Raw genomic sequence first — 57,671 nt, forward strand, 5'->3', positions numbered from 1 at the left:
TTCATCAGCCGCAATTTGTTTACAGACGGCTTTTAAAACGGGCTCATCTGTCGCATCAGCTAATGATGTATAAAAAGATGACGTACCCGTCTCGACCATACAACGCGCAATCATCTCCCCTGTGCGGGAACCACGAATAGACGCATCCACATCAACATCGATTCGATATGTGTCACGATACCGCTTAAAGGCCTCTTCATAATTCCAAGAAGGATCCGCCAGCATCGCCCACTTTCCTAGCGCATCCCCATGCTGCACTTCTTCCTCAGCCCAATTTTGGGCAGCATCAATAAAGCCTTGGTCTCCGGCAAACACATGAACGAGATATTCGGTGTAATCACGCGCATTTCGCTCCACAACAGAAGCCGATTTGATCAAAGACACAATGCTCGGATCAACCTTCGATGCATCAAAGGCATCCCAATCCATTTGCTCAATACGCCAATGTTTCATACATCCTCCATCACCCAATGCGTTCAAAATCACCTAAAGCTGATACAGCTCCACATTCTTTCTGATGACATGTTACGGTCATTTTGGGTAGGTGTGGGCATCAATAGGAGAACCTACCACCAATGACAGTGAAACATATGACATCATCTTCCCCCACCCAAGCGCTTCGCCATGACTGGACACGTGATGAAGTTGAGGCTTTGCTGGCTCTCCCCTTTCCTGAACTCATCTTCCGTGCCCAATTGGCACATCGTCAATATTTCGACCCAACAAAAGTACAAATCTCAACGCTTCTCTCAATCAAAACAGGCGGCTGCCCGGAAGATTGTGCCTATTGCCCTCAAAGTGCGCATCACGATCGCGATAAGGAGATTGAAAAACTTCTCCCACTCGAAAAAGTGATTGCTGACGCTAAAAGAGCCAAAGAAGCCGGTGCGGGTCGATTCTGCATGGGGGCTGCCTGGCGTGCGCCAAAAGATCGTGATCTCGACCCAGTATGTCGCATGGTTGAGGAAGTCAAAGCCCTCGGGCTTGAAACATGCTTAACGGTCGGCATGTTGACGCCTGATCAATCCAAACGTCTCAAAGACGCTGGATTAGACTATTACAACCACAATCTTGATACGTCAGAAGATTTTTACGGGAAAATCATCTCAACACGTACCTATCAAGACCGGCTCGATACATTAGCCAATGTGCGTGACGCAGGGATTAATGTCTGCTGTGGTGGGATTATCGGTATGGGAGAAGATGTTTCAGACCGTGCCAGCCTGCTCATGACGCTCGCCAACCTGCCAACACATCCTGAAAGCGTGCCCATCAACCTTCTTGTAAGAGTGGAAGGCACCCCGCTAGCTGATGAAGAAGCGGTAGACCCCGTTACCTTTGCCCGCGTGATCGCAACAGCTCGTATTATCATGCCCGCCAGCCATGTTCGGCTTGCAGCGGGACGTGAAAATATGTCTGAATCAGACCACGCTCTTTGTTTCTTAGCTGGCGCTAATTCCATTTTCTGGGGTGAACGCCTTCTTACAACCCCGAACCCCAAAGAAAACAGCGACCGCCAACTTCTTAACCTTCTCGGCATGACCCCGATGATGGAAAAAAGCGAAGCTCTCGCCGCTTCTTGAGCATCCCTTTCTCTATAATGGGAAAGTAACGCGTCAGGAGGGAAGCAAAGCCCTCCTACTCGTTAACGCGGCTATCATCAATTTGTCGCTGGATATGCTGAGCAGACATCATATCCCCCTGCTCAGTATAAGCCGTTTTTTGTAAGGCGAGCGCACGCCGCATGGCGTCATAATCATTAAATTCTTGACGCGCCTTCGAAAGGGATTGTGCCATCGTCACGGCCTGCCCCCATTGATGGTTCATCAAAAATTGATGCGTTTGTAATTCCATAAGGTTAGCCTGCACCGCAGCATGGTGATCACCTTCTAAATGAGAGATCGCCTCTTGCAGCACCGTCGCTTGATCCAAAGCAACAGCATCAAGCCCAATAAAAAAGTACGCTTGCTGGTGGCTTTCTTTATCTTTATCCGTCAGGACCTGTCGTGCCGCATAGAGCGAGCCAGACCATTGTCGTTGACGATATAACGCTGAGGCACGAATTAAATTTAAGTCCGCCTGCTCTGGCCAATGTCGATCATTCAATGCAGACGACACACGATCTAACGTCTTCAAACAATCTGCCAGATGGTTCTGCCGTAGCTGAGATGTTGCGAGATTATACCCTGAATCATGGATCGCCCGAGCATCATCAGCCGCTAAAGCGCGCTTGAAAGCCTCATTATATTTTCTCTCCGCCTGAGCCATATGCCCTAGATCAAAAACACTCCGCCCAACATCCATGGGGACTGAATAGCGATCATCCTGCCATCCTCGTGGCGAAGACGAACAACTCGCCAATAAAGGAAGACCCGCCAGAAGGATGAAAAAATAGGACTTCATGGGCGCACCTCTTTTGCTGGCAAGCGGCTCTGCGGCTTAGAATTGCCACTGCCACCCAAAATCCAGAGAGAACGCAACTGATCCGTCAATTTCCGGAGACTATCCGCCGTCGCTTCTGCTTCAATGAGCAAGTCAGGAATTTGCGCCGTTGATTGCGCGGCATCACGCATCATCTGATTCACTTGAGGCATAGATTTTTTGAACTGACTGGTCATGACATGCGCATCACCCACAGCGCCATGAGCCTCCTTCAATGTCGCCTCCAACTTCTTCTCCAGAGGCTGGATATTTTTGACCGCATCATTCAGGCTTACCAAGACCGCATTAATATGCTCGACCGTCTCAGGCTTACTCAACAACGCCCCGGCTGTTCCTTTCCCTGCCCTCAGATCAACAATAAGATCTTTCGCTTGCTGCGTAATCGCCTGAACATTGTCCATGGCGGGGATAAGGCGTGCCCGCAAATCGTTCAATGTCCGGACAATCATATCGGCAGGGTTAGCTTCGACATTTGTTTCAAGAACAGCATAGTTCCAATCTAATGGATGGCCTTGCCCGCGCGTTAATTCGATATAACTTGCCCCAGCCACAACGAAACGGCGCTTAATAGTTGCTGTACTGTCCATGCGGATATAACGCTCAAATTGAGGTTCAATCGTTCCCTCAGCATACATCTTGCCGGCTTCATTCATTTCGAGCTTGCGGATCTCCCCCGCATGAACGCCCATCACTTCAATATCATTATTAATGGCTAATCCAGCAACACCACTTTCTGGCAAGACAAAATGAATCCGTCCTGCAGGGGTCAACCATTGCCGCAAAAAGCCGGCCTCAATAATCGCCGCGACCAAAAGCACTAAAGCCGCTAAAACGAGTAAACCAACCCACTCATCAGCATAGCGATTACGAAAGAGCGGCTTCACCGTATCTGACTGGCGACGCAGGCTGAACATTACACACCCCTCATATCAATAAGGCCATCATCACCTAAACGAAATATTTGCATGCCATCCTGCCAATAGTCACGCCAAACACTGCGATCAGACGCCAACCACAATACAGCACAGCCTTTTTCTCTGGCTGCCGTCAACTCAGAAAGAAAAGCCTCATAAAGCTCCTTCGGGTCAAGTGCCACGGGATCTTCCAGTAATAATAAGTCCGGCCCCCCCAAAAAAGCTCTCACATATTCTGCACGTCGCCGATCTAATACAGAAAGTCGGCTTGGCACCTGTGTCGGTAATCCAGGCAGGCCGAAGCGTATGCCAAGTCTCACGGCTTCTGCAACAAGCTGTTTGGTTGGGGTCCGTGTATGATGCATACGTGGCCATAAAATGTTAATATGCGTGCCGTATAAATCGATAAGACTGTTCGTTGAAAAAAAGCGCCCAATCCTCCCCCGTAACGCCCACGCACGGCGTTCTTCCAGCTGCTGCCAATCCAGGCCGAGACACTTTACCTTTCCATCCCCAATGGGAAGAAGACCGACACACAAATCGGTAAATTGCGACCGCTGTGTCTCATCTCGACATTCAATAAAGACACATTCTCCTGGCCCTAAGGAGAGATTATATCGCGCCGCGGTCAAACCGCTTTCATCAAAAACAGGACGTGCTTCAATCAGCTCCAAAACAGGGCCAAATTGTTGGGAAATCGTTTTCTCAGCCATTAAATGCTCCCCAAAACAATATCCACAACGACATTAATAATCAGGATGGACAAAATACCTCTTGAAAAACCTCTCGGTATTAGCGTGGCCATATTATCGTCTGTTGTAATATCCATGCCGGATAAGCAACAGCACAACCCCACGACAAAACCACTACTGAGAAATTTAAGCGGAATACCAAAGTAATCTAGCGGATGAACACTGTTGACAACTTGAAACATGAAAGACCAGATCGAGACGGTTACAATACCTTTTACCCAACAGACAACGTACCCCATAGCTAGAGCAATCAGGCTAAAGAATGTCCCCAATGTAAATCCACCCAACATCATGGCAAGCGTTCGGGGCACGACAAACCCTAAAAACGGGTCAATACCTAAGCCGCTCAATGTCCGCATTTGCCCACGCATTGTAAGATCGCTCATCTCGGCCAACATCAGCATCCCTGCACGCCCCAGGAGAATAACACCAACAAGGACAGGGGCAATTTCACTGACGAGGACCGTTGAGAGAACGCTCCCGATCATTTGGTTCATACCCGCAAAACCAAGCCAAAAAACAGCCTGAGCAACGATACCAAACCCCGTAATAATCGCCACGACGATCACACTTAAAAGGCCCCCCCCCGCTACTTGGCGCAGGCTACGCCAAAATTCGTACCGAACAGGTCGACGCCATGTACTGGGGAGCATTCCCTCGTTAAAAACTCCCCAAGACGCCCCTATCATCAGCAGTAAAAAACGTAGATACGAGCGAACAATATGTCCCAAAAAAGCGACAAATCGGTGGATAATCGTAAAGCGGCTTGGAGTCTTCATCTGCGACCTGCCAATACGTAACTCCGTGTTACGCCACTCCCAGGGAGGTAAAAATCACCCCTTGGTCTAAAGAGGAAGTAACCACGCAAACCTTGATAAGCTTGTTCAGAAACCTGAATTTGCCCACCATCTGGGGTGCTTTGTGCAAGCAGCTCTGCAACACTCAACCCCTCACCCCACACATTAAACACATCAGGGTCCATCCCAAGATGGGCCGCTATAACAGGCCCAACATCCAGCCCAATACGGAATGTCAGTCGCGTCTTCACCCCTGTAAGAGCCGCAAGGCAAGCCTCTCGGATCGTGATGGCGGCATCCGCCAAACGTAGGGCATCACCTGTATTAAAGGTTTGACTGCAACTTCCAAGAATAACGACGCGATTTCCTGATGCTTGCACAGAGAATAACCCAGATTCTTGCGCAATTTTTTTTATTTTCCCGGAGAGATCAGCAACAAGCTTCAACATCTGCTTGGCTACTTCAGTATTTGATGTGTAAGCCTCTTCAAACTCCAAGACCATTAACGGTACGCGTGGGTATAATCCTGCCTCTGGAACAGCTTTTTTCCCGTCTTCTGGGTTCACCAAGAACCCTTTCAAGACACGTAATTTTTCTCCTCTTTGAGAGTTTGCCCCTGTATTTTCTTTGAGAAGGGACAGATCTTCAACACTCCCTTCCTCCTTTTGCTGCTGTGTAAAACGCACAGACAAGACCGCAGAGGCTAGAGCGACAAATCGGTCAATTCCTTCAAGATTCACCGGATCTTCAATCATCAAGGCCCCAACAGGGTGATGCTGCTCCATAATGGACCAAAAAAGCAGACGACGGCTTCCTAACGATTGCATAACCAGCCGATAGAAACCCTGGAAACGTTCATCAGCTTCAGCATCAGGAATGTCGAGAATATGGGTCTCTGACAGGCACTCAAACAAAGCAGGATAGGATGATTTATGCAGCTCAACACCCGCTGCATGAGCATCCCGTCCGGCATCGAACATATCTTCGCATAAAAGCCGCTCATTATCGGGCAAGAGTCGCCACAAACTCACGCGCCGACTTCCAGAACGCTCAACAAGCACTTCACTCAAAACAGGAATTTCTTGTTGTGGGTTCAAAAGCCCCGGCGTGTTCGCAACCTTCAACAAAAGAGTATTCTCATGATGCTGTTCATCACCAACAAATCGCAATGAACTCTGCAAACGACTGACGCGCCGCCCTTGATAGATCAGTCCAAAAGCCAAAAGAGACGCAAGCCCGACAATCAAAAGCGAGAAATAAATCGTTTGTTCTTGTATTTTTCTTGTAAAACTGACGAAGTCACTTTCCGGGGCATTGAGAAGCAAAACCCATGACTGCTTCGCCAAAGGCATCGCCGAGGCAATCGTGACGTAATCCTTACCACGAGCATGCACAACACCAGCGCCATCCCCGCGAATACGGAATATATTCAGTGCTCGTAAAAACACAGGCTGCGTGTCTGGGTTCAAATGCACATTGGCAGCATCGAAACCAGGCGTCTCCAATGCTGCCATATTATGGCCGGCAATAACACGGCCATCCAAATCTACAATAACCGCCTGACCGCTATGCCCAACCTGAAGGCTATTCACGAAATGTGTCAGCTGGTTCAATGAAATATTAATGGCGAAAACAAATTTTCGCCCACCCAAAGACGGGAAAGCAATAGATGCTGTAATAATAAATTGATGCGTTGACGAATGCGGATAAGGATCTGACCAATAAATACGTTCCTTACCAACAAGGTCTTCCCGATGAAGTGCGCCTGTATACCAAGGACGATCCCGCGGATCATATTTATCATCATTGGGGAACAACGCGCTATTAAGCGGTCGGCCATCGGGATCTGTTAGCGTGTAATGATAAATACTTTTCCCGCTTGCATCATTTTGCAACGATGTTTCTTCAAAATGCCCCTTCCGGCGGGACATCATCCAAAAACGTCCCGTATCATCAGCCAAATAAAAACTATCGACTTGCGAAAGATTTTTGAGAATAGCACGCCCAATGGACATAAAAGACGCCGCATCTTGCGCCGTATCGGCTTGATTGAGCACATTCCGCGCTATGGCCGATGTTGATGCCGCAGGCGACAGGTAATTACTAACTTCCTGTGTAATATAACGCTGCTGACTGCGCAGAAGGCTACGCGAGAGGACAATCGTCCCATCACGCATCGTGTGGTAGGTATATAATGTGACAAGCGCTATCGTCCCAATAACGAGGATAACCCCCAAAATAGGGCCAAAAAGCTGAAATAACTGCCACCGCTTACTCGACAAATCTGCTGCGGGGTTGACGATTTCGTCTGTCGGCAAGACCTTGAATCCCTTCCTAATCATCGCCTTCTAAGCAAGGCTATGATAACGCCTTCCTAAATCAAAGCGGACCATCCGCCCATTCCCACTTCACTCACTATTATGCGGGCTCTGATGAATCGCAACCATCTTTCACACCGTTCTGTGCTTTCCCTTACTGGAAATGACCGACAGGCCTTCCTGCAAGGGCTTCTAACCAACGATATTCTCTCTCTAACACCCGGAGAGTTACGCTGGACAGCCCTCTTGACTGTGCAAGGACGTATTCAATGTCTTTTTTTTGTATTCTGCACATCTGAGGCATTACTGCTCGACCTTCCATCTTCTCAAGCGGATACTCTTCACACACTCTTTAAACGGTTCCGCTTACGTGCAGATGTACAATTTTCCATGACGGACCTTCATGTTTTAACGGGGCCTCATCATCAAACTCCCCCAGAAAACTCCATTTGTTACGCATCAGACCCTCGCCACCCTCATATGGGCTGGCGCGCTATTATGCCTCCTCTCCCATCGGAAGATGACGGGAAAGGAGACCTTGCTTATCTGCAAAGACGTTTAACACTTGGCATTCCAGATATGATCGATTTCACGCCAGGTCAAAATCTCGCGCTCGAAGCTAATCTTGATTTTTGCCATGGTGTCTCATGGAATAAGGGATGCTATTTGGGACAAGAAGTTACGGCCCGTATGCATTATCGTAGCCAAGCGAAACGCCGCCTTCTCCCCGTTCTCCTCCCTGAAGAAGTCTCTTTTTCATCTGGAGAGAACGTTCAACTCAATGGTCACGATGTCGGGGAGTTGCGCACATATCACAAAGGTCACGGCCTCGCCATGCTGCACCATACCGCCTGGGCAGCTGAGAGCCTGTCTATTGCCCATCAGCCTGTGACCCTGTTATGGCCCGACTGGCTTCCAACCACGCTACGCCCCCCAACAGAAAGCTCGCCTTCATGACATGGAAAGCACCTGCTCCCCACATTATTGATCTCATTCTCAAGAAAACGCGCTTTGACGCACATGGCCTCATTGCAGCCATTGCTCAAGATGAAAATGGCCAGGTGCTCATGCTGGCCTGGATGAACCAAGAAGCCCTCACTGAGACCCTCAAAACAGGGCGCGTCTGTTACTATTCACGCAGTCGGCAAAAACTGTGGCGTAAAGGCGAGACCTCGGGGCAAGAACAACATCTTCTGCACGCTGATCTCGATTGTGATGCTGACGCTCTTTTATTGACCGTGCAACAAAAAGGCGTCGCCTGTCACACAGGACGACGCAGCTGTTTCTACCAACGTATTACGCCTGAAGGACCGACAGAGCGCATGGCACCAGAAGTGTCGCCAGAAACACTCTATCAATCCTAAAACCCTCAGCGCGGGAGCAAACCCTCAGCATGATGGCGGATATGGTCTGCAACAAAGGTTTGCACAAACCAATAGCCGTGATCATAACCTTTATGATGACGTAAGGTGAGCGTTTGCCCTGCCTGTTTTGCCGCTTCTTCGAGCAAATCAGGACGCAATTCCTTGATCAAATCATCATTCAGCCCCTGATCCACGAGAATAGGCCCTACATGCCGGTGACCCGACTTGAGCAATAATGTTGGGTCATAAGAGTTCCACTGGCTCTTATCCCCACCAAAATAAGCCGCCGTTACCTTTTTCCCCCATTCCACCTGAGACGGAGCGGAAATGGGTGCAAAAGCCGACACTGTCTTCCACTTCTCAGGATGACGCAGCGCTAAACTCAGCGCGCCGATCCCGCCCATGGAATGACCTGCAATGCCACAGCGATCTGCATCAAATGGAAAAAGTGATTCCATCAATTCAGGCAGTTCACGCTCAACATAGGACGCCATGCGATAATGCTTACGCCAAGGGTCTGACGTGGCATCAACATAATATCCAGCCCCCGTGCCGAGATCGACGGCGTCATCCTCACCTGCAACATTCGCTCCACGGGGTGAGGTATCTGGCGTGACCAGAGCAATACCATGCTCAGCGGCGTAACGAACCGCATTGGCCTTAATCAGAAAATTTTCATAGGTCGAGGTCATTCCAGCTAAAACATAGAGCACTGGAACAAGCTCGCCTTCCAACGCCTGACGCGGGAGAAAAACCCCAAGCTTGGCCTCCAGGCCAAGCTCCCGCGATGGATGGGAGAGGAAACGCACCTCTCCCCCGCAACAAGCATGACGCTCCATCACGGTGATTGATTTTGAATCCATCATCAATACTCCACGACAGTGCGAATTCCCACGCCCTGCCCCATCATATCAAAGCCTTTATTGATATCATCAAGTTTGATCTTGTTAGTAATCAAATCATTGATATTAATCCGGCCTTCCATATACCAATCAACAATCTTTGGAACATCAGTACGCCCACGTGCCCCACCAAAGGCGGAACCAATCCAGCGGCGTCCTGTTACAAGTTGGAAAGGCCGTGTGCTAATTTCTTCACCGGCACCTGCAACACCAATGACACAAGAAACACCCCAACCACGATGCGCACTTTCCAGGGCCTGACGCATCAATTTGACGTTTCCAACACACTCAAAGGTATAATCAGCACCACCGCCCGTCATTTCAATAATATGACCGACGACATCGCCATCACCACCTAATGCGGCTGGATTCACAAAATCTGTCATCCCAAATTTACGCGCAATCGCTTCGCGCTCGGGATTAATATCAATACCAATAATGCGATGTGCCCCGGCCATCTTAGCGCCTTGGATCACATTCAAGCCGATTCCACCCAGGCCAAACACAGCAACCGTGGAGCCAACTTCAACCTTCGCCGTAAAGAGAACCGCGCCAACACCTGTCGTCACACCGCAACCAATGTAGCAGACCTTATCGAAAGGAGCGTCTGGGCGAATTTTCGCAAGAGCAATTTCCGGCATCACCGTAAAATTCGCGAAGGTGGAACAGCCCATATAATGGTGGACAGGCTGTCCTTTATAAGAGAAACGTGACGTCCCATCCGGCATGAGACCTCGCCCTTGGGTAGAACGAATAGACGTACACAGATTGGTCTTGCGTGAGAGGCAAGATGGGCATTCGCGGCATTCTGGCGTGTAAAGCGGGATAACATGATCGCCTGGCTTCAAATGTTTTACGCCAGAGCCCACTTCCCTCACAATTCCAGCGCCTTCATGGCCTAAAATAGACGGAAACAATCCTTCGGGATCTTTCCCCGAAAGAGTATATTTATCTGTATGGCAAAGCCCTGTTGCTTTGATTTCAACCAGAACTTCCCCTTCACGTGGGCCTTCTAATTGAACCGTATCAACAACAAGCGGTTTTCCTGCTTCTAACGCAATGGCAGCACGTACATCCATCGTAAAATTCCTTCTCCATATTTCTGCCTCCAAGATGGGCCATCTCTGCCTAGGTCTTCAAGACCTCATATCGTGTTTTCCGATTTTCTTCAGGAGCATGTCCCGTGATCGTCAAACGGCACTACGGCTTAATAACGCTTATTAGGGAAACACTCCCGCCATTAACGATTCTTGCTTTGTGGGATCTCGTTGTGGTGGTTCTGTTCCAAGTCTTCCATCAAGAATGGATGGAACAGCCAGCGCTTCCCATCTCTCTCATGGGGTCAGCACTGGCCATTTTCCAAGGAATTCGCAACAACGCAGCCTATGCACGTTGGTGGGAAGGACGTACCCTTTGGGGAGCTATCACCAATAATTGCCGCTCCTTTGGGCGACAAGCCGCTTCCCTGCTCAATCAACGCCCTGAGCTTGCGCGTGCTATGGCCGCCTATCCCTATTTCTTGCGGGCATCACTCAGTAATACGCCACCAGATCCAGGTGTAAAAAATCTCCTGAGCGAAGACATCTATCAACGTGTCACGCAATGCACAAATATGCCGAATGCCCTTCTTTACGAGATTGGCCTTAGCGTAAAGAACAGCGTTCAAGCGGACCATATTGATGGTGCTGTTCACGGCACTATTGACCGAATCTTATCTGACCTTGCCAACGCGCAAGGGGGGTTAGAGCGCATCAAAAATACGCCGCTTCCCATTCAATATTCTATTCTCCCCAATATTGTGACGCATCTTTTCTGTATTGTCCTGCCTCTTTCTGCTGTTCAAACACTTGGATGGATCACACCCTTAGGTTCCAGCATTATCGGGCTTCTCTTCCAAATGCTTGACCGCAGTGGCCGTGACTTGCAGGAACCTTTTTCCAACACAGCGCACGCCCTCCCCATGCTCACCATGGCGCGCACGATTGAAAGAGACCTGCTTCAACCACTTGGAATGCCCTTCCAGCCACTCCCGACCCCAGAGAGAGGGCGTCTGCCTTGACAGCTTAACGAAATCTCAAGACAAACTGACAATTTTCTGATACTATGCCCCTTATGAACAATAGCTTCAGAATGCCACACAAGGGCGGTGTAACGGACGAGATGGCCCGTGTCGCCGCTAAAAACACTGCTCGTCAGAAAGACCCTGAGCAAGAGAAAAATCCTTTCCGTGAAGGGGACGCGATCGTCTATGCGGCTCACGGCGTTGGACGCGTTGACCGTATTGGCGAAGAGGAAGTCGCGGATACCAAGATTGAGATGATCCAAATCTCTTTCCCTGGGAATCAGATGACATTGCGTATCCCGATGGCAAAGGCACGCAAATCTGGCTTGCGTAAGATTGCTACACGCGAGATCGTGGATAAAGCCATGGCTGTCATTAAAGGCAAACCTCATGTGAGCCGTGGCATGTGGGCCCGACGCGCTGTCGCCTATCAAGAGAAAATCAACTCTGGTGATCTTATCCAGATCGCTGAAGTTTTGCGTGATCTACGCCGTAATGTTGATAGTTTGGACGGCAGTTTCTCTGAGCGTAAATTATTCGAAGCCGCTCAAGAACGTTTCGTTGCAGAGCTCGCTGTTCTTGAAAATAAAGACCCTGCGACCGTTCTCGAAAATCTGACAGAGACAATGAAGAACGCTTAACCTGCCCTTCTTTTGCCTTTATCGTCTGCACAATCGTAGCCCTCTCTCTCCTCTGCATCGCACTTCACAGGGAGAGGGCCGATTTTATTTCTCTTCCTTTTCCTTTACGCAACAGGAATAATGACGATGACGGCACCCTCACGATCCCGTTTTAAAGGGCAAAAGGTTCTCATTACTGGTGCATCACAAGGTATTGGTGAAGCAACAGCTCTCTATTTCGCTCAAGAAGGCGCACGCGTTGCCCTTAATGGCCGTAAAGAAGACAAACTCATTGCGGTAAGGGATAAACTTCCCAAAGTTCCTGAAGGTGAACACGTTATCGCAACTGGCGATATTTCCAAAGAAAGTGATATTGAAGCCCTTTTTGCAAAAGCCATTGGTGAATTGGGTGGCCTAGATGTACTTGTGTGCAATGCAGGTTATCAGATCCCTTCTCCTTCTGAAGATATCAAACTCGCTGACTTTGAGGGCGTTCTGGCCGTTAATGTTAACGGTGTTATGCTTTCATGCCGTGCCGCCTTGCGCCATTGGCTGAAGGACAATCACCATGGCCGCATCGTGGTCAACTCATCCGTCCATCAGCTTATCCCCAAGCCCAGCTATCTTGGCTATTCAGCGTCTAAGGGCGCAGTGGGCAATATCGTCCGGACATTGGCTCTCGAATATGCAAGCCGTGGTATTCGTGTTAATGCCGTTGCACCAGGTGCAATCGTAACGCCTATTAATGATTCCTGGGTGAAAGACCCTGAACAATATAAAGCTGTCGCCAGCCATATTCCCATGAAGCGCCCTGGCAATAGTGAAGAAATTGCCGCCAGCATTGCCTTCCTTGCTGCGGATGAAAGCAATTATATCACGGGGCAGACACTTTATGTTGATGGTGGGCTCACCCTTTATGGTGATTTTGAGAAAAATTGGTCATCATAACAACCAGCATCACGCCATCCCTAATACCTTAGGGTAAAGCAGAAAGGACCTTAAAAGGTCGGTATGATAACGCCATTTATCTCTGGACAAAATGAACAAGAAAATCTTGTTCTGCATTATCTAAGACAGCGTTCTCCTACCGAGGCCCAGCTCCTTGTAGAGCGTCTTCCACAAGGCACGGGCCGCGCCTTTCTAGAAGGATGGCTCCTTTTCTTGAAAGGAGAAAGCTGGCGAGCTGCTGACTTCCTCATGCCTCTCGCTTCCCTTTCTCCTATTCACCCATTCTCTCTTCTGCAAAAAGAATTAGAAGATGATGAGGATGAACATCGTTTTCTCTCCCTTGTGCAGGCCGGTGAAGCCTATACACCCAATTCACCTTACCTCGCTGAATTAAGCGCCTCATCTCACCTCCAATTAGGTCAGCTTACGAAGGCCGAACGCGCCGTGCGTGATTCCCTCCGTTATCACCCACATCATCATGGTTTAGAAAACACGCTTGCCACTATTTTCTACCATTATGGTGCTTTTGGAGAGTGCCTCACCCTCCTTCGGAAGCTTTGTGATGCCAATCCAGGACGCTGGGAACCAATCAGTAATCTCGCCTGTGTGCTCAACCATCTCGGCGCCATGGAAGAGGCGATTGACCTCTACCGCCGTGGCATTGCAAAAGCCCCTAACGCTGCGCAAATGCGCCTTAATCATTCGATTGCTCTTTTAAAGGCTGGACGTTTTGCTCAAGGATGGAACGAGCATGAATGGCGCCTCAAACTTCCTGGGCACACCTCCCTTCCGCAAGAAAGGATCTTACCGAGTTTAACGCCAACCACTCGCCTTCAAGGGCTACGCATTCTTGTAACCCAAGAAGAAGGGCTTGGTGATACGCTGATGTATCTGCGCTATGTGCCTTGGTTGGCCCGATATGGTGCCCATGTCCATGTATGGGGGACGCGGGCACTCGCAAATTTAACGCAAAATGTTGAAGGTGTCCGTGTTGTGCAAGTCGGCGGCGCACGGCCTGACTATGACTATCACTGCCCCTTTATCAGCCTACCGCGCGTTTTTAATGGCCTTGCAGAATCGTTTATGGGGGTCCCTACCCCTTATCTCCGTGTTTCTCCAGAAAAAACAGCGTATTGGAAAGAACGCCTCAACACATCTGGCTCACAACGTCTTCGCGTTGGTGTGGCATGGGCCGGAGGCCGCCATCGGAATGATCGCCTTTCCCGTTTGGTCGATAGGCAGCGTTCTATGGCCCTCACGGCATTAAAACCGTTACGTGATCTCACACAAGTTGATTTTTATAATCTCCAAAAAGGAGAAGCTGCTGCACAGCTGGCACACTCCCCGTTCCCCATGATTGACCTCATGCCGGAATGTCAGGACATGGAGGACACAGCAGCCCTCATACAATCATTAGACCTTGTCATTTCAGTTGATACATCCATTGTCCACCTTTCAGGCGGCCTCGGAAAAGACACCATTCTGATGGATCGTTTCTGCAATTGCTGGCGCTGGGGGTACAACACAAACTCAAGCCCTTGGTACCCCTCCTTACAGATTATCCGCCAAGAGCAATTTAACGATTGGACCACCGTCACACGACAAGTTCGCAATGAAATTGAAAAACGCTCCCTCATTAAAACTCAAAATTAACAGCGTTATTTTTGTAAAGAAATATGATTATATCAGATAAATAATCACTCTATTGTGGATCGCGATACTTCCTATCATCCTCGAAATAATCAAGAGGTATCGACAGAATCATATGCTCTGAGTCGGCAGAATTTTTCTTACGTTCCTCATGACCGATCGCAAATGACACATAGAACAAAGCCGATCGAACGATCTTCATTAATCGGATCGTCTTCGATTCTAGTTCATCACTTCCAATGTTCATCCCAAAATACCTGCTGCTATCCGGTTCATCCATGAACGGTTTAGCCCAACCCTCATATACACGCAGATAAGTATGCTCCAGTGCGTTGCGAATTGCATGAAGTTCACGCGCATCAAAAGCGGTTGTCTGTTTAAGCTGATCGTCAAATAATTCCTTCGACAGCCAGTAAAGTCCCCGTAAAGGCCAATTATCTGATTCCTCGAATTGCGGAAGTAATCTCTGCTTCCTCTCAACCATCCAGACATTCTTAAAACTAATACGCTCAGGCACTTTTCCTAACTTCCAATAACGATCAATCAAAAAAGCGATCTTATCGAGCAAAGAATAAGCAATCCGAAAAGCTGTCCGCATTCTCTCACTCGCGAGTGAATAAAGTGGGTAATCGAGCGTATTTGTGAGCGTAACATCACGATCTGAAAAATGAACCTGAGTGCTGCTCATTCCTTCAAACAACATATACCGTGCAGAAACATATTCCTGCTTCATCTGGCTGAAAAAACCTATAATCGAGGGCGGAGTAGAACCTCTCGATTGCTCGCCTAAATGACCGCACCATCAATTGGTGAACGGTCATCTCCCTGCTCTCAACATCCATGCATATTCAATGTGAAGATAGCGCTCTCACTCTTTACGTTACTTTTCAAATGCACCAGCAATGCGAAGCTGCACCTCGTCTCCTATGTAAGGGACAAACATTTTTACACCAAAGTCACTCCGCTGGATCGTGCCGCTCGCTTCGAAGCCGACCGTGTATTTTTTGTCAAACATATTAATGCCTGAACTAATGAAATGCACTTTCAGCATTTCTGGGCGCGTCACACCATGTAATGTCAAATTCCCATACAGCACGGCATGGCTTGGATCTGTTTGTATAATGGAGGTCGATTGAAATGTGGCATTGGGATATTTCGCAACATTAAACCATGGAGCTTCCTTCAATTCATCATTCAAAGAAGAATTGGTCGTCTGAATATCCCCCATAGGAATAGTTACCGATACACTCGATTGTTTAGGATCTTGCGCATTAAGCGTCAGGTGGCCCGTAATATTGGGTAAGATCCCCGTATAGGTCGTAAAGCCAAAATGACTGAGTGAGAACACAATCTGTGTGTGACCTGACTCAACAGAATATTCACCCGACTGCACTTGAGAAGTACGTGTATCCACTTGAGCTTGTGCAGGATGCGATAACGCACACGCTACAATCCCTAAAGCAATAGCGTAAGATACTCTTTTCATACAGCGCTCCCCAAAATCATCGTCATAGGCAGGTAATTGTACCATGCAAAATAGCACACATCACCCCTTAATAATCTGTCCCATAAGACAAACCGATACTTGACCCAGGATCATTTTCAGGCGTTGTAAAGCCAGTAACCTGCCCGCCTGTGCCCACAGTCGTGTTCAATTTAAGATGTTTCGTCAGATCAACACGCACCTCGGCCTGAGAGCTGCTTTTTCCAGACAGCCCCTGACGTGCCCCGACATACACCCCTTTCATCACATATTTCCCAGCTTCAACGTTCGTTCCCCCATTTCCAACACTACTTCCACCACCAATCGTTAATTGATCAAGGCCAAGAGCATTTCGGGTCATTCCAAGAGGATCGAAAGAGGAACCCCCACCAATTTGGGCCACAGCCGCTGCCAACTCAGCCAGCTGCGTCGTTGACAGAGACGCACGATTAATACCGAAGAGAAGGATTGCAAGCACTTCATCCTGTGGCAGACGCGGCGTGGATGTAAAACTAATCTTTGGGTTACTGGCATGGCCCGAAACCAGCAAACTCGCGAGCGTCCCATTCGAGTTCCGATCCGCACGGAAATCAATTGATGGGTCAAGCTTATGCGTAACCCCTACCCCGTCGAAACCGACATGCCCCTGGGTAAAGTTCAGGTTAATCCCCCCGAGGTTAAAACTCCCACGACGCAAATCAATACCACCTGAAATAACAGGAACCTTACTTGTCCCTCCCACATGCAATCGGCCTTGCATTTCAGCGAATAGCCCGTGACCACGCACAAAAAGCTCACTAGGTATCTTCACGTCAATATTAAGGCCAATCAGTAGAGACGACGCAGACGCTTTTTCGGCTTCTGTTTGTGGCGTGACAACATCCAATTGCGGAACAGAGGCCGGCATGGAATCAGGAATGGTGATAGACGCCTGGGGGATCTTAACCCAACCAGCAACATCCATACGCGCAATCGCTTGACCATAGATATGAAGCTGACTGTCAATCGTCTCTTCAATCATATCATTACGCAATGGCTGCGCTTGATCCATGGCAAACTTCAAATCAACCGGAAGGCCAGGATGTAATACCCCAACATTCCCCACAAGGCTCATCGTTCCTTTACCCGCATGGATTAAGAGTTGATCAATAGAGATACTATCACCATTCGCCGTGATATCACCCTTGATATCAGTCAAATGGACACCTTGCGCATAATGGTCAAATGACCCGCCGCGGAGTTGTATCTTCCCCGATAAACGCGGCTGTTTCAGAGTACCTTTTACCCCCATATCGAGAGAAAGCTGCCCACCAACCCCCATACCGTAAGCCCCAAGAATAGCATTCGCAAAAGCTAAGTCAGCTTTCCCATTTGTCGTCAGATTCAAAGGCCCTGTGGGCTGCAAAGGAGCACTTCCTTGCAAAGTAAAGAGCAACTCTCTCCCCGCCGCCATATGCGCCTGAAGTTGAGCCGTTTTTCCTTGAAGGGTCGTTTTCACCTGAAAAGAGGCCGGCTCTAAGGAATCAGCAGGCCCATTCCGCATATGCAAACCAGCACCATTAAGCGTAATTGTCCCGGTTGGGGCTGCTAATGTCCCACGAACATTGGCGACAGCTGAAATTGTGCCATCTGCCTTGATAGATGGCGCAAAAGGCTCCGCCAAAGCCGGTGTTAATTGATCAAGCTTTAATGTTAACGCCAAATCTGGCTTTATTTTCCCCGCAACATCAAGCAAAGCCGGCACCCCATGTGGTGCGCGTACACTCAAGCGCAACCGATCCACAGCCATCGGCGAGCCATATTGGATTTTGGCAGGCGCCAGAAGCTGCACATGTTCACTCTTTGCTTCAGCCAGTAACTTACTGATTTGCACACGCTGACCAGGAACATCCTCCAAGGCCGCAAGATCAAAAGAGGCTGGTGCCCCTAAAACATGCTCGAACCGCCCCTTCAATGCGAGAGCCAATGCATTTTGCGGGCCTTTTATTTGCCCTTGCACGGCCCCCGTTATGCCCTTTGCCTTAATTCCCTTAATGACCATTGTGAGATTAGCCGTCGGGTCATTCGGCAAATGCGTTACGCTGCCTTTAAGGTTCATATCTTGCACAGCATAATCTGCCATCGTGACATGACCATTCAGCCCTAAATTTAACGTATCTTGTTCAGGCTGGGCATTCTGCCCTTTTTGCCCTGCCATCTGCACAGTATGAACACTTAAAGCCACATGCCCCGCAATCGGCTGCCCAATCAAACTGCGGAAAACCTCCAAATGACTAATAGCAAGATCAAGATCCCCTTTTGGGATTTTCTGCCCTGCAGGCAAACGGAGATTCCCCTTCCCTTGCAAGGTTTTCCACGACAGATTGGCAAGGTCGAGCCCCATATTTCCCGCCTGATCCCGCACAAATTGTGCTTGTAACGCAAGAGGCGCCCGATCCAACATTCCGGTTAGATCGACCTTCCCCTCGGGGTGGCTGGGAAGATGCTTCACAGAAGCAACAAGCGTTAAGGGAGCTGTGGGCACCACAACATTCCCGCGCTTTAGCCCAAACACACTCTCTAACCGTGCTTGAGCCTGCAAATCCGTCAAAGCTCCTTGCGCCTCAAGGGAAAGAGCCGCATGACCACGCAAACTAGCTTCAGCTTGCTGTAAATCTGGCAACGTCACCGACAGCGCCGTTTGAAGATGTTGCTTAGGGTCCAACACGCCTTGACCTTTGACATGCAAGGCACGTCCATCAAGGGTCAACGTATCAAGCTGTATTTGCCCGTTGGGAAGACGCGTCACATGCGTCACAAGATGACCCTGCGGCCCAATAAGATGAACCGCCTGAATCTGTCCCCCTGTAAACGCAATCTTACCATCCAACGCCGCCGTGATGGGATCTTGTGATGCTTTAGGAAGCGCAAAATCAGCATTAAGTTCTGTATGGCCCTTTAAAGGCGTGCCAATAGCCCCAGACAAAGCCTCAAAACTTGGAACCACCACGCTCATATGACCCGCAATGGCAGGGGAAAGGCCCCCTTTTAACAACACATGGACCAGATCATGATCCAGCGCGACATCAAAGGGACGATGCTCATCCGATGGGCGTATATGCGCTTTTAACGTCAGAGGCGCTCCAGCAAATAACGTTGGGTCTTTGCCGGGGATCCTCAACCCAATAATGCGTGCCACAAGCTGCGACTGCAGAGGCAGCGACTGCGCTCCCTCTCCATCACTCGCAAAATCAAGATGAATAGTCTCCGCTCCAGCGCCTGACGCCGCCAGCCCTTTAATATCAACGGTTCCCGTACCCTGAGGAACCATCAAATGACCATGCAAGTTGGTTGCTAAATGAATCGCCTCCCACCCAATACCTGGTAGGAGCGTCATGGGGGATGACGTTAATTGCAGCGCCAATGCGCCCGTAAGCTGATCTAAATTCACATCCCCTTTAAGAGACGCATTCAGCTGACCGGTTTGCGCTACGCCCGCTTGCAGTGAAAAGGCTGTGTTGATTTTCTGATAAGGACCATGAAGCGTCAGATCCATCGCCATCGGATCTAACGAAGGCATATGCCCTAATAAGGCAACAAATCCATTCTCACCTTCATCAAAATGAATCGTCGCATCTATAGTACGATGTCCATTGTGAGCATTTAAAACAATATGCGCTGGCTGGTCTAAACGCTTTACATCAACACCAAGCTGAAGCGCTGGCAATGTGTTAAGCGTAACGCCCTGCCCAAAAGGGGAAATATCGTTCAGATAAGCATGCCCCAACACAGCAACCGATACTGAATGCCCAATGAAAGACTCACCAACATCAATGCGTTTGACATCCAACTGATCCAACTGAATCGCAAGCGATGGTAGCCATAATTTTGTCTTCGTCTGCGGCTCTGGTGTTGGCTTAGGGGCCGAGACAAGCATACGAATAACATTAAGACGGTCCGCACGCAGGTGATCAATCTTAACTGTTTTGTGGAACAACGCTGACCAAGAAAGCTGCAAGTCCGCATGGTCCAACTCCAACCATACGCCTTTTTCATCTTTTAGAGCGGCATGCTCCAAAGCCAAATGCCACGGCAAAACACCTGACAGACCTTTAACTTGTACCATGCCCCCCGTGAGGCCTGGGAGTTTCTCTTCGATTGTCCGCTGACCAATCGTTGTGTTGACGGCTACCAACACCACAGCTACCAGCACCACGGGAAGACCAAGAAGAACAGCGAGAGTCCAAAGAGCAATCCGACGCAAACGACGCATTAGAAAGTCTCCCCCAGCCCTACATAGAGCTCCCATTTATCACCACGATAAGGCCGCTTAACAGGTAACGCGATGTCAACGCGAACAGGACCAATGGGCGTATAATAACGTACCCCGCCCCCATAACCGACGCGCAACTTACCATGACCAGGTGTGGAGTTCACACCAACCTGACCAGCATCAGCAAAGGCAACAACGCCAAAATTTTTAGGCAATCGTTGGCGGAACTCAACTGTCCCCGCATCCATTGAGGTCCCCCCAATAGCGTATTTCGTGTTCGCATATTGTGGCCCAACCCCTTGATAGCGGAAACCACGCACCGTCGCAGGCCCACCCGCATAAAGACGTTGGTCAGGTGGGATATTCCACGTAGACGCGCCCTGGATCGACGCGACTGTCCCACGCAAGGCAATAACACTGTACCCAGGTTTACTAATGCCTAAATGAGTCAAATCAAAATAGGTTGAAACTTGCAAATTAAGCGGAATGAAAAATGACGTTTTATGCTCTAAAGAGACAGAGGGCGTTACACCCAAAGCAATTCTGACACCATGTGTTGCCGGCTCAATGGGCGAACTTGGATGTGTATTATCATAATTTACTTGCAATGGTATCGAACCAATAAAGTAGTCTCGTGTTTCACCAAATTGGCGAATACTTTCTTGTTCAATAGACCCTGCCCCGCTGACATACCAATCCCGACCAAGAGGTTGCGAAATTCCACCACGCGCTAACCACGCTGTTTGATGATAGGAGTAGAAAAGCTGGCGCAACGCTTCGACACGAAGATTAAGGGTACGATCCCTTCTCATAAAATCTGGCTTATTAAAATCCGCATAAATATCGTAACCCAACCCTTGTTGGGATGTCCCGCCAAGACCAGTCGCAATCGCCGCAAGACGTAACTGCTCCCCTCGGCCGAACAAGTTACGATGCAACCATGTAACACCTGCTCGCCCACCAAGATCGGTCGAATAGCCCACATCACCTGTAATACGGTGCCGCTTTCCTTCCTTAAAATCAAAAATTAACGGCATCTCCTCATTCACGCCAGGGACAGAGCTCTTTTTTGACGAAATCGGCTGCGTTTTATCGGCATTCCTTACCTGAATAGACGAGAACAGCCCTGTTCCGCCTAAATCGGAACGGGCTCCCTCAATCACGGAAGGCTGATAAAGCTGCCCTTCATGAATGCTCAAGCGACGATAAAGATAGTCCGCCTTCACACGCTGCAACCCATTCATAAACAAAGGACCAATCACAACCCGTGGCCCGCGTGTAAGGAAAAACCGTATATCAACCCGCTTCGTTTCAGGATGAAGAATAGCCTGAGGGGCAGAAAGATCCGCCTGCGCATAGCCACGTTCCTGCAAGTAAGAAAGCAGACGCCCCTGCACCGCTAACACATCGGCCGCAACCGCAGGATCTCCTGAATGAATCGCTACTTGTTTTTCTTCATCAGGCGTTAAGGAGACCTCTTTAGGCGGGGCTTCTTTCTTAACTGTCGGGTTAGGGTTAGGGTTAGGGTTAGGGTTAGGGTTAGGGTTAGGGTTAGGGTTAGGGTTAGGGTTAGGGTTAGGGTTAGGGTTAGGGTTAGGGTTAGACAGAAACATGATACGACCAATTTTAAAAACCGGCCCTAACCGTGCTGAAATCGTAATAGAAACTTTTTGATCTTTGGGCACTGAGGATAAAAGCGCCGCCAATTGTGGATCCAATCCATCAAGAACATGTCCCCCCACATTGGCCTTTATAAAAACATCACCCCCATAATAGCCCCGAGAACGGAGCGCTCCCGCTAACCGGTCATAATCAGAGCGGATACGTCCTGCCAAAGCAAACGGCCCGACAGCACGTGTTTTTTGTAATGACTGAAGAGACGATGAGGCTTGAAGCCCCGTATCCACTAATGAATCACCCGTTGGCTTAAATGTCGTTGTATAGTTAACGCCACTCCGGCTATCAGCCTGTGCTGTAGGCAAATCATCTCCTCGTGCATGATGATTCCCCACCCCCAGCAGCATGACACCCGCTATGATCACAATCCGTGTGGGTTTCACCATCGTCCCCGTAATTTCATGATATTTTTATTGAATAGCCGAAGCCTTTGCGTTCATACCACAAAGACGTGCGCGAAAGTAACAGTGAAAGCTGTCATTGATGTGGCAATGAGCGATTAAATGTTTCTTTATCCTAATAAAACCTATTACTCCCTGTCTCGCAGAGCGTGGATCAGTGATTGTCTAGTTCGTATAAAGCTCTTATCATTATCCAATGTCCTCTCATCCCACATCGTCTTCTAACTCGACACTCTCGCGCTCGAACCGTCCGAGTTTTGATCCTGAAGAGCAGTTTAACAGTCGCCTTCCAACGACCCCTGGCTCATTGTGGAAGAATCTACGCAGTATCCGACGTATTGTCGGCGTCTTGCTCTGGGGAGCAATAAGCTGCATTATCCTCCCCATTCTAGCCTATACATCCAGGCCGCTCTCCAAGCGCTTCCCACGTTTGTTTTGGTCCATGCTCTGTTGGATCTTGAGCGTCAAAGTCCGCAAGATTGGGAAAAATGCTGGAAGTTATAAAAAACGCGCTGATGGCAAATACGTTATTTATGTAGCCAATCACACTTCATGGCTCGACATTGTCGTCTTAGGAAAAATACTGCCAACATGCTTTCTCTCCAAAGAGGAAGTACAACATTGGCCCCTGATAGGCTTTCTCAGCAATCTCGCTGGTACTGTTTACACAACACGAGACCCACGAGACGCTAATGTTAATATTCGTGACATGCTCGCCCGTATGGAAGAAGGGAATAATATTGCTTTCTTCCCTGAAGGAACCACATCAGACGGGCGTTCTGTTATGCCTTTTGTTCCATCATTATTCGCCATTGCGAAACCACCTAAAAATCGTCAAAACACTGAGGAAATCATTACCCCTCCTATGCTCATACAGCCTGTTTCGATTGTGTATGATCAACTCGAAGGCTTGCCTGTAGGGCGTACACGCCGTATCTCCGTCTTTTCGTGGTTTGGTGATATGGAACTTAATCCCCATGTCTGGGCTTTAGGGAAATGGCGCTCTATGCGGGCCTCTGTTATTTTCCATGAACCGCTTGATCCTGACTCCTTCCCATCACGCAGGACGTTATCCAACGCCGCTCACGAAGCGATACGTCAGGGATGTGAAGATCTTCGCCAGAACCGCCTTTAAGTCCTAACTCCTGAAACATATACCCGATGAGGGTGTTGTTTTTCCTTTTTCTTAACCTATTTGGATCACATGTCCGAACACACTTCTTCGTCCTCCTCCTCATCACCACGCGGTCTTCATATCATCACCTGGGGATGCCAGATGAATGTTTATGATAGCGCTCGCATGGCTGACGTGCTCCGGCCTCTCGGATATGCGCCCGTTGATCGCCCCGAAGAAGCCGACATGATTATCCTCAATACATGCCATATTCGTGAGAAAGCGGCTGAAAAAGTCTTTTCCGAACTCGGGCGCCTTCGCAAAATTCGGGAAGCCCGCAAGCTCGAAAAAGGCCGGGATACTTTTCTCGCAGTTGCCGGATGTGTCGCACAGGCAGAAGGAAAAGAGCTCCTCGCTCGTGCTCCTTTCGTTGACCTCGTACTCGGCCCGCAAACCTATCATCGCCTCCCTGAGATGGTCGCCCGCGTGACGCGTGCCGGGGGCGGTGTTATTGACACAGACTTCCCTGTCGAAACGAAATTTGACTTCCTGCCGGATGAAGCCGCCCCTCAAAATAGCGCCAACCTCACAGCCTTTCTCACCATTCAGGAAGGCTGCGATAAATTCTGCTCCTTCTGCGTCGTCCCCTACACGCGCGGTATGGAAGTGAGCCGCCCTGTTGCGTCTGTTCTTGCCGAAGCCAAACGCTTGGTGGAAAGCGGTGTCAGGGAGCTCACCCTCCTCGGCCAGAATGTCAACGCCTATCATGGAGAGTGGCAAGGAGAGCCTCTTTCCCTCGCAGGTTTGGCTGAAAAATTACGGGCCATTCCAGGCCTGTTACGCCTCCGTTATATGACATCTCATCCACGCGATATGGAAGAGTCATTAATGGTGGCGCACCGCGACAATCCCATCTTCATGCCATTCCTCCACCTTCCCGTTCAAAGTGGATCTGACCGCGTTTTAAAAGCCATGAACCGCGGCCATACGGCGGATGAATATCGTGATATCATCAAACGCCTTCGTCAGTTGCGCCCCGACATCGCCCTGTCTTCTGACTTCATTGTCGGGCACCCAGGTGAGACGGATGAGGATTTTGAAGCGACGATGCAACTTGTGAAAGATATCTCCTTCGCCAGTGCCTTTAGCTTTAAATATTCAGCACGCCCTGGCACGCCCGCAGCGGGTCAACCTTTCCAAGTCCCTGAAGATGTGAAAGATCGCCGTCTCGCGCGATTGCAGGCCTTATTGCGTGAACAGCAAGATGCGTTTAACGCTTCTCTTGTAGGCACAATTCAGGATATTCTCGTCACCGGGCCTGGTCGCAAACCAGGGCAACTCAGTGGGCGTTCGCCTTATCTGCAACCTGTTCATTTTGAAGGAGATTCCTCCCTGATTGGGCAGATCGTTAAAGTCCATATCACGACACAACGCACCAATTCATTGGGAGGCCTCTTGCATGAGGAGGCATTGGCCGTTTGACTTCGTCTACGCACGCTTCATCCGCCTCTCCTACTATTGGAGAACAACGCACCACCACGCTGCGTTTCCATGATAACCACCTCTTGCAACATCTTGTAGGGGACCATGACCGCCACTTAGCGCGGTTAGAGCGACATCTGGACGTTCAGCTCGTGTGCCGTGGCAACCGCATCGCGGTCTCGGGTAACCCTGCATCGGTCGAGCAAACTAAAACGGCTTTGCTCGCGCTTTATCAGCAGCTTGAACAAGGCCATATGATTGATGGTGAGCAGATTGACGGTGTTGTCCGTTTGACCTCGCTCCCTGCTCATCGTCGCACAATGCCCACCCCTCGTACGCATGAGAAAAAGGTGCCATCCTCACAGCTTGAAGACCTGCCTTCCATCCGGACCAAACGAGGAAATATTGCGCCACGCTCACATGGGCAGGCCGCCTATATGGCCGAGCTCGCCCAAAAAGAGCTTGTCTTTGGGATTGGCCCAGCGGGAACAGGGAAAACCTACCTCGCTGTTGCTCAAGCCGTCGCCATGTTTCAAGCCGGCCAAGTAGACCGGATCATCCTCTCACGCCCCGCTGTTGAAGCGGGAGAACGCCTTGGCTTCTTGCCTGGTGATATGCGGGAGAAAATTGATCCCTACTTACGCCCTCTTTATGATGCGCTGCATGACATGATGCCCGGTGACCAGTTGACGCGCCGTATGAGCAATGGGGAAATTGAGGTCGCTCCCCTTGCTTTTATGCGTGGACGTACGCTCGGTAATGCTTATGTCATCCTTGATGAAGCGCAAAACACAACACCCGCACAGATGAAAATGTTCCTCACCCGCATGGGGCCTAATACTCGTATGGCCATTACGGGAGATATGAGCCAAATTGACCTTCCTAAAGGTGTGACATCCGGCCTTAAAGACGCTGTCACAACATTGGAGAATGTGCAGGGGATTTCCATTTGTCGCCTTCGGTCCGAAGATGTTGTGCGACACCCCCTCGTGGCCCGTATTGTTGATGCGTATGACCGCACACCCCACAAAACCCCTCCTTCCTTCTTACAGAAAAGACCATGATTCCCCGACATAGAACCGCCCCCACTGACCTTGTCATCGAAGCGCCTCAGTGGCGGGCAACCTTGAATAATCTTGAACGGATCGTACAGCATACATATCAGATGGCATTGCGTTACGGCGATATAAACGCCTCCAACACGCCACCTCCTACCCTTGTTTTCTCCGATAACAGACGCGTCAAACAGCTTAATTTTCGCTTCCGTGGGCGCAATAAACCAACTAATGTCTTAACCTTTGATGCCTTCCCTCCCCATCATGGGGGCGATATCGTCTTTGCTTTTGAGACCATTAAAAAGGAAGCAGAGGTCGCCCATCGTTCCTTCCAGGCCCATCTGACTCATCTCCTGCTGCATGGGGTGCTCCATCTTGCCGGCCATGATCACCATCATCCAGGCGAAGCCCAGCGCATGGAAATGCGTGAGGCGTATATTTTGCGCCGCATGGGCTATGCCAATCCTTGGAAACAAGGAGGGAAGATCGGCCAATGACAGACCATCCTTCGTCGCGTTCTGGTTTTTTTGGGCTCTTTAGCCGAAAAGATCATGCCCCTGACCTTCGTCAGGCAATTGAAAATCTTGTTTCCACACAGGAAGCACCAGAGCTAGACCGTCAAGAACGTTCACTCATTATGAATGTTCTTCATCTCAGAAATATCACCGCTGATGATGTCATGGTGCCACGCGCTGATATTATTGCCATGCCAGACACCAGCTCTTTTGAGGATGCTCTCGCCCTTATGCGGCGTGAACATCATTCACGCATGCCTGTCTATCATGAGCAATTAGATGACATCGTCGGGATGCTTCACGTCAAAGATCTCATCTCTCATTTAGATACGAAGGAGAGTTTTGACCTTAAAAGCCTTCTCCGTCAGCCTCTTCTTATTGCGCCTACCATCCCAGTGCTTGATCTCCAGCTTCAAATGCGTCAGCGCCGCACCCATATGGCCCTCGTCATTGATGAATATGGGAGCATTGATGGACTCGTTACGATCGAAGATCTCATCGAAACCATCGTGGGCGATATTTCTGATGAGCATGACGACCCTGTAACCACTCCATGGATTGAACGCCCAGATGGATCAATTGATCTTGATGCACGTTTATCCGTCCGTGAGCTTGAAGAACGCTTCGGCCCTATCCTCACACAAGAAGAACGTGAGGCTGAAATTGAGACGGTCGGAGGGCTCGTTTTCCATTTGGCTGAGCATGTCCCAGTGCGTGATGAGGTCCTCACACATCCAAGTGGTGTTGAGTTTCGCGTGCTTGATGCCGATGCACGCCATATTCTCACCTTACGGATGCGCCTGCCCGAAGGTTGGGCTGAAACCCATAGCCCACTCCTCCTTTCCCATGAAAACAGACCTCTTGACGCTTCATAGGCAATATGACGTTGATAATGTCTTTCTTAGACTGCTCTCCCCACCCTGAAAGGAGCCTTCTCGCATGACCAACTCCTCCTTCCTCTCTCGTCGCACCTTCTTAGCCGCAGCGCCAAGTCTTGTGGCCGTTTCCGGTATTGCCAAAGCCAATACCCCAACAGATGCACGCCTCTCTCCCCGTATTATTGGGAGCCCGACAGCCCCTGTCCTTGTGCAAGAATGGTTCTCCCTCACATGCACACATTGCGCCCATTTCGCGACAGAAGAATTCCCTAAGATTCACGAGCAATTCATCGATACGGGAAAAATCCGTTACCAATTTCACGATTTCCCATTAGATCAAATCGGCCTCATTGCCGCGATGATCGCGCGTTCACTTCCTGCTTCACGCTACGAGACGTTCATTCTCTCCCTCTTCTCACGCCAGATGCAATGGGCTTTCTCTTCTGGTGATCCATTGCAACATCTTAAGCAAGAAGCCGCATTAGCTGGGATTTCTCCGCAACAATTTGATGCCATCCGCCAAGATAAAACTTTTGCTAAAGCCCTCTATGACCAAGCTCAACTTGATGGGTCGAACTATAATATTCAGGGCACACCGTATTTCCGCTTTAACAATAATGCTTATGCTCAGGATCCAGAAACGGTTGAAAAATTTGCCGAATTGGTCAGTAAGGCTTAAAGCAGTCTGACTTCTTCAATTCGCATGGTTTGCAATGACACAGCACAGGGCTACTCCTTCTCGCTTGGCAATCGCTGGATTCAAAAGTTTTGCTGACGAGACGCATCTTGACATCCTACCGGGCCTCACAGGGATTATCGGCCCCAATGGGTGCGGAAAATCCAATATTGTGGAAGCCCTGCGCTGGATCATGGGCGAAACTTCGGCCCGCGCGCTCCGTGGGAATGAAAGTGATGATCTCATTTTTGCGGGCACAGGCATTCGTCCAGCCCGCAACATTGCCAAAGTCACGCTTCACCTCAATGATACCCAGTCTCTAGCGCCCGCTCCTTTTACTGAATCCGATGAACTCGAGATTACACGCCAAGTTGAGCGTGGAAGCGGTAGCACCTATCGCATCAACAATCGTGTTATGCGCGCTCGAGATGTGCAAACTCTCTTTGCTGACCTGTCATCAGGAGCGCGTAGCTCCTCCATCATCAGCCAAAATCATGTCAGCCAGCTCATCAACCAACGTCCAGAAGAACGTCGTACCCTCCTGGAAGAAGCCGCCGGGATCACCGGCCTCCACGTAAGACGTCGTGATGCCGAACTCAAATTACGCCAAACAGAAAGCAATTTAGAACGTGCGGAGGAACATCGCCTTCGTCTAGAAGAGCAACTGAAGACACTTGGCAAGCAATCTGAACAAGCCCGCCATTACCGCCATTTCTCAGAAAATATTCGCCGAGGTGAGCTCCGTCTCCTCAGCCTCCAACATGCACGCGCCGAGAGAGCCGTTCAACAGCACCATCGCGCTCTTAAACAGACTCGCCAACTCTTAGAAGAAACTGAAAAAACACTCGATATCGCGACACATCAACATTTTGATCTCAAACAACAGGAAGATACCCATCAAGAAACGATTGATCGCATACGCCCTGAGCTCGAAACACTTCGTGTGCAGGTCAAAGTAACGCAGAACAACCTTGAGCATTCACAAAAAACAAATCAAGACGTTGATAAAGAACGGCGCTTACTCGCCCGTGATCAAGAATACTATCAACAGACAATCGATCAGATACAAAACCAGCGCCAAAAACTCGAACACGACATTGAGACCGTTACACTCGAAAGTGCTCAGCTCCCACCCCATTATCAACCACTTAAAGAAAAACTCGACCATCTCAAAACAGAACATAAAAAGCAGAGTGACCTTCTGGCAGCACTCAACGCGCGTCATCATGAAAATGCGCTCCAGCGTGAATCGGCGACAAGTCTCCTTCAGGCCCGCACTCAGCAGCTCACAGAAGCGCAACAGACATTGCAGCACTTACTGAGTGAACGCGATAAGCTTGAAGAAACCTGTCAACGTCACCCCTCACTCACGGAAGCTGAGCAAGAAGCGCGTAATGCCCAAGAAGCACTTCAACAGACTGAAGACGCCAGAGAGACGTCTCAAACACAATTCCATGAAAAACGCCTTCTCGTAGAACGTGCTACACATGCCGTCCATGAAGCCGAAACACGTAAAGAGCAGCTCGAAAAACGCCTGCGTGAAACCAAACAGCATTATGAACGTGCTCAGGCACAGCGTGAACACACCACGACAACCATTGCACAACTTGAAAAGACACTTCTCTCAGAAGAAGAGCGTAACACATTATCGCAGCGGATTGCCGACACGCGCCAAGCCCTACAACAAGCCGTTGAACATGCGCAAACGTGCCAACGCGCCAAAGAACACGCTGAGCAAGCCTGGCTCTCCCTCCGTGCCCTCACGGAGAAACAAACACAGAACCGCACTTTCCTCACTGGGGAGAGCCACCGCCTTGCTCAAGCCTATGCGAAACAAAAGGAACGTCTTCTCAACGCGCAGTCCTCTACAGAAAACGCACAAAAAGACATAATTTCACTTGAAGAACTGGACGCAGAACGCCGTGCTCTCGCCACATTAGAGCAGCAACGCCTCTCTGCTCAGAATAAACGAGATGAGCAAAAGCGCCTTTTACAACATGCGACCTCAACCTTTGAGGCCGCACGCACGCGCCTCAACACGCTAGAAGCCCAACATCGCCAACGCCAAAGCGAATGTGATGGGTTACGTCTCAGCCTCGGCGCAGAAGAAACACAAACACCTGACCCGCTTATTGAGCGCCTCAACGTTCCTCAGAACCTTACAAAGGCCCTCGCCAGTGCGTTAGCCGATGGGCTTGAAGCGTCCCTCACCACAGATCCAGCCAAACCAACCGAGAACCATTACGCGCTTCGCCATTGGACGCATCTCCCAGCGCTCACCTCACCAAAGCCTGCACCCCATCTTCCGCCACTGGCAGCGCATATTGACGCCCCTGCGGCCCTAGCCCGCGCTCTCGAGGCCGTTTTCCTGGTAAAGGACACCCAAGAAGGCAATCGGCTTCAGGAGAAGCTCCATCCTGGACAAAGCCTCGTCTGCCTCAACGGCCATCTCTGGCGGTGGGATGGTTTTGTCCGTAGCGACAAAGCCCCTTCACCAGAAGCTGTGCGGCTTGAGCAACAACAGCGCCTTCGTTTGCAAGAAAAAGAACTCGCGGAACTCACAGAAAAACTACACGACGCCCAGAAAGAAGCTGATAAAGCTCAGACAGACCTTTCGCATCATCAAGAGAATCTGGAGCGTCTGACAAACGCCCATCACCAGAGTGATGAAGAAGCCGTTCAAAAACGTCGTTTTTTAGAAGAACGTGAACAGCGTGCTGCTTTACAGCAGGAACAGCTTACCCTGGCCCAGCGTCATCTCACTGCTCAGCAAGAAGAACTTGATGCTCTTGCGCAACGACACGAAAAAATTGACCATGAGCTCTCCTCCCTTCCTGACGATCGAGCACGCGCTGAAGAAGCACAGCAACAAGCACACCAAGCACGTGAACGTGCCCACCGCGCCCATGAGCAACAGCAACAGGCACAAAGCCGTTATCATGAGGCCGAACGACACGCAGAGCAGGCACTTCTCCAACACCAAACCGTCCAAACGCGTTTAGAAGAACTGCGCGAGACCCATACACATCTACAGCATGATCTCCTTGCCTATACGCGCCAGCAAGAAGAGATCACACACGCGCTTGAAACCCTTAATCTCACGCAGCTTACTCACGATAAAGAACAGGTCGTTGAACAGTATCACCATGCTGAACAACATCATCTTCAAGCAACACATCTCTACCAAGAGCGTCATCAACACGCCCTTGCTGCCCGTCAACATTATGAACAACAACAACGCTCTCTCGCCACGATCCAAGGGCAATTTGAGAGCCTCCGCCATCAATGTGACATACAGACAGAAGCTCTTCTTTCTCTTGAAAAAGAGGTTAACGACCTCGCAACCACATTAAATACACTCCCTGCACTGAATGCTTTAGAGGCCGAGCGGAAAAACGCTCAAACCAACCTCGACACCACTCACGCTGAGCTCGACCACCATCAAAAACACTATGATGATCTTATTCAAAAAGAACATATTCTCCGTGATCGTCTTGAGGGCCTTCGCCAACAGAAAGCAACACTAGACCAAACATGGCATCATCTTCAGCATGAAGGGGAACGCCTTAAGGATCGCCAACACGCCCTTCATTCTCGTGAGAAGGCAGATGCCACTCCCCATATTGAACAGCTTCTCCAAAACCTCCAAAAAGATATGGAACGAATCGTTTCTCTTGAGAAAATATTAGAGAGCGAGGCACAAAAATTCACGGAGGTACAGACGCGTCGAAGTGAGTTACAGCAAAATATACAACAAAATCAGGAGCGTTTACGTCACTTACGTGATGAATTAACACGCATTGCCGCACGCTTAGACCATGCCGAGCAAGCTCAGACTCTTCTGCGTGAAGAAAACCCTCTCCCAGAGGGAACCCCTCTTCCGCATGAATCATCAGCCCATGCAGAAACCCTCGTGCGACGCGAGATTAAAAGCAACCATCAAGCCCGAGAGGAACTGGGACCCGTTAATCTTTGCGCTGAAGAGGAATTTCAAAAGAATAAATCAGAGGCCGATCGCCTCGCGCAAGAGCATCAAGAACTGGTCACCGCCATTGCGCGCCTCCGAAGCGCCATTGGGTCCATTAACCGTCAAGGCCGGAAGCGGCTCAAAGAGGTCTTTGATGACGTAAACACGCATTTCCAAGCTTTGTTTGAAAGAATGTTTGGAGGTGGTAAAGCACATCTTAGCCTCACGGGCAGTGAAGACCCCTTAGACGCGGGCCTAGAGATTTTTGCTCAACCACCGGGTAAGAAACTATCCTCGTTGTCTCTTCTTTCTGGCGGAGAGCAAGCCTTAACAGCGCTTTCCCTCATTTTTGCAGCGTTCCACAGCACGCCAGCCCCCATCTGCGTTCTTGATGAAGTCGATGCACCACTTGATGACGCTAATATTGAACGCTTCTGCCAGCTCCTGACGGAGATGACGACGAAAACAAAGACACGTTTTCTTGTCGTAACCCATCATCAACTTACCATGGCGCATATGGATCGACTTTTTGGAGTCACTATGCAAGAAAGAGGGGTTAGCCGTCTGTTATCTGTAAATCTTGATGAAAGTATCCAGATGACGAACGGTTGACGTTCATGCTCTGACATCAGACAATTAGCGACCTCTCTGTTAACTGACCGGAAACAAAAACTGCCGGAGCCGTGAAAGATCAACCTATTTTTGCCGAACCTACACTTTCCGAATCGGCTTTAAACCGCATTCGCCAATATGGGCTCCGTATTGTGGGTGACGTGCATGGCGACCTCAACGCGTTTCGTCATGCGATCGCAACGAAGCGTTATATCCTGCAACTCGGGGATCTTGTGGACCATGGCCCTGATAGTGCAGGTGTTCTTGAAGTCATGCTTGACCTTCTAGAAACGGAAAGAGGCATGTTTGTTCTAGGCAATCACGACCGTAAACTTGGTCGTGCTCTTGAAGGAAGGCGTTTGCGTCGTGACCCTCCCCTAGAAGAAACACTTCAGCAAATTGACCTTTCACCACAAGAAGATCTGGCCCGGCGTGCTTACGAAGCCATTCGCAAAGCGCCTGCGTGGCAACGGATTAATAATAAACTTTTTGTTCACGGTGGTTTTCATACGGCCATGCTGGCTGCCCCTCCACCACCAACCGGCCTAGAAGATATGTCGGCCCCACTCTCTCGTGCACTTTTTGGGGAAACAACCAGCCGCCTCCAGCCTGATGGGTATCCAGAGCGTCGCCTTAACTGGATTAACCGTATCCCCGCCGGGCTAACGGTTTATGTGGGGCATGACCGCCGCTCTTATGATGGACGCCCCTGGCATCGCACAGGTCGGCTCGGTGGTAAGGCTGTTTTCATGGATCTTGGCGCTGGGAAAGGTGGCCATCTTGCTTGGATTGATCTTCATGACTTCTGAAATATCAACCCTCTCTCCAGCTCTACGCGAACAGCTGCAAGAACTTCGCTCAAGCATCGACAATATTGATGCTGCCCTTATTTGCATGTTGGCTGAACGTTTTCGCTGCACTCAGCGTGTGGGGGAACTTAAAGCGCAGTACGGCCTCCCTCCTGTTGACGCTAAAAGGGAAGAAAAACAACGCAAACGCCTCCGTTCGCTCGCTCAAACGACAGGGCTTGACCCTGAGTTCTCCGAACGATTTTTCGCCTTCGTTGTTAAAGAAGTGATCGAAAACCACAAGGCCATTGCACAGGCCTATGAGAGCCGTAACAAAAAACAGAGTTAAATAACATAAAATTAATATTTTAATATTTTCACGTAATCGTGTTTAGGTAAAACCTTTCAAAAGCATAAGTAAAATCGTTTAGTCGGAGACGGGCTCCTCCCAATTTTGAGGTGACATAATGCTCTCTTCTTCGACGCCATCGCGGCAGCCACTTATCCGTGCCGCAATATTGGCTCTGGCTGGAATTATTACTCTTTTCGGCCTTTATTTTGTTATTCTCGGTACCGATCTCGCCTTCTGGGGTGGGTCTTGGTACTACGTTTTGTGCGGAATACTCCTTGTCGCCTCAGGTGTTTTTTTGTTTCGTCTCGCCCCGCTTGGAGCATGGCTTTACATCATCGCATGGGGCGTAACCATTCCATGGTCGATCTACGAAGTCGGGTTTGACCTTTGGGGCTGGGTTCCTCGTCTTTTTGGCCCAACCCTCATCGTTATTCCCGTTTTAGTTGCCCTGCCTTTTCTCTACAAATCGCAGAAGGGAGGATCGTAATGTCCAGGAAAATTCTGCTAGCCTCCTTACTCGTTAGCACCGCACTTGCCACAACAACGGCCGCGCTCGGACAGATCCCTCCCTCAACGACAACCCCAGGGCCAGGGCTAGAAACAGAGAGTAAGAATGCCGCATCGTCGATTTTCCAATCGCCCTCGCCTGATACTCCCCAACCAGCGGATGTTAACCCTGCTCGTCTGCCTGATGTTTCGGAAATCCCAGCTGACCAGCTTCCTCAAGCTGTGCCACAAGTTGGGGCCAATCCAAAACCGGAAGATTGGCCTGTCTATGGACGGGATGATTATCAGAGTCGCTTCTCTCCTCTGACCCAAATCACACCGCAAAACGTCTCACAACTTAAGAGAGTTTTTGTCTACCACACAGGAAGCCTTGTCCCTAAAGGGAAAATCAACAAATGGGCGGCTGAGACCACACCAATTAAGGTAGGTGATTCTCTTTATCTCTGCTCCGCCATGCATGACATGATGCGTGTCGATGCAACGACAGGAGAAGAGAAGTGGCATTTCCAAGCCAATGAGAACTATGACAGCATTCCTTACACAGCGTCATGTAAGGGGGTTGTTTACTTTACCTCTTCTCAAGTTCCAGAGGGCCAGCCTTGCCATAATCGCATTATGGAAGCCACGGTTGATAACCGCCTGATTGAGGTTGATGCTGATACGGGGAAAATATGCCCCATGTTCGGCTTTAACGGCCAAGTCAATCTCATGCAGGGTATGGGCTGGTCGGTTCCTGGTTTTGTCGCCATGACCTCCCCCCCACCTATCGTTAACGGTGTTATCGTCGTTAACCACGAGGTTTTGGATGGCCAACGTCGCTGGGCGCCTTCTGGCGTTATCCGCGGTTATGATGCTGAGAGTGGCAAATTTGTCTGGGCGTGGGATGTGAACAATCCAGACGACCACCACCTGCCCGCCAATGGTAAATATTATAGTCGCGGCACGCCGAACTCCTGGGCCGCCATGACAGGTGATAATGCCTTAGGTCTGGTTTACGTCCCTACGGGTAACTCCGCTGTCGATTATTATAGCGCCATGCGCACAGATGCTGAGAATAAAGTCTCTTCATCCGTTGTCGCTATTGATGTCCGCACGGGAGCCCCACGCTGGGTTTTCCAAACAGTCCATAAAGATGTTTGGGATTATGATATCGGGTCACAGGCTACATTATATGATGCGCCTCAACCTGATGGGACAACCATCCCTGCACTCATTATGCCAACGAAACGTGGGCAAACCTTTATTCTTGATCGCCGTACGGGCAAACCTTTGCCAGGCTTCCCTGTTGTGGAAAAAGAAGCCCCTCACCCAGGTGTTGTCCCAGGAGATGTCAGAGCTCCAACGCAACCATGGTCCGTTGGTGTTCCACGGTTTGGTTTCCCACCTCTAACAGAAGCTGATATGTGGGGTATGTCACCACTAGATCAGCTTTATTGCCGTATCAAATTCCGTAAGGCTGCGTACACAGGTGAGTTTACACCTCCTCACATCAACCAACCATGGATTGAATATCCTGGTTATAATGGTGGAAGCGACTGGGGCAGTATCGCCTACAACCCAAAGACAGGGATTTTGTTGGCCAACTGGAATAACCTTCCTATGTATGATCAGCTTGTTCCGCGTAAGAAAGCCGATCACCTCGGGCTTATTCCTATTGATTCCCCTCAATATAACCCTAAAGCTGGCGGGGCTGAGGGTAATGGTGCTCAAGGAGATACACCCTTTGGTATCGTCGTGACGCCTTTCTGGAATGCCTTCACACAAATGATGTGCAACAGACCCCCTTACGGTATGATCACCGCTATTGACTTGCACGCGCATAAAATCCTTTGGCAAAAACCATTAGGAGATGCACGGGCTAATGGTCCTTGGGGGTTGCCTACAGGGTTACCTCTTCCGATTGGAACACCGAATAATGGTGGCCCTGTCATTACAGCGGGTGGTGTTGCTTTTGTTGCAGCCACAACAGACAACGAACTCCATGCCTTTGACATGGCAACAGGAAAACTTCTCTGGACAGATGTTCTTCCCGGTGGGGGGCAAGCAACCCCCATTACATACGCCGTCAATGGGCGTCAGTATGTCGCTATTGTGGCGGGTGGACATCACTTTATGCGCACACCCATTTCTGATGCGCTAGTTGTCTATGCTCTCCCAGAGCAGAAACACTAAGTTTTAATAAAGTCTTTTTAAAAACGGATGAAAGCGTCTCATTTTTGGGCCACTTTCATCCGTTTTTTTGATGAAAAATCATATCGCTACCAAGATATTTTCAGTAGCATCACTTCTCATAGACATTATTTTAATACGGGACGGCACCGATGAAGACACGCGCTCCTTCTTCTTTTCCCCTGTCAGCCTCAACCTCTTTGGTGCCTTCCACATTAGGTCCTTCTGCGTTTGATCAACGCACAGTCAACGCAGAAACAGGTCTCTTCGCCTTTGATCCTGGATTTTCTTCCACCGCGTCTTACCAAAGTAAGATTACCTTTATTGATGGGGAAAAAGGTATTCTCCTTCACCGTGGCTACCCTATTGAGCAACTCGCGCTCAAAACTAATTTTACAGAACTCACCTATCTCCTTCTGTACGGAGAACTACCGACCCAGCCACAATATCAAAATTTTTGCGCTAATATGGCGCAGCATCGCCTTTTAAACGAACAGATCCGCAATTTCTTTAATGGGTTCCGTCGCGATACACATCCCATGGCGATTTTGTGCGGGACAGTCTCTGCTCTCTCGAGCTTTCATAAAGAGGCTTTTGATACCTCTCTCTTTGAAAACCGAGAGTGCGCAGCACGACAGTTGATTGCTAAGATTCCAACCATTGCAGCCTGGGCCTATAAATACACGATCGGAGAGCCATTTATTTATCCAGAAGAAGAACTCTCATTCTCTGAAAATATTCTTCACATGCTCTTTGCGCGGCCTGGGCGGAAGGAAACAATCAACCCTGTCCTTGCCCGCGCAATCGATCGGATTTTACTTCTTCATGCTGATCATGAACAAAACGCCTCATCAACAGCCGTAAGGCTTGTCGGCTCCACAGGAGCAAATCCTTTCGCCTGTATTTCAGCGGGGATCGCCGCTCTCTGGGGCCCAGCCCATGGTGGTGCCAATGAGGCCGCCTTAGACATGTTCCATCAAATAGGTTCCAAGAAAAACATTCCAGCTTTTCTAGAAAAAGTGAAAAACAAGAACTCAGGCATCCGCCTTATGGGATTTGGTCATCGCATTTACCGCAATGTTGACCCCCGCGCTAAACTGATCCAAGCCAGCTGTCATGAAGTCATCGAGACATTAGGCCTAGAACGTGACCCGATGCTTGATCTCGCCATGGAACTTGAGCGCATCGCCAAGGAAGATGATTATTTCATCAGTCGGAAGCTCTACCCCAATGTCGATTTTTACTCGGGGCTCATTCTCCGCGCGCTCGGCATCCCCACCTCAATGTTCACAGCACTTTTTGCCATTGCTCGAACCAGCGGGTGGGCGAGCCAATGGCTTGAAATGACGACCGACCCCAATAACCGCATCATGCGCCCACGGCAAATCTACACGGGTGAAACATTCCGAAATGTCGTCGCTCTAAAGGAACGTCCCATATAATGGGACGCATTCTCATTAAATATGCAAAAAAATTAGCAGTTGCACCCACGCGTCCGCGCGCGAGACTGGCGCACAATGTGATGGTCAATCCACTCAGAAACAAGCAACCGTGCTTCTGGGATCGACGATTCGGGATGATGAATGCGGTACAGCGTCGTACAAGCCGCGAAAATCTGCATCTCGCTCTGCCCCATATTATGGAGCTCCTGATACGCAGTCACCACGGCGCGCTCGCACTTACGGCCAATATGGCTTACTTCAAGTTCCATCATCTACCTCTAAAATGGCGGGTCAGCTTGCAGACTCAACCCTACAAGAGATCGAGCCTTTATATAGAATAACTTATATCTCGAACAAGATATTCTTATCAGAAAATTAGGACGGTAGATTCATCTTTCCCCTACCCCCCTTTCCTTTTAGCCGCTAAATGTCTCCATAGAAACCTATTTTTGGAGAAGATAATGACCGCATCCGGCAGTTCCTCTCATAGTAACCGTCACACACAGTGGGATCGCGATGCCGCTCTGACAACAGCGCGTATTCTCCTGGAAATTAAAGCCATTAATTTCCGCCCAGATGAGCCTTATACGCTGACCTCAGGCTGGAAATCCCCCGTCTATATTGATTGCCGTAAGATTATTTTCTTCCCACGGGCGCGTACAAAACTCATGGAACTCGCTGTTGAGAAAATTGGCCGCCATATCGGGTATGAAAGCATTGAAGCTGTCGTTGGTGGGGAGACAGCCGGTATTCCATTTTCTGCATGGATCGCCGACCGTATGATGACCCCAATGGCTTATGTACGGAAAAAACCCAAAGGATTCGGCCGTAACGCTCAAATCGAAGGGGATGTGCCAGAGGGAATGCGCACATTACTCGTAGAAGATCTTACCTCGGACGGCGCTTCCAAAATTCGCTTTACAAATGCACTTCGTAAAGCAGGCGCTATCGTCGATCATACTTTTGTTATCTTCTACTATGGCGTATTCCCCGGCGCGCAAAAAACATTAAGCGACATGGGTATTTCATTACATGCTCTCTGCACCTGGTGGGATGTCCTCGAAGCCTGCTCTGATGGCAGCTATTTCTCCGAAGAAGACAGCGCTGAAGTCCGCCGCTTTTTAGAAAATCCTTGTGAATGGTCTAAGAAACATGGTGGAGTTGGGAGTGCAGAAGAGGCTTTAGCCTTTAAGCAGGGTTAGATCTCTTTTTTTCACTTGAGTGATGAGAAAGTAACGTCCATGCACCCTTCCCCATTTCCACGGATTTTGGTCTTTGATTCTGGCATAGGGGGCATGGGTATTGTTCGTGCCTTGCGTGAAAAGTCATCTGCTCTGACAATAGATTATCTCGCTGATAATGCTCTCTTTCCCTATGGCGAGCAGCCTGATGATCTTCTCATTAACCGCGTCGTCAGCCTTATCACTCAGGCCTGCCACATTTTACAACCTGATCTCGTCATTATTGCGTGCAACACAGCCAGCACGTTGGTTCTCCCTGCACTCCGCGCTGTTCTTCAACAACCGGTCGTCGGGTGTGTTCCTCCCATTCGCTGGGCAGGTCGTGTTTCTCAAACACGCACTATTGGTCTACTCGCCACAAAAGCCACGGCTCGGCGGATTTATGTAACCGATTTACATCAACAATTTGCACCAGATTGCCGTCTTATCATCCACGGCTCTTCCAAACTCGCTGAATGTGCTGAACTCGCCTTTCGCGGTGAAAAATTTTCGGCACAAGATGTTCTCAATGAGGTTGAACAGCTTTTCTCTCAACCTGGTGGTCATTCTATCGATACTATCGGACTTGGGTGTACGCACTACACATTCTTGATGCCGACTTTTCAACTCCTAGAAAAGCAAAACACCGTCACATGGCTTGATCCCGCACCTGCCGTTGCTGACTACGTGCTGCAACGGCTGACGGAAAGCCCTCTTTCCCATCCTCCATCAGAAGAGCTACGCCTATCGCCTCAGCGTTTCTTTGCCACCGCAACCCCGAAGAACTCTGATGACCTCATCCAGCATATTAGCTGGCTCGGCTTTAGCAGGTGGGAGCTTTTCCACACTCCCATACCCACCACACAAGACGCTCAGCTTGCGCGATTAACTGTGTAAAGAACCGTCTGAGTTAAAAGGCTTTTTAAGTGACTCTCTGGGAAGATCTTTAATGCTTCGACGGCATTCTCGGCATATTGAGAGGCTGCTTCCAATGTTTTCCCAATGGCACCAGTACGCTCAATAGCTTCAAGAGCTTTCGCAAGATCGTGCTCGCTTTGCTCATTATCTTCAATGACGCGGCGCCAAAAAGTGCGTTCTTCTTCAGTTCCATTTTCGTAAGCCGCCAATACGGGAAGCGTAATCTTCCCTTCTCTGAAGTCATCCCCAATGGTTTTGCCCAGAACCTGTTGGTCTGCAGCATAATCTAGAGCATCATCCACTAATTGGAATGCCATGCCTAAATTAGTTCCAAAGGCTTCAAGGGCGAGCTCTTCTTCCTCACCACGGCCGGCAACAACAGCACCAACGCGACAAGCGGCAGCAAAAAGTGCCGCTGTCTTACCGTGAATCACTTCCAAATACCGATCAATCGGTGTCGAAAGATCATTTTGTGTGGACATTTGAAGTACTTCGCCTTCGGCAATCGTCGCCGAAGCATCGGACAAAATCGCCATCACAGGCAGTGATCCATCCGCCGTCATCAACTGGAAGGAACGTGCAAAGAGGAAATCCCCCACCAAGACTGACGCTTTATTACCAAACAGCGCGTTCGCCGAGGCAATCCCACGGCGTAGGTTGCTCTCATCGACAACATCATCATGCAGCAAAGTTGCCGTATGGATAAATTCCACACAAGCCGCAAGGCCCACATGCCGCTTGCGGGGATCATTCGGATCATACCCGCAAAGGCGTGCCGACGCTAACGTCAATAATGGCCGTAACCGCTTCCCCCCAGCAGCAACAAGATGTGCCCCCAGCTGAGGAATAAGCGGGACAGAGCTTTGCATTCTATCAATGATAGCCTGATTACAGGCACGCATATCATCCGCCAGATAGGCTGACAAAGCCTGCAGCGCATCCTCCTCCCGCACCTCTTCACGCTGTGATGCAGATTGTTTGGCAGTAAGAGGGTCTGACGAGGAAGAAACCAAGGCTCACAACTCCACTTTCCCCCGCCCTCTATGTAACAAGGTCTGAGGGAGGCAACATAAACGGGACAGCCCCCATTATGCTCACACTATAATGGGGAACAATCCCTGATCAAAATTTAACAGACATATGAGCAGATGCGCGACGATGGTCAAGTCATCTCGCACTGGCTCTCTGCTCGCCTTTAAGAGTTTGTTCTACAATTAAGAAAAAACATCACTCTCAAAAGCATCTTCCCAGTTCCCTTGGGTCGAGGCACGTGAATATTCTGTCGCACGATTTTCGAAGAAATTCGTATGCTCAACAGCGTTCAACATGTCATCCATCCAAGGAAGTGGATTTTCATTAATGCCGTAAATTGGGTCTAATCCAAGCTGAGTTAAGCGACGGTCTGCAATAAACCGAATATAACGCTCTACTTCACCAGGCGTTAACCCTTCTACCGAGCCCATTTCAAACGCCAACTCAATAAAAGCATCTTCGTGAGAGACTGTTACACGGCAGATCTCTCTCAACTCTTCACGGAACTCTTCAGTCCATAATTCTGGATTTTCACGAATAAAGGTCCGGAATAGTCGAATCATCGACAAACAATGCAACGTCTCATCACGCACAGACCAAGAGACAATTTGTCCCATTCCCTTGAGCTTATTAAAGCGCGGGAAGTTCATCAAAATTGCGAAGGATGCAAAAAGCTGCAGCCCTTCCATAAAGGCCCCAAACGCGGCCATTGTCTTCGCAATTTCACGTTTACTATTGATATTGAAGGACTGCATGAAGTCATACTTGTCCTTCATCTCCTTATACTTCAAAAATGCCGAATATTCTGTCTCTGGCATCCCAATTGTATCAAGAAGATGCGAATATGCCGCAATATGAATGGTTTCAATATTGGAGAAACATGACAGCATCATCAATACTTCAGTCGGTTTAAAAACCTGACTGTAATATTTCATATAAGCTGAGTTCACCTCAACATCAGCTTGCGTAAAGAAACGCAAGATCTGTGTGACCAGGTTCCGCTCCACATCATTGAGGTTACGGTGCCAGTCCTTCACATCCTCAGCCATCGGCACTTCTTCTGGAAGCCAATGCAAACGCTGTTGGGTCAACCACGCATCATAAGCCCATGGGTAACGAAAAGGCTTATAAACGGGGTTTTCAACGAGAAGATTGGCCTGTGCTGCTGATTCAGGCGCAGAAGGAAGCTCAGCACTATCCGTCATGTTTTATGATCCTTAAAATCTTTTATCGCTCATTTTCTCAAGATGTCAGAAACATCTCTTTACTGGCAGGAAAGACATTCCTCATAACTCCCTGCCCCTGTTTCCGCATGACGCGGCGTTGCCTGTGGCAAGTGATCATCATCGCCTTCCATGATATCACGCTTTAATACGGCAGTTGAGACCGTATCAGCGCGTTGAATAGACAGTGAACGGCAATAATAAAGGGACTTCACACCCTTCTTCCAAGCTTCATAGTGGATACGCACGAGATCACGTTTGTGGATATCGGCTGGAAGGAAAAGATTAACCGATTGAGACTGGCAAATATATGGCGTGCGATCCGCCGCATGCTCAATCACCCAACGCTGGTCAATCTCAAAGGCTGTTTTGAAAACATCCTTCTCATCTTGTGTCAGGAAGTCCAGATGCTGGACAGATCCCTTACTGAGCGTGATGGACGACCACACGTCATCCGTATCACGATCATACTTCTTCAAAAGACGCGCTAAATGTCGGTTCCGCACCGTAAAGGACCCAGACAATGTCTTCTGCAAATAGACATTCGCACTAATAGGGTCGATCCCTGGGCTCGCATTTCCAGCAATAACGGAAATAGACGCTGTCGGCGCTACCGCCATTTTATGTGAGAAGCGCTCCATGATCCCGTATTCTTCAGCATCCGGGCAAGGACCACGCGTCTTGGCAAGTTCTTTAGACGCCTCATTGGCTTGCTTCGAGATATGCTCAAAGATCTTCTTATTCCATACTTTGGCCATCACGCTGCCAAAGGGCACCATCTTCTCCTGCAAAAAGGAATGGAACCCCATCACGCCGAGCCCGACTGAACGTTCACGCATCGCCGCATAACGCGCGTTTTCCATTTCCTCCGGTGCATTATCAATAAAATCTTGCAGCACGTTATCGAGAAAAAGCATCACATCTGGGATAAATTGCGCATTATCCTTCCACTCATCCCAATATTCTAAGTTCAAGGATGATAAGCAACAAACCGCCGTACGATCCTTACCATGGTGATCAATCCCTGTTGGTAAAGTAATCTCTGCGCAAAGGTTCGACGTTTTCACTTCCAAACCAGCCAAACGGTGATGTTCAGGACGTGCGCGATTCACCGTATCCGAATGGACGATATAAGGCTCGCCTTGCTCCATACGCGCGTTAAGCAAACGAATCCACAAAGCGCGCGCAGATACCTTACGAATAACACTATGATCTTTGGGAGAGACTAACGCCCATTCCTCATCATTCGCCACAGCACGCATAAAAGCGTCTGAGACCAGCACACCATGATGGAGATTCAGGGCTTTCCGGTTCGGGTCTCCCCCCGTTGGGCGGCGCATTTCGATGAATTCTTCAATTTCAGGATGCCATATCGGCAAATACACCGCAGCAGAACCACGCCGCAAACTACCCTGACTAATGGCCAGTGTCAGACTATCCATCACCCGAATAAATGGAATAACCCCAGAGGTACGGCCATTACGCCCAATCGCCTCACCAATGGAGCGTAGGTTCCCCCAATAGGACCCAATGCCACCACCTCTCGCCGCCAACCACACATTCTCGTTCCAGAGATCCACAATCCCTTTCAGGCTATCTTCAGATTCGTTCAAGAAGCATGAAATGGGTAAGCCACGACTTGTCCCACCATTGGATAAAATCGGGGTCGCCGGCATAAACCAATGCTGGGACATATAATCATAGAGACGCTGCGCATGCTCAGCATCTGCGCCGTAGCGTGAAGCAACACGCGCAAAAAGCCCCTGATAATCCTCGCCATCTAACAAATAACGATCATCTAATGTCGCGCGACCGAAAGCTGTCAGACGCTCATCACGGGATGGATTCACCTTTACAGGATGATGCCCTTCAAGCTGCACCACACGCTCAAACAGCTCAGGCTCGACATGAGCCTCGGCCTGCGGCTGTGACGTCGTGTGAGTATCGTGAAGACTCATGGTGCATACCCCTAATTCAGGATTTTTGGATCTCTATTGTTGCCCCCTCATTCCCACGAGTTGAGGGGGCATCGCAAGCAAACTCTTCGCTTGCAAAAGACAAAAACTTATGCTTCGTGTCACCACATATATGGGTATTGCTAGAGTTTTTTGCACTACATATTGTTATATATGATTTTTATCTCAAAATAAGAAAAGCCGCCAAACGGCGGCTAATCGCGCTTTTTGGGTAGATTTTTTACGCTCTTATGACCAACCACATTGTGCATGATGACGCAATAATTGGTCGGCCAAAATACACGCCATCATCGCTTCAGCAACAGGGACAGCACGGATCCCAATGCATGGGTCATGACGTCCTTTAGTGCTCACATCCACAGCTTGTCCATCCCGATCAACACTCGGCACAGGAATAAGGATCGAGCTCGTTGGTTTGATAGCCAGACGGGCAATCACAGGCTGACTCGTGGAGATTCCACCGAGAATACCACCTGCATGATTACTCAAAAATTGCGGCACAGGAGACGAATCATGTGAGGGACGCATAGCATCTGCATTTTGTTCGCCACGCAGAGATGCAACGCCAAAGCCATCACCAATCTCGACTCCTTTGACGCCGTTAATACTCATCAGCCCAGCAGCAAGCTCGGCATCCAGCTTACCATAAACGGGCTCTCCTAGCCCCGGGGGCACACCCTCAGCAACGACCTCAAGCTTTGCTCCAATGGATGACCCCTCTTTACGCACTTTATCAAGCAGCGCACCCCACTGTGGTACCATCTCAACATCGGGACACCAAAAAGAGTTATGCTCAGTTTCATCCCAAGACCAGCGCTCGCGGTCAATCTCTTCCTCTCCAATGGCTGTTAAAGCCCCACGAATATGAAGGGATGGCCCGACAAGCTCACGTAAGATCACACGCGCAACAGCTCCTGCAGCAACGCGCATAGCGGTTTCACGCGCGGAAGACCGCCCACCGCCACGATAATCACGCAGACCATATTTGAGGTCATAGGCAATATCAGCATGGCCAGGGCGATAACGTTGCGCGATATCTCCATAATCACGTGAACGTTGATCTGTATTTTCAATGAGGAGAGAAATCGGGGTCCCTGTCGTACGTCCTTCAAAGACACCCGATAAAATCTTTACCTGGTCCGCCTCACGCCGTTGCGTCGTGTAGCGTGACTGCCCTGGCCGACGTCGGTCTAGCCAGGGTTGAATATCCTCTTCGGACAGCTTCAGGCGTGGAGGGCAACCATCAATAACGCACCCAATCGCAGGCCCATGGCTTTCACCCCATGTTATGACACGCAATAACCGCCCAAAACTGTTATCCGACATAATTATTCTCCAGTGGCGACGCTGATATCAGGGGCATTTGGGTTCTTCATCCCAACGATATTGTAACCGCAATCAACATGATGCACTTCACCGGTTACACCGCTGGACAAATCAGAGAGAAGATACATCCCTGACCCCCCAACATCTTTCAACGACACATTGCGCTCTAAAGGTGAATTATATTGGTTCCAACGAAGGATATAGCGGAAGTCACCAATACCATTGGCCGCTAAGGTCATGATTGGCCCAGCGGAAATCCCATTCACACGAATATCATTACACCCGAGATCTGCCGCCATATAACGCACGGAAGCCTCAAGAGCTGCTTTTGCAACACCCATGACATTATAATGAGGCATCACACGCTCAGCACCAAGATAGGTCATGGTCAGCAATGACCCACCACGATTCATCATCGCCGACGCCCGACGTGCCACTGCCGTGAAGGAGAAGCACGAAATATCCATCGCCTTTAAGAAAGCATCGCGTGGCGTATCAACATAACGTCCACGGAGATATTGCTTATCTGCCCAACCAATAGCGTGCAGAACGAAGTCAATTTTTCCCCATTCTTTTTCGATGGCATCAAAAGTCTCATTAATAGCGGCATCATCACTCACATCACACGGAATGACAAAGGAAGACCCAACGCTCTCTGCCAAAGGCCGCACGCGCTTGCCCAACGCTTCCCCTTGGTACGTAAAAGCAAGCTCTGCCCCTTGCGCCGCACACGCACTTGCAATAGCCCATGCAATAGAATTTTTGTTTGCGACTCCCATAATAACACCACGTTTGCCAGCCATGAGCTGACCTTGCACCGGCGCCTGGTCGATCGTCTCTTTTGTATCAGACATGCGTTCGTTACCCTTTTCACATGAAGGCTTGTTGGACTACCTCGTTGCACAAGCATCGCGTCTGAACAAGAGTTTCGCGGCTATCATAGACTTTTTGAATGGCCTTTATGCTAGGCATGTCGCCGCTTGTACCAAGTATTTCTTACTCCATAAGCAGGTCTAGAATAACGGTCAGAAGCCATTTTTTCTCTAAATCTCTTTCTTTCGAGCAACCAGCCCACCACAATCTCTTTGAAACTATGAAAGAAATTTCATAGTCACCGCTAATACACTCCTTCTCCCAAAAATGCTTTCCCTCGTGAAAACAAATTATGTTTCTACTCTATGGGAAATCTCATCTTCACATTCTATTATGAGATGTCTTTTGGGTGTTTTGTGCCCACCATCAGGAGAAACCTGCTTATGCCTGCTGATATCCAGAATATCCTGCTCTCTCTCGATGGACATGAACGCCCCGACGCCATTATGCAAACGGCCCTCTTAGCGGCCTCTCTTTTTTCTGCACAGCTATCCGCCATTATGTTGGGGGGTACACCGACGCAAATTCTCTCTCTCGCGGGAGAAGGTTTAGCCGGTGGTATGATGGATACCGTCATTGATGAAGCCGCAGAACAGCATCACCAACGCCACTTGACGGTCAAACAGCTTCTTACCGATCTCTCTCACAAAGGGAAAATACGCTGGGACAAGGGCTCTACCTCTCCGATCGCTTCTGACGATCCAACCTTACCTCCCCGCCTGACGCTGGAAGTCATTGATCTCTCCACCGAAGATGATCTCATATGGAAGGCCCGTTTGGCAGATTTTAACATCATGCCACACCCTTCACACGCCCCTCATGCCGCTACGTTACTTCGTCATCTGCTCTTTGAAAGTTCGCGCCCACTTCTGGTAGCACCACAAAGGCCGCCACACATTCTTGGCAAGCGCATCGCCATCGCCTGGAGTGATAATGCCGCCACTATGGTTGCCTTGCACAACATACTTCCATGGGCTCATAAAGCCCAAGACGTCACGCTGCTTTATAGCACCCATAGTCAAGACCATAGCCCCAACGTGACAGAAGCTGCCAACTTCCTGCAATCCCATGGGATAAACGCCACTCTTACACTCTTCGAACCTACCAAAAATCATGTTGGAGATGATCTCCTCCAAGCCGCCTATGCGAGCGGTGCTGACCTTCTCAGTATCGGGGCATTCTCACATTCTCCGCTACGTCAGCGTCTCTTAGGCAGTACAACACGTCATATCGTGAATCATTCAAAGATTCCTGTCCTGATGAATCACTAATAACGCCTCTTCCTTCCCGATTTTTGCATGCCACTCCCTATTTTTGATGATCCTATTCTAGCGCTCTGGTCGCTCTTTGGGCGTGCTGCATCGCCCTTAATCCGTCTGATGATGCATCATCGCCTCAAAATCGGGAAGGAAGAAGAGACGCGTATACAGGAACGTCGCGGTCTTCTCTCTGCTGCATCACCTTCTTTGCGTGCTGACATCCCGCTTTTATGGATTCACACCGCCAGCGTTGGCGAAACTCTGTCCATCTTCCCACTTGTCACCGCCCTTCTCAACGCATCACCCCAACTGCATATTCTCGTCACCACCACGACTGTAACGGGCGCACGCACCATTGAGCGCCATCCCCATTTTGGCAAACGGCTTTATCATCAATTTATTCCCTATGACCTCCCGTATTGGACAAGAAATTTCCTCTCTCACTGGCAGCCTATAGGCGCTCTTTTCGTCGAAAGTGAGCTATGGCCAGGGACCATTCGCCTGTGCCACCGCCTTCATATTCCTCTCATGCTGATCAATGCACGTCTTTCTGACCAAAGCTTCCGACGATGGCAAAAAGGCGCTTTTTTCCTACGTTATATGCTCGATACTTTTCGATGGATCTCTGCACGCAGCCAAGAAGACACCTTGCGCTTCCAGCAGCTTGGCCTCCACCCCATCGCTCTCATGGGCGATATTAAAGAAGACGCTGATCCTCTTCCCTCTTTCCCTCAAGAAGAAGAGCGATTACGCCGCCTTATAGGAAAGCGCCCTGTTTTTGTTGCAGCCTCAACACATCCAGGAGAGGAGGAGATTGTCGTTGAAGCGATGCAATACGCTCTCCAAAAATCTCCTGACCTGCTCACCATCATCATCCCACGACACCCAGAACGTGGCGTCCAGCTTGCGCGCCAATATCACGCTCCATGCCGATCCGCTGGGCAAGATCCTCTGCCTCATCACACATTATGGATTGCAGACACACTCGGGGAAATGGGCCTCTTTTATCGCCTGGGAGACCGTATTTTCCTTGGAAATTCCCTGATTCCTTCAGGAAAAGGCCATAATCCTTTTGAGCCATTACGCCTCCAACGCCCCACAGCAACCGGCCCTTGGAGAGGCAATTGGCGCTTTATAAACCCAACCTATGACAAACATCTCCACCGTGTTTCTGACGCACAGGACTTGAGTGTATGGATTCTTTCACCCGCTGCACCTGTGCCCTCGCCACAAAAAGGTAAAGAAATCCTTACGAAACAACTCACCATTCGTATTTTAGACACAATTTTTTCTCACATAACGGTGTTATGAAGCTGCGTCCGCCCTCTTTTTGGAATAGTGCCCAGCCTGGAGTGACCGCCACGATGTTATCTCCTTTTGAGGGGATAACGCGCATTTTAGGACAAAGGCGCCTCAAACACCCATCACACCATGTTGCCGTGCCGGTGTTATGCTGCGGTAATATCAGTGTTGGGGGTACAGGGAAGACGCCTCTCGTCCTTCATCTTGTCCGCCTTTTGCAGGAACGAGGCCATAACCCCCATATCATTACGCGTGGCTATGGTGGGAAGCAGCGCCACTGGCACCGTGTTAACCCAGACCAGCACCACGCCATTGATGTCGGTGATGAAGCCCTTCTCCTTGCACAACATGCCCCCACATGGAGAGGAAATGACAGGCGTTTAAGCGCCGATAGTGCCATTGCTCATGGAGCCGACTGCCTTGTTCTTGATGACGGGTTGCAAGACCCTGCCCTTCATAAAGATTTCTCTATCCTAACGCTTGATGGAAGCGTTGGCCTTGGTAATGGCCATTTACTCCCTGCAGGCCCCCTCCGCGAGCGGCTTCCTGACGTTGTGAGCCGTGTCCATAATGTCGTGATCTTTGGAGAAGATACTTGCAATATTGCCCATCAATTGCCACGTGATCTCCCGATCAATTACGCCCATTTTTCTCCTGGCCCAGAAATACGCTCCCTCGCCGGACGCCAATGTATTGCTTTTGCAGGGATTGGAAGACCTGAAAAATTTTTCACGATGCTTCGTGACATGGGGTTAAACATTATCCGCGCTCTTCCCTTCCCAGACCATCATAATTACACACGAAAAGACATCCGGCTTCTTACACAGCTCGCCCACGCACCTGGGACTTCTCTCGTGACGACTGAAAAAGACGCTGTCAAACTTCCTCAACATTTCAAGCGGCATGTGACAGTCATTAATATTGATATTTTTTGGTACGATCATAACGCGCCGAACCTCATTTTAGATCGCTTTTTTGAAAATTCTGTATGACCCCCCTGCGCCACTCGCTTGAAGGCTTTTTTCTCTCATCACTATGGTGGGGATTACGCCGATTGCCCCCAGCAACGGCATCTTCTTTCATGGGGGCTCTAGGACGTTCTTTAGGGCCGCTCTTGCCGCCTTCACGCATTGCGCATGTTAATTTACGCATTGCTTTCCCTCACGCTACTCTCCGCCAACGCCGCCAGATTATAAGAGCTTGTTGGGATAATTTAGGCCGTAATATTGGTGAATTTCCTCATATTCCCTCTCTTCCCCATAATATGGGGAAAGGTCCAGGCTGGCGTGTTGAAGGGGAAGAACATCTCCTGGAAGCCTATCAAAGCCACCGCCCTATCATTTTCTTTTCGGGCCATCTGGGCAATTGGGAGCTGATGCCTGTGCTCGTGGCACGTTATGGCCTCCCTTTTGCTTCTATTTACCGCGCGCCGAACAATCCTAAAGTCAATCAGCTCATCTTGGAGCAGCGGCAGAAAAATCTCGGTGTTCCCACGCCTATCTTCCCCAAAGGAGCAAAAGGGGCACGCGAAGCCTACCGTTATCTTGCCCATGGAGGGCATTTAGGAATCCTCGGGGACCAAAAGATGAATGACGGCATCCTCGCAACATTATTTGGTCAACCCTCCATGACAACCAGTGCAGCTGCAACATTTGCCCTACGCTTTGATGCGCTCATTGTTACAGGACATGTACAGCGTGAAGGGAATGCTAAACTCGTTTTAAAAGTTGATCCCCCTATCGAGATCAATTCCAAATCTGATAATAAACAAGAGACGATCCATTACGTCACCCAAGACCTCAATGATCGACTTCAATCATGGATTGAAAACAAGCCAGGAAGCTGGCTCTGGCTTCACCGCCGCTGGGACAAAAAACTCTATAAATAAACAACGTATTAAATTTCATTATTTTCACGAAATAGTTATGCGCCGTTAGCATGGCAGATTTGCAACAGATGAAACTCAGCATGTAAAAATGTGCTTTTTCCAATTGAGAAATTATCCGTCCTCCCCTTAAGCTCACAGAAGACGATGTCAGCTTACAGGCAAAGTGACTACATCACTCCCTGTTCGGAATGAGGACCGCCCGATGGTACAGAATGCTTCTCTCAGCACGAATCACCTGACCTACGCACGTCAGACAAACCCCTGCAATGTCGTCCCACTTCGGCAGAAGATTCTTCCTCGGCATAGAACATATCTCATGCATTGGCTGACTGCTGGCGAAAGCATGGGCCTTTTAGATGCCGCTATTGATACATTGTCATTTTCTTCTGCTTACGGCCATCTCGCCGAACAAGTTCTTGTTTGGGTGCGTGAAAACCCAGAACCTGCCTATCTTATCAGACCCGAAGGACGCTTCTGGGTGTTGATTGATCAACTTCGTGAACATGAAATTGGGCGTTATAACAACTTCGCTCTAGCCCTACACACAATCCGGCCCGTACTCCCTCTTCACGAGGTCTCCAGAGCCTTCTAACTCATCTGAATCTCTTTTTTTCATCCTGTGTAATCTCCATAAGAAGAGCGACCTCAAATGGGTCGCTTTTCTTATGCCTATATGGCTTACACTCCCTTTATGACGGTGTTGTGCTTTTCTTCACCTTGGGAGATGCGACAGGAGAGACAGCTTCTTTTGCCTTCTGAGGCACTGAGGCTGCTGGATGGAACATCTGCGATGCTGGCAAAATCAACTGCCCGCCACCACCTGGTAAAATTTGGTAGATGCCTAATTCGCGCGTGACACGACCGTCCGTGCGTAATTTAAACAATCCATTCACCCCGATAAAACCATCGGAACGCGTTAGATTTTCGGTATCCAGCTTATCCTGCCGCGCAAGAGCACCGGCCAATGCCGCTGCATCATACGCAAAATCGGTCACAGGAGACGGAGCTTGATGGTACATGGCTTGATATTGCCGGACATAACCGCTCCGCTGCTTTTGACCAAAAGCAACATACCAAGCGCCGTGTAGATCCCCCAACTTGCCATCAAAGGACCGCCACAACATCGGCCCCAACACGCGAACCGTCGATGAATTAACTTGATCTGTTTTCATCTCCGTGATCACACGTGCCAAATTAATGCCTGTATCGCCAAGCAAAAGAGCATCAAAAGGCGGTGGGGTTACAGAAGGATTCGCTGCAGCTGTCGATGGTTTTTTCTGAGATGAAGAGGCCGCATCATCTGATGAATCCGATACTGGATTGATCGCCGAAGGTCCTTCCTCCCCACCATAAGACACATCTATGGGCGATAGGGTATCTTGTTGCGGACGTCGCGTCGAAATCTCAGAAAGCGTAGCCATTTTCTGAGAAATATCTTCTGCACTATCAGCATGGAAAACCACATTAGGCGGTTCTACATTGGCTTCCTGACAGGCTACCTCAAGCCCTTCTCCTAGAGCATGACCAAGAGCATTATCCGGTAAGAATGCTGCAAAATGTTTGCGCCCTTCCGCAACAGCCGCTTCAACAAGGCGTCTTACTTGCTGCTCAGGCGTCACCCCCATAACCCACACGCCAGGTCGAGCTTGCTGAACGTCACTCGTAAAAGCGAGTTCTGGAATATTCTGGCCTTGTAGAATCTCAGCCACCTGTGCCGTCTCACCTGCGGTCAAAGGCCCTAGGACCAAACGATCCCCCGCTGCAATCGCCTCACTCGCTGCTTTGGTCGCACCACCGCCCGCTACCCCACTATCAAACACATCCATTGGTGGCATTTTGCCGGATGGCAACGCTAAACGCGCAGCATCATGCATGCGTGCACCAATACGAGCCAATGGGCCACTTAACGGCAAAATCAAACCGATGCGCTGCTCACCCGGCGATGTTGCGTTATTTCCTGAAAGAGACGTCGGTGTTATATGGGATGAAGAATCATCTCCCCCCGAGCAGGCCCCCAAGGCAAGAAAAACACTGGCCATGCACGCCAGCTTCCAATTCATCCCTTTGCCATCAGCCCGTTCATGACGGCAATGAAGAGCAAAGCGGCCCACCGAGGATACTGATGTCTGAGAAACCATATAATACCCTCCAAAATGAAAAATCTATTGCCACAATGCCTACTGGGCAGCTTGTCCTCGTGGCAACACCCATTGGTAACTTAGCTGACATCAGCACACGTGCTCTTGACGCTTTACGCGATGCTAACGCCATTTTGTGCGAAGATACACGCGTCACCACGAAGCTTATTCGACATTATGGCATATCAAATACCTTATTGCCCGTTCATGACCATAATGAACAGTCCCGTTTACCGTCATTATTAGCACGATTACATAATGGGGAGACATTAGCACTTGTCTCTGATGCAGGCACGCCGATCGTATCCGACCCTGGATATCGTCTGGTAAGGGCAGCGATCGAAGCAGGCATCTCAGTAACCAGCACGCCCGGCGCCAATGCTGCCGTCACGGCTCTCTGTTTGTCCGGCCTTCCCCCCATTCCCTTTATGTTTCTCGGGTTTCCTCCACGCGGTGAGGCGCGCAAACACTCTTTCGCGACCCTTCGCGCCACGGAGCAAGCAGGCCTTAGCGCAACATTAATCTGGTATGAATCCCCTCGTCGTCTCTGCGAAACCCTTCAAGACTTGCAAGATGTCTTCGGTTCTCACCGCCCTGCGGCTGTTGGGCGTGAATTGACAAAACATTTTGAGGAAATGATTCGCGGGACATTAGAAGAGCTTGCAGAGCATTTTAACGAAAATGCTCCCCGCGGTGAGATTACTCTTCTTATTGGCCCCTCACCGGAGGAAGACACGGGCGCGCATGACTTAGACCAGCTGTTACTCGAGGCGCTCAGCAAGCACTCTGTTAAAGACGCAGCATCCCTCGTTGCGGGTATTGTCAATCTACCTAAACGAACCGTCTATAGCCGCGCCCTTGAACTCTCTAAGAAATAACGACAAAAAGGATTAATCTGCCTTCGGTAGAGTAAATAGCTCCGGCTTAACGGAGCCCCCTACTTTAATATTAGAGAGGCGAATCTGTGTTTGATGTCCCTGGGTATCAAACAGATCCCACCCTTGCAGGGCCAACGGACTCGCCGTGAAAAAGAGGGTAAGCTCCCCCTCACTTGGTGACGCTGTGCGAATAACTTTAAGCTGGATCATATTCCTATCCTGCGAAAAGCCTGTAATCGTCACATCCCCAGAAAAACGGGGATTAGGCTGCATTAACAACCCCAAGGGAGTCCGTTGAAGCGGGATCGTCGTAATTTGATCAATGCTTCGGTCTTGAAAGACAACTTTTCCTTGGTTTGCCACAAGCAATAATGGGCTTGGCGGGTCATAGCTGAAACGCATATGCCCCGGCCGCTCTAATGTCACATCACCATCACTCGCTTGCCCATTATCTGGTGTTACTTGATGAAAACGTGCTTGCACAGTTCTCGTATGCGCCAAACTCTCTTCAATCCGATGCACCCACATATGTTGTGTAGGCGTCAGCGTCACACCAGACTGGGCATGAGCACTATAGCCTCCACCTAAGAAACAGACCATCAACGCTAAGGGCAAACGTCTCATCATTTTTGACACTCTTTGATTATCCCCTTTTGCTTCTAAATCGCTGCTTCTGTGAAAATAGGGCGCACATCACCCTGCCATTCATTATGATAACGCTCTAACCAATATTCGGCCTGTGTGGGGGCGCCAGAAGCAATCTCATGCAAGGGCGCTAAATAAGTTTCTTCCCCTTGCCCGCGCGCCTTTAATCCTTGCTCTGCCAAGGCTAAAACGCGTTTTGCTAAGCCATGCAACCCACCAGGGAATTCTGCTTCCATCGCCCGACGCGGGACCTCATTGCGGAGCTGCTGATACACAGACCAGGGCTGCTCCTTCACAAGAGCTTCCGCCGCGTGAAGTGTTGCAGAATCATAAAGAAGCCCAACCCATAAGGCAGAATGCGCCACCATCATATCAGGGCGCCCCGCATCAGCCCCTCTCATCTCAAGAAATTGCTTTAAACGTACGTCAGGGAAAGCCGTGGTCAGATGATCCTCAAAATCACCAATCGTTGGTGTTAATCCTTCAAGACCAGGCTGTGCGTCCCCTGCGATCCAACGCCGGAAAGAACGCCCCGCAACATCAATATTTTTTCCATCACGGCTTACAAAATACATCGGTACATCGAGCAACCAATCAACATACCGCTCAAAACCGAAATCATCCGCAAAGAAAAGATCTGGCTGACCACTACGTTGATTATCTGTATCCAACCAAGCCCATGCCCTGTTGGAAAGCCACCCGGTTGGTTTCCCCTCAACAAAAGGAGAATTCGCCATCAGCGCAGTGATGAGAGGCTGCAATGCTAATGACACGCACATTTTACGCACCATGTCCGCCTCATCCCCAAAATCGAGATTCACCTGCACGGTCGACGTACGCTGCATCATATCCAAACCGCGTTGCCCGACCTGGGGCATATAGCGGCGCATAATCACGTAACGGCTTTTTGGCATCCAAGGAAGCTGATCCCGCGCCCAAAGCGGTTGAAACCCTAAGGGAGCAAAACCAAGCCCTAATGCCTCAGCTGGACGACGCAACAATGCAAAATGCGCGTCCATCTCCTGCTTCGTCTCATGCACCGTAGAAACCGGTGCCCCGGAAAGCTCAAACTGCCCTGCAGGCTCTAGCGAAATTGACTGTCCTTTTTGCGCCCCTTGCCCTTTCAGGCCGATAATGGCCTCCTCGTCATAAATAGGCTGCCACTCATTATTTTCTATGGCTTTTAATAATGCGCCAATTCCCTGAGGCACGTAAGGCGGTGCTGAAAAAGCAGGGCGCCCCTCATCCGCACGGTCAGGCAGCACAAAGCCAAATTTCTCATGTTCCGTACCAATACGCCATTGAGACTGCGGCTTAATCCCCCGCGCTAAGACCTCTACAAGCTGGTCACGATTTTCGATCGGGGATGTATTGCTCTCACCGGGGTTGGACATTCTTTGAAAACCTTAAGGATAAATCACATCGGCGTAGGGTTAGGAGTATATAAGGAAATACAACCCCGTCTCCCCTCTCTGCAAAAGGGAACTCAAATCGCCTCAAGAGGCTCTTTCTCCTCTCTTGGCATACCGCAATGACATCGTCAAAAAAACCATATCAAAGAATGGTTAACTGTGCCAAGCCTGCCGCTACGGCTGTTTCAGCGCGTAAAATAAGCGCCCCGAGAGAAAAGGTTTTCACAGCCTCATGCGTGCGGAGACGCTGCACCTCTTCCTCTGAAAAACCTCCTTCTGGCCCCACTAAATATGCCGCACAATCTGAAGGAGCCTTCCCCGTTCCTTGCCGCTCCAGCGCCACTGCCAAGGGACGACGGCTTGGCCAACGCGCCAACACAGCCGCCAACGGCTCAAGCGGCATAAGCTCTGGCACATCCAAACGTTCACATTGTTCTGCCGCTTCTTGAGCAATCAGGCGCAAACGATCCAAATTCAAACGATGGGTATTGGTCCGTGCCGTCACAACGGGACGAAAACGCGTCACACCCAGCTCTGTCCCCATGCGTATCACAAGCTCTGTGGCGTCACGCTTCAAAGGCGAGAACAGAAGCTCCAAACCTTGCGTCTCACGCTGTGGGCGCACCTGCGCGACCAACCGCACACCGCCGCCTTGCCGCTGCAACCCAACAATGGCAGCCTGCCATTCGCCATCATGACCGTTAAAAAGACGGACTTCATGACCAGGCTGCAGGCGCATCACCTTCCCAATATAATGGGCATGCCCCGCAGAGAGAGGGATTTCCTGACCGTCAGTCCAGCCAGAACCCGCATAATCACAATAAAGACGTGGATCTGTTCGACTCATAAATCCTGGATAGCTTCTTCTCTAGCGTGAAACCAGATCCTTCTTTCACATTTGAATTTTTTCAATAAATTACCCTCATAATCACTCTGATGGATCTCGCACTGCATGGCTGACCCCTCTTTTCATACCGATATTCGCCGTGATGGCTTTATCGCGAAGCTTCCAGAACCATGGCACTCTTATGCTCTTTTAGCGCGGTTGGATCGCCCTGTTGGTAGTTGGCTTCTCTTCCTTCCCGGCGTGTTTGGTATCTTCCTCCCACCGGGTCTCTCCCTCAAAACGCGGATTGCATACACTATCCTGTTTGCCATTGGCTCTATTGTCATGCGGTCGGCAGGTTGCATCGTGAATGATATTTGGGACCGCGATATTGATGCACGCGTCTCTCGTACCGCTGGGCGCCCTCTAGCAAGTGGGGCTCTTTCTGTACGCCAAGCCTTCGGCTTTTTAGCGCTCCTCCTGCTCATCGGGCTGATTATTCTTCTCGCTCTCCCACCTTTATGCTGGGCTGTCGCGCCCCTGGCTCTGCTTCTTGTTGCCCTCTATCCTGCGGCAAAGCGTCTCACCTGGTGGCCTCAACTCGTAATGGGTTTCA

At 49.7% G+C, this 57,671-nt stretch carries 49 protein-coding genes and 1 pseudogene (2 of these 50 only partly in view); 28 read left to right on the plus strand and 22 right to left on the minus strand.

Features of this window, described 5'->3' with window-relative positions; genetic code table 11:
- On the minus strand, positions 1 to 453 hold the 5' portion of the coding sequence (locus GS501_RS05410) for an acyl-ACP desaturase (RefSeq protein WP_160830857.1). It extends 375 nt beyond the left edge of the window; only the first 453 of its 828 coding nucleotides appear in the window; the start codon lies at positions 451 to 453; its stop codon lies beyond the left edge, outside the window.
- Positions 454 to 575: 122 nt separating this feature from the next.
- On the opposite strand from GS501_RS05410, the gene bioB reads away from it, so the two are divergent.
- On the plus strand, positions 576 to 1,583 hold the full coding sequence (gene bioB / locus GS501_RS05415) for a biotin synthase BioB (RefSeq protein WP_370517942.1): 1,008 nt from the start codon (positions 576 to 578) through the stop codon (positions 1,581 to 1,583).
- Between the two features lie 55 nt (positions 1,584 to 1,638).
- Here bioB and GS501_RS05420 read toward each other — a convergent pair whose 3' ends face one another.
- From GS501_RS05420 to GS501_RS05440, 5 genes are read right to left on the minus strand one after another with little or no spacing between them, the layout of a single operon-like run.
- Positions 1,639 to 2,403: a hypothetical protein gene (locus GS501_RS05420; protein ID WP_160830858.1), complete on the minus strand. Its 765-nt coding sequence runs from the start codon at positions 2,401 to 2,403 to the stop codon at positions 1,639 to 1,641.
- Positions 2,400 to 3,356, minus strand: coding sequence for an MlaD family protein (locus tag GS501_RS05425; protein WP_160830859.1), 957 nt, complete (start codon positions 3,354 to 3,356; stop codon positions 2,400 to 2,402). Before GS501_RS05425 ends, GS501_RS05420 begins: the two co-directional genes overlap by 4 nt.
- Entirely contained in the window at positions 3,356 to 4,069 is a 714-nt protein-coding gene (locus GS501_RS05430) for an ABC transporter ATP-binding protein (protein WP_160830860.1), read from the minus strand. Before GS501_RS05430 ends, GS501_RS05425 begins: the two co-directional genes overlap by 1 nt.
- Entirely contained in the window at positions 4,069 to 4,887 is an 819-nt protein-coding gene (locus GS501_RS05435) for an ABC transporter permease (protein ID WP_160830861.1), read from the minus strand. The genes GS501_RS05430 and GS501_RS05435 overlap by 1 nt, the downstream gene beginning before the upstream one ends.
- Entirely contained in the window at positions 4,884 to 7,223 is a 2,340-nt protein-coding gene (locus GS501_RS05440) for a cache domain-containing protein (protein ID WP_160830862.1), read from the minus strand. Before GS501_RS05440 ends, GS501_RS05435 begins: the two co-directional genes overlap by 4 nt.
- Before the next feature lie 114 nt (positions 7,224 to 7,337).
- On the opposite strand from GS501_RS05440, the gene GS501_RS05445 reads away from it, so the two are divergent.
- Positions 7,338 to 8,180 (plus strand): folate-binding protein YgfZ, encoded by an 843-nt coding sequence (locus GS501_RS05445; RefSeq protein WP_160830863.1) that lies wholly within the window; start codon positions 7,338 to 7,340, stop codon positions 8,178 to 8,180.
- Entirely contained in the window at positions 8,177 to 8,587 is a 411-nt protein-coding gene (gene hisI, locus GS501_RS05450; RefSeq protein ID WP_160830864.1) for a phosphoribosyl-AMP cyclohydrolase, read from the plus strand. Before GS501_RS05445 ends, hisI begins: the two co-directional genes overlap by 4 nt.
- A 5-nt stretch (positions 8,588 to 8,592) precedes the next feature.
- Here hisI and fghA read toward each other — a convergent pair whose 3' ends face one another.
- Positions 8,593 to 9,453: an S-formylglutathione hydrolase gene (fghA, locus tag GS501_RS05455; RefSeq protein WP_370517943.1), complete on the minus strand. Its 861-nt coding sequence runs from the start codon at positions 9,451 to 9,453 to the stop codon at positions 8,593 to 8,595.
- Positions 9,453 to 10,568, minus strand: coding sequence for an S-(hydroxymethyl)glutathione dehydrogenase/class III alcohol dehydrogenase (locus GS501_RS05460; RefSeq protein WP_160830865.1), 1,116 nt, complete (start codon positions 10,566 to 10,568; stop codon positions 9,453 to 9,455). The genes fghA and GS501_RS05460 overlap by 1 nt, the downstream gene beginning before the upstream one ends.
- A 104-nt stretch (positions 10,569 to 10,672) precedes the next feature.
- Here GS501_RS05460 and GS501_RS05465 point away from each other — a divergent pair, with 104 nt between their 5' ends.
- The 4 genes from GS501_RS05465 to GS501_RS05480 all read left to right on the plus strand — a co-directional run bounded on the left by GS501_RS05465 (position 10,673) and on the right by GS501_RS05480 (position 14,772).
- Complete coding sequence (locus GS501_RS05465; RefSeq protein WP_160830866.1) at positions 10,673 to 11,548, plus strand: bestrophin family ion channel; 876 nt, start codon at positions 10,673 to 10,675, stop codon at positions 11,546 to 11,548.
- Positions 11,549 to 11,601: 53 nt separating this feature from the next.
- A complete protein-coding gene (locus GS501_RS05470) occupies positions 11,602 to 12,192 on the plus strand; it encodes a CarD family transcriptional regulator (protein ID WP_160830867.1) in 591 nt (196 codons plus the stop codon).
- Between the two features lie 126 nt (positions 12,193 to 12,318).
- Positions 12,319 to 13,119, plus strand: a complete 801-nt coding sequence (locus GS501_RS05475; RefSeq protein WP_160830868.1) for a glucose 1-dehydrogenase — start codon at positions 12,319 to 12,321, stop codon at positions 13,117 to 13,119.
- A gap of 63 nt (positions 13,120 to 13,182) precedes the next feature.
- Entirely contained in the window at positions 13,183 to 14,772 is a 1,590-nt protein-coding gene (locus GS501_RS05480; RefSeq protein ID WP_160830869.1) for a peptide transporter, read from the plus strand.
- A 49-nt stretch (positions 14,773 to 14,821) separates the two neighbouring features.
- On the opposite strand, the pseudogene GS501_RS05485 reads toward GS501_RS05480, so the two are convergent.
- From GS501_RS05485 to GS501_RS05500, 4 genes and pseudogenes are all read right to left on the minus strand, one after another.
- A pseudogene (locus GS501_RS05485) lies at positions 14,822 to 15,529 on the minus strand (LA2681 family HEPN domain-containing protein); the annotation flags it as partial.
- Between the two features lie 120 nt (positions 15,530 to 15,649).
- Positions 15,650 to 16,300 carry a YceI family protein gene (locus tag GS501_RS05490; protein ID WP_237442438.1) on the minus strand — a complete coding sequence of 217 codons (651 nt, stop codon included), beginning with the start codon at positions 16,298 to 16,300 and terminating at the stop codon, positions 15,650 to 15,652.
- Positions 16,301 to 16,322: 22 nt separating this feature from the next.
- Entirely contained in the window at positions 16,323 to 20,504 is a 4,182-nt protein-coding gene (locus tag GS501_RS05495) for a translocation/assembly module TamB domain-containing protein (RefSeq protein ID WP_160830871.1), read from the minus strand.
- Positions 20,504 to 22,567, minus strand: a complete 2,064-nt coding sequence (locus tag GS501_RS05500) for an autotransporter assembly complex family protein (protein ID WP_237442439.1) — start codon at positions 22,565 to 22,567, stop codon at positions 20,504 to 20,506. The genes GS501_RS05495 and GS501_RS05500 overlap by 1 nt, the downstream gene beginning before the upstream one ends.
- 211 nt (positions 22,568 to 22,778) lie before the next feature.
- Here GS501_RS05500 and GS501_RS05505 point away from each other — a divergent pair, with 211 nt between their 5' ends.
- From GS501_RS05505 to GS501_RS05560, 12 genes are all read left to right on the plus strand, one after another.
- Positions 22,779 to 23,717 (plus strand): 1-acyl-sn-glycerol-3-phosphate acyltransferase, encoded by a 939-nt coding sequence (locus GS501_RS05505; RefSeq protein ID WP_160830872.1) that lies wholly within the window; start codon positions 22,779 to 22,781, stop codon positions 23,715 to 23,717.
- Positions 23,718 to 23,786: 69 nt separating this feature from the next.
- A complete protein-coding gene (gene miaB, locus GS501_RS05510) occupies positions 23,787 to 25,178 on the plus strand; it encodes a tRNA (N6-isopentenyl adenosine(37)-C2)-methylthiotransferase MiaB (protein WP_160830873.1) in 1,392 nt (463 codons plus the stop codon).
- Entirely contained in the window at positions 25,175 to 26,242 is a 1,068-nt protein-coding gene (locus tag GS501_RS05515) for a PhoH family protein (RefSeq protein WP_160830874.1), read from the plus strand. The genes miaB and GS501_RS05515 overlap by 4 nt, the downstream gene beginning before the upstream one ends.
- Positions 26,239 to 26,730: an rRNA maturation RNase YbeY gene (gene ybeY, locus GS501_RS05520; RefSeq protein ID WP_160830875.1), complete on the plus strand. Its 492-nt coding sequence runs from the start codon at positions 26,239 to 26,241 to the stop codon at positions 26,728 to 26,730. The genes GS501_RS05515 and ybeY overlap by 4 nt, the downstream gene beginning before the upstream one ends.
- On the plus strand, positions 26,727 to 27,623 hold the full coding sequence (locus GS501_RS05525; RefSeq protein ID WP_160830876.1) for a hemolysin family protein: 897 nt from the start codon (positions 26,727 to 26,729) through the stop codon (positions 27,621 to 27,623). The genes ybeY and GS501_RS05525 overlap by 4 nt, the downstream gene beginning before the upstream one ends.
- Before the next feature lie 64 nt (positions 27,624 to 27,687).
- On the plus strand, positions 27,688 to 28,305 hold the full coding sequence (locus GS501_RS05530; RefSeq protein WP_160830877.1) for a thioredoxin domain-containing protein: 618 nt from the start codon (positions 27,688 to 27,690) through the stop codon (positions 28,303 to 28,305).
- Between the two features lie 34 nt (positions 28,306 to 28,339).
- Positions 28,340 to 32,881 (plus strand): AAA family ATPase, encoded by a 4,542-nt coding sequence (locus GS501_RS05535; protein WP_160830878.1) that lies wholly within the window; start codon positions 28,340 to 28,342, stop codon positions 32,879 to 32,881.
- A gap of 86 nt (positions 32,882 to 32,967) precedes the next feature.
- Positions 32,968 to 33,690 carry a metallophosphoesterase gene (locus tag GS501_RS05540; protein WP_370517959.1) on the plus strand — a complete coding sequence of 241 codons (723 nt, stop codon included), beginning with the start codon at positions 32,968 to 32,970 and terminating at the stop codon, positions 33,688 to 33,690.
- The gene (locus GS501_RS05545; protein WP_160830879.1) at positions 33,680 to 34,018 is read left to right on the plus strand and encodes a chorismate mutase; all 339 of its coding nucleotides are present in this window, start codon (positions 33,680 to 33,682) and stop codon (positions 34,016 to 34,018) included. The genes GS501_RS05540 and GS501_RS05545 overlap by 11 nt, the downstream gene beginning before the upstream one ends.
- 118 nt (positions 34,019 to 34,136) lie before the next feature.
- The gene (locus tag GS501_RS05550; protein ID WP_160830880.1) at positions 34,137 to 34,508 is read left to right on the plus strand and encodes a glycerol dehydrogenase; all 372 of its coding nucleotides are present in this window, start codon (positions 34,137 to 34,139) and stop codon (positions 34,506 to 34,508) included.
- Positions 34,508 to 36,700 carry a pyrroloquinoline quinone-dependent dehydrogenase gene (locus GS501_RS05555; RefSeq protein WP_160830881.1) on the plus strand — a complete coding sequence of 731 codons (2,193 nt, stop codon included), beginning with the start codon at positions 34,508 to 34,510 and terminating at the stop codon, positions 36,698 to 36,700. The genes GS501_RS05550 and GS501_RS05555 overlap by 1 nt, the downstream gene beginning before the upstream one ends.
- 149 nt (positions 36,701 to 36,849) lie before the next feature.
- Positions 36,850 to 38,139 (plus strand): citrate synthase, encoded by a 1,290-nt coding sequence (locus GS501_RS05560; protein ID WP_160830882.1) that lies wholly within the window; start codon positions 36,850 to 36,852, stop codon positions 38,137 to 38,139.
- A gap of 32 nt (positions 38,140 to 38,171) precedes the next feature.
- Here the strand turns inward: GS501_RS05560 and GS501_RS05565 are convergent, their stop codons facing one another.
- On the minus strand, positions 38,172 to 38,408 hold the full coding sequence (locus tag GS501_RS05565) for a hypothetical protein (protein WP_160831098.1): 237 nt from the start codon (positions 38,406 to 38,408) through the stop codon (positions 38,172 to 38,174).
- 192 nt (positions 38,409 to 38,600) lie between these two features.
- On the opposite strand from GS501_RS05565, the gene GS501_RS05570 reads away from it, so the two are divergent.
- Together GS501_RS05570 and GS501_RS05575 are read left to right on the plus strand one after the other, a co-directional pair.
- Positions 38,601 to 39,341, plus strand: a complete 741-nt coding sequence (locus GS501_RS05570) for an orotate phosphoribosyltransferase (protein ID WP_160830883.1) — start codon at positions 38,601 to 38,603, stop codon at positions 39,339 to 39,341.
- A gap of 15 nt (positions 39,342 to 39,356) precedes the next feature.
- Complete coding sequence (locus tag GS501_RS05575) at positions 39,357 to 40,256, plus strand: glutamate racemase (protein WP_370517944.1); 900 nt, start codon at positions 39,357 to 39,359, stop codon at positions 40,254 to 40,256.
- Here GS501_RS05575 and GS501_RS05580 read toward each other — a convergent pair.
- From GS501_RS05580 to fabI, 5 genes are all read right to left on the minus strand, one after another.
- The gene (locus GS501_RS05580) at positions 40,232 to 41,179 is read right to left on the minus strand and encodes a polyprenyl synthetase family protein (protein ID WP_160831099.1); all 948 of its coding nucleotides are present in this window, start codon (positions 41,177 to 41,179) and stop codon (positions 40,232 to 40,234) included. The genes GS501_RS05575 and GS501_RS05580 overlap by 25 nt on opposite strands.
- Positions 41,180 to 41,491: 312 nt before the next feature.
- Positions 41,492 to 42,514: a ribonucleotide-diphosphate reductase subunit beta gene (locus tag GS501_RS05585; protein WP_160830885.1), complete on the minus strand. Its 1,023-nt coding sequence runs from the start codon at positions 42,512 to 42,514 to the stop codon at positions 41,492 to 41,494.
- 59 nt (positions 42,515 to 42,573) lie between these two features.
- Positions 42,574 to 44,490 carry a ribonucleoside-diphosphate reductase subunit alpha gene (locus GS501_RS05590; protein ID WP_160830886.1) on the minus strand — a complete coding sequence of 639 codons (1,917 nt, stop codon included), beginning with the start codon at positions 44,488 to 44,490 and terminating at the stop codon, positions 42,574 to 42,576.
- Positions 44,491 to 44,736: 246 nt separating this feature from the next.
- Complete coding sequence (gene aroC / locus GS501_RS05595) at positions 44,737 to 45,834, minus strand: chorismate synthase (RefSeq protein ID WP_160830887.1); 1,098 nt, start codon at positions 45,832 to 45,834, stop codon at positions 44,737 to 44,739.
- Positions 45,835 to 45,836: 2 nt separating this feature from the next.
- On the minus strand, positions 45,837 to 46,688 hold the full coding sequence (gene fabI / locus GS501_RS05600; protein ID WP_160830888.1) for an enoyl-ACP reductase FabI: 852 nt from the start codon (positions 46,686 to 46,688) through the stop codon (positions 45,837 to 45,839).
- Positions 46,689 to 47,090: 402 nt separating this feature from the next.
- Here fabI and GS501_RS05605 point away from each other — a divergent pair, with 402 nt between their 5' ends.
- The 5 genes from GS501_RS05605 (at position 47,091) to GS501_RS05625 (ending at position 51,748) form a co-directional block, all read left to right on the plus strand.
- Positions 47,091 to 47,978 carry a universal stress protein gene (locus GS501_RS05605; protein WP_160830889.1) on the plus strand — a complete coding sequence of 296 codons (888 nt, stop codon included), beginning with the start codon at positions 47,091 to 47,093 and terminating at the stop codon, positions 47,976 to 47,978.
- 27 nt (positions 47,979 to 48,005) lie between these two features.
- Complete coding sequence (locus GS501_RS05610) at positions 48,006 to 49,277, plus strand: 3-deoxy-D-manno-octulosonic acid transferase (protein WP_160830890.1); 1,272 nt, start codon at positions 48,006 to 48,008, stop codon at positions 49,275 to 49,277.
- Positions 49,274 to 50,260 (plus strand): tetraacyldisaccharide 4'-kinase, encoded by a 987-nt coding sequence (lpxK, locus tag GS501_RS05615; protein ID WP_160830891.1) that lies wholly within the window; start codon positions 49,274 to 49,276, stop codon positions 50,258 to 50,260. The genes GS501_RS05610 and lpxK overlap by 4 nt, the downstream gene beginning before the upstream one ends.
- Complete coding sequence (locus GS501_RS05620) at positions 50,257 to 51,156, plus strand: lysophospholipid acyltransferase family protein (RefSeq protein ID WP_160830892.1); 900 nt, start codon at positions 50,257 to 50,259, stop codon at positions 51,154 to 51,156. The genes lpxK and GS501_RS05620 overlap by 4 nt, the downstream gene beginning before the upstream one ends.
- A 202-nt stretch (positions 51,157 to 51,358) precedes the next feature.
- Positions 51,359 to 51,748, plus strand: a complete 390-nt coding sequence (locus GS501_RS05625) for a hypothetical protein (protein ID WP_160831100.1) — start codon at positions 51,359 to 51,361, stop codon at positions 51,746 to 51,748.
- Between the two features lie 97 nt (positions 51,749 to 51,845).
- Here GS501_RS05625 and GS501_RS05630 read toward each other — a convergent pair whose 3' ends face one another.
- A complete protein-coding gene (locus GS501_RS05630; protein ID WP_237442440.1) occupies positions 51,846 to 53,294 on the minus strand; it encodes a penicillin-binding protein activator in 1,449 nt (482 codons plus the stop codon).
- 35 nt (positions 53,295 to 53,329) lie between these two features.
- Here GS501_RS05630 and rsmI point away from each other — a divergent pair, with 35 nt between their 5' ends.
- Positions 53,330 to 54,172 (plus strand): 16S rRNA (cytidine(1402)-2'-O)-methyltransferase, encoded by an 843-nt coding sequence (rsmI, locus tag GS501_RS05635; RefSeq protein ID WP_160831102.1) that lies wholly within the window; start codon positions 53,330 to 53,332, stop codon positions 54,170 to 54,172.
- 12 nt (positions 54,173 to 54,184) lie between these two features.
- On the opposite strand, the gene GS501_RS05640 is transcribed toward rsmI, so the two are convergent.
- The 3 genes from GS501_RS05640 to GS501_RS05650 form a co-directional block, all read right to left on the minus strand.
- The gene (locus GS501_RS05640; protein WP_160830893.1) at positions 54,185 to 54,799 is read right to left on the minus strand and encodes an outer membrane lipoprotein carrier protein LolA; all 615 of its coding nucleotides are present in this window, start codon (positions 54,797 to 54,799) and stop codon (positions 54,185 to 54,187) included.
- 32 nt (positions 54,800 to 54,831) lie between these two features.
- Positions 54,832 to 56,211, minus strand: coding sequence for a glutamate--cysteine ligase (locus GS501_RS05645; protein WP_160830894.1), 1,380 nt, complete (start codon positions 56,209 to 56,211; stop codon positions 54,832 to 54,834).
- Positions 56,212 to 56,371: 160 nt separating this feature from the next.
- Positions 56,372 to 57,076, minus strand: coding sequence for a 16S rRNA (uracil(1498)-N(3))-methyltransferase (locus GS501_RS05650; protein ID WP_160830895.1), 705 nt, complete (start codon positions 57,074 to 57,076; stop codon positions 56,372 to 56,374).
- Between the two features lie 105 nt (positions 57,077 to 57,181).
- Here GS501_RS05650 and ubiA point away from each other — a divergent pair, with 105 nt between their 5' ends.
- Positions 57,182 to 57,671, plus strand: the 5' portion of a protein-coding gene (ubiA, locus tag GS501_RS05655) for a 4-hydroxybenzoate octaprenyltransferase (protein WP_160830896.1). 425 nt of this gene lie beyond the right edge of the window; only the first 490 of its 915 coding nucleotides appear in the window; its start codon is at positions 57,182 to 57,184; its stop codon lies beyond the right edge, outside the window.

Source organism: Saccharibacter sp. 17.LH.SD (assembly GCF_009834805.1).
GTDB lineage: Bacteria > Pseudomonadota > Alphaproteobacteria > Acetobacterales > Acetobacteraceae > Saccharibacter.

Bases quoted from the DNA above. Each gene is read 5' to 3' on its own strand.
- bioB (WP_370517942.1), top strand. From the start codon at position 576: ATGACAGTGAAACATATGACATCATCTTCCCCCACCCAAGCGCTTCGC.
- GS501_RS05420 (WP_160830858.1), bottom strand. From the start codon at position 2,403: ATGAAGTCCTATTTTTTCATCCTTCTGGCGGGTCTTCCTTTATTGGCG.
- GS501_RS05425 (WP_160830859.1), bottom strand. From the start codon at position 3,356: ATGTTCAGCCTGCGTCGCCAGTCAGATACGGTGAAGCCGCTCTTTCGT.
- GS501_RS05430 (WP_160830860.1), bottom strand. From the start codon at position 4,069: ATGGCTGAGAAAACGATTTCCCAACAATTTGGCCCTGTTTTGGAGCTG.
- GS501_RS05435 (WP_160830861.1), bottom strand. From the start codon at position 4,887: ATGAAGACTCCAAGCCGCTTTACGATTATCCACCGATTTGTCGCTTTT.
- GS501_RS05445 (WP_160830863.1), top strand. From the start codon at position 7,338: ATGAATCGCAACCATCTTTCACACCGTTCTGTGCTTTCCCTTACTGGA.
- hisI (WP_160830864.1), top strand. From the start codon at position 8,177: ATGACATGGAAAGCACCTGCTCCCCACATTATTGATCTCATTCTCAAG.
- fghA (WP_370517943.1), bottom strand. From the start codon at position 9,453: ATGATGGATTCAAAATCAATCACCGTGATGGAGCGTCATGCTTGTTGC.
- GS501_RS05460 (WP_160830865.1), bottom strand. From the start codon at position 10,568: ATGGATGTACGTGCTGCCATTGCGTTAGAAGCAGGAAAACCGCTTGTT.
- GS501_RS05470 (WP_160830867.1), top strand. From the start codon at position 11,602: ATGAACAATAGCTTCAGAATGCCACACAAGGGCGGTGTAACGGACGAG.
- GS501_RS05475 (WP_160830868.1), top strand. From the start codon at position 12,319: ATGACGGCACCCTCACGATCCCGTTTTAAAGGGCAAAAGGTTCTCATT.
- GS501_RS05480 (WP_160830869.1), top strand. From the start codon at position 13,183: ATGATAACGCCATTTATCTCTGGACAAAATGAACAAGAAAATCTTGTT.
- GS501_RS05490 (WP_237442438.1), bottom strand. From the start codon at position 16,300: ATGGTACAATTACCTGCCTATGACGATGATTTTGGGGAGCGCTGTATG.
- GS501_RS05495 (WP_160830871.1), bottom strand. From the start codon at position 20,504: ATGCGTCGTTTGCGTCGGATTGCTCTTTGGACTCTCGCTGTTCTTCTT.
- GS501_RS05500 (WP_237442439.1), bottom strand. From the start codon at position 22,567: ATGGTGAAACCCACACGGATTGTGATCATAGCGGGTGTCATGCTGCTG.
- GS501_RS05505 (WP_160830872.1), top strand. From the start codon at position 22,779: ATGTCCTCTCATCCCACATCGTCTTCTAACTCGACACTCTCGCGCTCG.
- miaB (WP_160830873.1), top strand. From the start codon at position 23,787: ATGTCCGAACACACTTCTTCGTCCTCCTCCTCATCACCACGCGGTCTT.
- ybeY (WP_160830875.1), top strand. From the start codon at position 26,239: ATGATTCCCCGACATAGAACCGCCCCCACTGACCTTGTCATCGAAGCG.
- GS501_RS05525 (WP_160830876.1), top strand. From the start codon at position 26,727: ATGACAGACCATCCTTCGTCGCGTTCTGGTTTTTTTGGGCTCTTTAGC.
- GS501_RS05530 (WP_160830877.1), top strand. From the start codon at position 27,688: ATGACCAACTCCTCCTTCCTCTCTCGTCGCACCTTCTTAGCCGCAGCG.
- GS501_RS05535 (WP_160830878.1), top strand. From the start codon at position 28,340: ATGACACAGCACAGGGCTACTCCTTCTCGCTTGGCAATCGCTGGATTC.
- GS501_RS05545 (WP_160830879.1), top strand. From the start codon at position 33,680: ATGACTTCTGAAATATCAACCCTCTCTCCAGCTCTACGCGAACAGCTG.
- GS501_RS05550 (WP_160830880.1), top strand. From the start codon at position 34,137: ATGCTCTCTTCTTCGACGCCATCGCGGCAGCCACTTATCCGTGCCGCA.
- GS501_RS05555 (WP_160830881.1), top strand. From the start codon at position 34,508: ATGTCCAGGAAAATTCTGCTAGCCTCCTTACTCGTTAGCACCGCACTT.
- GS501_RS05560 (WP_160830882.1), top strand. From the start codon at position 36,850: ATGAAGACACGCGCTCCTTCTTCTTTTCCCCTGTCAGCCTCAACCTCT.
- GS501_RS05565 (WP_160831098.1), bottom strand. From the start codon at position 38,408: ATGGAACTTGAAGTAAGCCATATTGGCCGTAAGTGCGAGCGCGCCGTG.
- GS501_RS05570 (WP_160830883.1), top strand. From the start codon at position 38,601: ATGACCGCATCCGGCAGTTCCTCTCATAGTAACCGTCACACACAGTGG.
- GS501_RS05580 (WP_160831099.1), bottom strand. From the start codon at position 41,179: ATGCGTGCCTGTAATCAGGCTATCATTGATAGAATGCAAAGCTCTGTC.
- GS501_RS05585 (WP_160830885.1), bottom strand. From the start codon at position 42,514: ATGACGGATAGTGCTGAGCTTCCTTCTGCGCCTGAATCAGCAGCACAG.
- GS501_RS05590 (WP_160830886.1), bottom strand. From the start codon at position 44,490: ATGAGTCTTCACGATACTCACACGACGTCACAGCCGCAGGCCGAGGCT.
- aroC (WP_160830887.1), bottom strand. From the start codon at position 45,834: ATGTCGGATAACAGTTTTGGGCGGTTATTGCGTGTCATAACATGGGGT.
- fabI (WP_160830888.1), bottom strand. From the start codon at position 46,688: ATGTCTGATACAAAAGAGACGATCGACCAGGCGCCGGTGCAAGGTCAG.
- GS501_RS05605 (WP_160830889.1), top strand. From the start codon at position 47,091: ATGCCTGCTGATATCCAGAATATCCTGCTCTCTCTCGATGGACATGAA.
- GS501_RS05610 (WP_160830890.1), top strand. From the start codon at position 48,006: ATGCCACTCCCTATTTTTGATGATCCTATTCTAGCGCTCTGGTCGCTC.
- lpxK (WP_160830891.1), top strand. From the start codon at position 49,274: ATGAAGCTGCGTCCGCCCTCTTTTTGGAATAGTGCCCAGCCTGGAGTG.
- GS501_RS05620 (WP_160830892.1), top strand. From the start codon at position 50,257: ATGACCCCCCTGCGCCACTCGCTTGAAGGCTTTTTTCTCTCATCACTA.
- GS501_RS05625 (WP_160831100.1), top strand. From the start codon at position 51,359: ATGGTACAGAATGCTTCTCTCAGCACGAATCACCTGACCTACGCACGT.
- GS501_RS05630 (WP_237442440.1), bottom strand. From the start codon at position 53,294: ATGGTTTCTCAGACATCAGTATCCTCGGTGGGCCGCTTTGCTCTTCAT.
- rsmI (WP_160831102.1), top strand. From the start codon at position 53,330: ATGCCTACTGGGCAGCTTGTCCTCGTGGCAACACCCATTGGTAACTTA.
- GS501_RS05640 (WP_160830893.1), bottom strand. From the start codon at position 54,799: ATGATGAGACGTTTGCCCTTAGCGTTGATGGTCTGTTTCTTAGGTGGA.
- GS501_RS05645 (WP_160830894.1), bottom strand. From the start codon at position 56,211: ATGTCCAACCCCGGTGAGAGCAATACATCCCCGATCGAAAATCGTGAC.
- GS501_RS05650 (WP_160830895.1), bottom strand. From the start codon at position 57,076: ATGAGTCGAACAGATCCACGTCTTTATTGTGATTATGCGGGTTCTGGC.